General features: G+C 69.1%; 55 protein-coding genes and 3 tRNA genes (2 of these 58 only partly in view). 15 read left to right on the forward strand and 43 right to left on the reverse strand.

The genetic code is table 11. The annotated features are described in order from the left end of the window. Both lipB and lipA read left to right on the forward strand, forming a co-directional pair. Positions 1-306, forward strand: partial view of a lipoyl(octanoyl) transferase LipB gene (lipB, locus tag KEC57_RS09340; protein WP_267492237.1) — the end only. It extends 468 nt beyond the left edge of the window; 306 of the gene's 774 nt are visible here — the last part of the coding sequence; its start codon lies beyond the left edge, outside the window; it ends in the stop codon at positions 304-306. Continuing rightward, on the forward strand, positions 303-1,337 hold the full coding sequence (lipA, locus tag KEC57_RS09345; protein ID WP_229384306.1) for a lipoyl synthase: 1,035 nt from the start codon (positions 303-305) through the stop codon (positions 1,335-1,337). Before lipB ends, lipA begins: the two co-directional genes overlap by 4 nt. A gap of 60 nt (positions 1,338-1,397) precedes the next feature. Here lipA and KEC57_RS09350 read toward each other — a convergent pair whose 3' ends face one another. The 5 genes from KEC57_RS09350 to KEC57_RS09370 all read right to left on the reverse strand — a co-directional run bounded on the left by KEC57_RS09350 (position 1,398) and on the right by KEC57_RS09370 (position 5,117). Beyond that, positions 1,398-1,898 carry a DUF2004 domain-containing protein gene (locus tag KEC57_RS09350; RefSeq protein ID WP_229384307.1) on the reverse strand — a complete coding sequence of 167 codons (501 nt, stop codon included), beginning with the start codon at positions 1,896-1,898 and terminating at the stop codon, positions 1,398-1,400. A gap of 88 nt (positions 1,899-1,986) precedes the next feature. Further along, a complete protein-coding gene (ftsY, locus tag KEC57_RS09355) occupies positions 1,987-2,856 on the reverse strand; it encodes a signal recognition particle-docking protein FtsY (protein WP_229384308.1) in 870 nt (289 codons plus the stop codon). Between the two features lie 86 nt (positions 2,857-2,942). Beyond that, positions 2,943-3,701, reverse strand: a complete 759-nt coding sequence (locus KEC57_RS09360) for an SDR family oxidoreductase (RefSeq protein WP_229384310.1) — start codon at positions 3,699-3,701, stop codon at positions 2,943-2,945. An 88-nt stretch (positions 3,702-3,789) separates the two neighbouring features. Beyond that, positions 3,790-4,131, reverse strand: a complete 342-nt coding sequence (locus tag KEC57_RS09365; protein WP_229384312.1) for a sigma-70 family RNA polymerase sigma factor family protein — start codon at positions 4,129-4,131, stop codon at positions 3,790-3,792. Between the two features lie 92 nt (positions 4,132-4,223). Continuing rightward, positions 4,224-5,117 carry an RNA polymerase sigma-70 factor gene (locus KEC57_RS09370; RefSeq protein WP_229384314.1) on the reverse strand — a complete coding sequence of 298 codons (894 nt, stop codon included), beginning with the start codon at positions 5,115-5,117 and terminating at the stop codon, positions 4,224-4,226. A gap of 304 nt (positions 5,118-5,421) precedes the next feature. Between KEC57_RS09370 and KEC57_RS09375 the strand changes: the two genes are divergently transcribed. Together KEC57_RS09375 and KEC57_RS09380 are read left to right on the forward strand one after the other, a co-directional pair. Then, on the forward strand, positions 5,422-5,643 hold the full coding sequence (locus KEC57_RS09375; RefSeq protein WP_229384316.1) for a hypothetical protein: 222 nt from the start codon (positions 5,422-5,424) through the stop codon (positions 5,641-5,643). Between the two features lie 100 nt (positions 5,644-5,743). Next, positions 5,744-6,196: an alpha/beta fold hydrolase gene (locus KEC57_RS09380; protein ID WP_229384317.1), complete on the forward strand. Its 453-nt coding sequence runs from the start codon at positions 5,744-5,746 to the stop codon at positions 6,194-6,196. 6 nt (positions 6,197-6,202) lie between these two features. Here the strand turns inward: KEC57_RS09380 and smc are convergent, their stop codons facing one another. Continuing rightward, on the reverse strand, positions 6,203-9,784 hold the full coding sequence (gene smc / locus KEC57_RS09385; protein ID WP_229384319.1) for a chromosome segregation protein SMC: 3,582 nt from the start codon (positions 9,782-9,784) through the stop codon (positions 6,203-6,205). 487 nt (positions 9,785-10,271) lie between these two features. Here smc and KEC57_RS09390 point away from each other — a divergent pair, with 487 nt between their 5' ends. From KEC57_RS09390 to KEC57_RS09400, 3 genes are all read left to right on the forward strand, one after another. Further along, entirely contained in the window at positions 10,272-10,544 is a 273-nt protein-coding gene (locus KEC57_RS09390; RefSeq protein ID WP_229384320.1) for a hypothetical protein, read from the forward strand. A gap of 82 nt (positions 10,545-10,626) precedes the next feature. Beyond that, positions 10,627-11,709, forward strand: coding sequence for a GNAT family N-acetyltransferase (locus KEC57_RS09395; protein ID WP_229384321.1), 1,083 nt, complete (start codon positions 10,627-10,629; stop codon positions 11,707-11,709). Beyond that, complete coding sequence (locus tag KEC57_RS09400; RefSeq protein ID WP_229384322.1) at positions 11,702-12,802, forward strand: GNAT family N-acetyltransferase; 1,101 nt, start codon at positions 11,702-11,704, stop codon at positions 12,800-12,802. The genes KEC57_RS09395 and KEC57_RS09400 overlap by 8 nt, the downstream gene beginning before the upstream one ends. A 28-nt stretch (positions 12,803-12,830) precedes the next feature. On the opposite strand, the gene mutM is transcribed toward KEC57_RS09400, so the two are convergent. The 6 genes from mutM to KEC57_RS09430 form a co-directional block, all read right to left on the reverse strand. Then, positions 12,831-13,766 carry a bifunctional DNA-formamidopyrimidine glycosylase/DNA-(apurinic or apyrimidinic site) lyase gene (gene mutM / locus KEC57_RS09405; protein ID WP_229384323.1) on the reverse strand — a complete coding sequence of 312 codons (936 nt, stop codon included), beginning with the start codon at positions 13,764-13,766 and terminating at the stop codon, positions 12,831-12,833. After that, positions 13,759-14,436, reverse strand: coding sequence for a ribonuclease III (rnc, locus tag KEC57_RS09410; RefSeq protein ID WP_229384429.1), 678 nt, complete (start codon positions 14,434-14,436; stop codon positions 13,759-13,761). The genes mutM and rnc overlap by 8 nt, the downstream gene beginning before the upstream one ends. 43 nt (positions 14,437-14,479) lie before the next feature. Continuing rightward, entirely contained in the window at positions 14,480-14,689 is a 210-nt protein-coding gene (rpmF, locus tag KEC57_RS09415) for a 50S ribosomal protein L32 (protein WP_229384324.1), read from the reverse strand. Between the two features lie 33 nt (positions 14,690-14,722). After that, positions 14,723-15,205, reverse strand: coding sequence for a YceD family protein (locus tag KEC57_RS09420; RefSeq protein WP_229384430.1), 483 nt, complete (start codon positions 15,203-15,205; stop codon positions 14,723-14,725). Positions 15,206-15,336: 131 nt separating this feature from the next. Beyond that, a complete protein-coding gene (coaD, locus tag KEC57_RS09425; RefSeq protein WP_229384326.1) occupies positions 15,337-15,834 on the reverse strand; it encodes a pantetheine-phosphate adenylyltransferase in 498 nt (165 codons plus the stop codon). Positions 15,835-15,877: 43 nt separating this feature from the next. Then, the gene (locus KEC57_RS09430) at positions 15,878-18,040 is read right to left on the reverse strand and encodes an ATP-dependent DNA helicase RecG (RefSeq protein ID WP_229384327.1); all 2,163 of its coding nucleotides are present in this window, start codon (positions 18,038-18,040) and stop codon (positions 15,878-15,880) included. Between the two features lie 68 nt (positions 18,041-18,108). Between KEC57_RS09430 and KEC57_RS09435 the strand changes: the two genes are divergently transcribed. Continuing rightward, positions 18,109-18,687, forward strand: coding sequence for a 1-acyl-sn-glycerol-3-phosphate acyltransferase (locus KEC57_RS09435; RefSeq protein WP_229384328.1), 579 nt, complete (start codon positions 18,109-18,111; stop codon positions 18,685-18,687). A gap of 42 nt (positions 18,688-18,729) precedes the next feature. On the opposite strand, the gene KEC57_RS09440 is transcribed toward KEC57_RS09435, so the two are convergent. After that, positions 18,730-19,188, reverse strand: a complete 459-nt coding sequence (locus KEC57_RS09440; RefSeq protein WP_229384329.1) for a hypothetical protein — start codon at positions 19,186-19,188, stop codon at positions 18,730-18,732. Between the two features lie 247 nt (positions 19,189-19,435). Between KEC57_RS09440 and rsmD the strand changes: the two genes are divergently transcribed. Then, positions 19,436-20,044, forward strand: a complete 609-nt coding sequence (gene rsmD / locus KEC57_RS09445; protein ID WP_229384330.1) for a 16S rRNA (guanine(966)-N(2))-methyltransferase RsmD — start codon at positions 19,436-19,438, stop codon at positions 20,042-20,044. Positions 20,045-20,060: 16 nt separating this feature from the next. On the opposite strand, the gene KEC57_RS09450 is transcribed toward rsmD, so the two are convergent. Both KEC57_RS09450 and thiL read right to left on the reverse strand, forming a co-directional pair. Beyond that, entirely contained in the window at positions 20,061-21,398 is a 1,338-nt protein-coding gene (locus KEC57_RS09450) for a serine hydrolase domain-containing protein (RefSeq protein WP_229384332.1), read from the reverse strand. A gap of 47 nt (positions 21,399-21,445) precedes the next feature. Continuing rightward, positions 21,446-22,441 (reverse strand): thiamine-phosphate kinase, encoded by a 996-nt coding sequence (gene thiL, locus KEC57_RS09455; RefSeq protein ID WP_229384333.1) that lies wholly within the window; start codon positions 22,439-22,441, stop codon positions 21,446-21,448. Positions 22,442-22,551: 110 nt separating this feature from the next. On the opposite strand from thiL, the gene KEC57_RS09460 reads away from it, so the two are divergent. After that, positions 22,552-23,049, forward strand: a complete 498-nt coding sequence (locus tag KEC57_RS09460; protein WP_229384334.1) for a DUF3515 family protein — start codon at positions 22,552-22,554, stop codon at positions 23,047-23,049. Positions 23,050-23,057: 8 nt separating this feature from the next. On the opposite strand, the gene KEC57_RS09465 is transcribed toward KEC57_RS09460, so the two are convergent. The 7 genes from KEC57_RS09465 to KEC57_RS09495 all read right to left on the reverse strand — a co-directional run bounded on the left by KEC57_RS09465 (position 23,058) and on the right by KEC57_RS09495 (position 31,004). Continuing rightward, positions 23,058-24,149 (reverse strand): D-alanine--D-alanine ligase family protein, encoded by a 1,092-nt coding sequence (locus tag KEC57_RS09465; RefSeq protein WP_229384335.1) that lies wholly within the window; start codon positions 24,147-24,149, stop codon positions 23,058-23,060. Further along, positions 24,049-25,185 carry an NAD(P)H-dependent glycerol-3-phosphate dehydrogenase gene (locus KEC57_RS09470; RefSeq protein WP_229384336.1) on the reverse strand — a complete coding sequence of 379 codons (1,137 nt, stop codon included), beginning with the start codon at positions 25,183-25,185 and terminating at the stop codon, positions 24,049-24,051. Before KEC57_RS09470 ends, KEC57_RS09465 begins: the two co-directional genes overlap by 101 nt. Next, positions 25,175-25,948 (reverse strand): lysophospholipid acyltransferase family protein, encoded by a 774-nt coding sequence (locus tag KEC57_RS09475; protein ID WP_229384338.1) that lies wholly within the window; start codon positions 25,946-25,948, stop codon positions 25,175-25,177. Before KEC57_RS09475 ends, KEC57_RS09470 begins: the two co-directional genes overlap by 11 nt. After that, positions 25,945-27,264 carry a UDP-N-acetylglucosamine 1-carboxyvinyltransferase gene (murA, locus tag KEC57_RS09480; protein WP_372457013.1) on the reverse strand — a complete coding sequence of 440 codons (1,320 nt, stop codon included), beginning with the start codon at positions 27,262-27,264 and terminating at the stop codon, positions 25,945-25,947. Before murA ends, KEC57_RS09475 begins: the two co-directional genes overlap by 4 nt. A gap of 126 nt (positions 27,265-27,390) precedes the next feature. Beyond that, positions 27,391-27,987 carry a 3-isopropylmalate dehydratase small subunit gene (gene leuD / locus KEC57_RS09485; RefSeq protein WP_229384340.1) on the reverse strand — a complete coding sequence of 199 codons (597 nt, stop codon included), beginning with the start codon at positions 27,985-27,987 and terminating at the stop codon, positions 27,391-27,393. Position 27,988: 1 nt separating this feature from the next. Further along, complete coding sequence (gene leuC, locus KEC57_RS09490; RefSeq protein ID WP_229384341.1) at positions 27,989-29,482, reverse strand: 3-isopropylmalate dehydratase large subunit; 1,494 nt, start codon at positions 29,480-29,482, stop codon at positions 27,989-27,991. Between the two features lie 382 nt (positions 29,483-29,864). Then, the gene (locus KEC57_RS09495; protein WP_229384342.1) at positions 29,865-31,004 is read right to left on the reverse strand and encodes a TerC family protein; all 1,140 of its coding nucleotides are present in this window, start codon (positions 31,002-31,004) and stop codon (positions 29,865-29,867) included. 336 nt (positions 31,005-31,340) lie between these two features. On the opposite strand from KEC57_RS09495, the gene KEC57_RS09500 reads away from it, so the two are divergent. Together KEC57_RS09500 and KEC57_RS09505 are read left to right on the forward strand one after the other, a co-directional pair. Continuing rightward, on the forward strand, positions 31,341-31,898 hold the full coding sequence (locus tag KEC57_RS09500; protein WP_229384343.1) for an RNA polymerase sigma factor: 558 nt from the start codon (positions 31,341-31,343) through the stop codon (positions 31,896-31,898). Continuing rightward, positions 31,895-33,073 (forward strand): DUF4349 domain-containing protein, encoded by a 1,179-nt coding sequence (locus KEC57_RS09505; RefSeq protein ID WP_229384344.1) that lies wholly within the window; start codon positions 31,895-31,897, stop codon positions 33,071-33,073. The genes KEC57_RS09500 and KEC57_RS09505 overlap by 4 nt, the downstream gene beginning before the upstream one ends. 59 nt (positions 33,074-33,132) lie before the next feature. On the opposite strand, the gene KEC57_RS09510 is transcribed toward KEC57_RS09505, so the two are convergent. Next, positions 33,133-33,208 (reverse strand) — tRNA-Glu (locus KEC57_RS09510). A 33-nt stretch (positions 33,209-33,241) separates the two neighbouring features. After that, positions 33,242-33,317 (reverse strand) — tRNA-Glu (locus KEC57_RS09515). A 115-nt stretch (positions 33,318-33,432) separates the two neighbouring features. Between KEC57_RS09515 and KEC57_RS09520 the strand changes: the two genes are divergently transcribed. Continuing rightward, positions 33,433-34,071 (forward strand): MBL fold metallo-hydrolase, encoded by a 639-nt coding sequence (locus KEC57_RS09520; protein ID WP_229384345.1) that lies wholly within the window; start codon positions 33,433-33,435, stop codon positions 34,069-34,071. A 67-nt stretch (positions 34,072-34,138) separates the two neighbouring features. Here KEC57_RS09520 and KEC57_RS09525 read toward each other — a convergent pair whose 3' ends face one another. From KEC57_RS09525 to KEC57_RS09540, 4 genes are read right to left on the reverse strand one after another with little or no spacing between them, the layout of a single operon-like run. Continuing rightward, positions 34,139-34,408, reverse strand: a complete 270-nt coding sequence (locus tag KEC57_RS09525) for an HPr family phosphocarrier protein (protein WP_229384346.1) — start codon at positions 34,406-34,408, stop codon at positions 34,139-34,141. Between the two features lie 50 nt (positions 34,409-34,458). Then, on the reverse strand, positions 34,459-36,516 hold the full coding sequence (locus KEC57_RS09530) for a PTS fructose transporter subunit IIABC (RefSeq protein WP_229384347.1): 2,058 nt from the start codon (positions 36,514-36,516) through the stop codon (positions 34,459-34,461). 60 nt (positions 36,517-36,576) lie between these two features. Continuing rightward, positions 36,577-37,521 carry a 1-phosphofructokinase gene (gene pfkB, locus KEC57_RS09535; protein ID WP_229384348.1) on the reverse strand — a complete coding sequence of 315 codons (945 nt, stop codon included), beginning with the start codon at positions 37,519-37,521 and terminating at the stop codon, positions 36,577-36,579. After that, complete coding sequence (locus tag KEC57_RS09540; protein ID WP_229384349.1) at positions 37,518-38,297, reverse strand: DeoR/GlpR family DNA-binding transcription regulator; 780 nt, start codon at positions 38,295-38,297, stop codon at positions 37,518-37,520. Before KEC57_RS09540 ends, pfkB begins: the two co-directional genes overlap by 4 nt. Before the next feature lie 106 nt (positions 38,298-38,403). On the opposite strand from KEC57_RS09540, the gene KEC57_RS09545 reads away from it, so the two are divergent. Then, positions 38,404-39,324, forward strand: a complete 921-nt coding sequence (locus tag KEC57_RS09545) for a phosphotransferase (RefSeq protein ID WP_229384350.1) — start codon at positions 38,404-38,406, stop codon at positions 39,322-39,324. Between the two features lie 104 nt (positions 39,325-39,428). Here KEC57_RS09545 and KEC57_RS09550 read toward each other — a convergent pair. The 8 genes from KEC57_RS09550 to KEC57_RS09585 form a co-directional block, all read right to left on the reverse strand. Continuing rightward, a tRNA-Gln gene (locus KEC57_RS09550) sits at positions 39,429-39,503 on the reverse strand. A 117-nt stretch (positions 39,504-39,620) separates the two neighbouring features. Continuing rightward, positions 39,621-41,153 carry a glutamate--tRNA ligase gene (gltX, locus tag KEC57_RS09555; RefSeq protein ID WP_229384351.1) on the reverse strand — a complete coding sequence of 511 codons (1,533 nt, stop codon included), beginning with the start codon at positions 41,151-41,153 and terminating at the stop codon, positions 39,621-39,623. A gap of 48 nt (positions 41,154-41,201) precedes the next feature. Beyond that, complete coding sequence (locus KEC57_RS09560) at positions 41,202-42,011, reverse strand: class I SAM-dependent methyltransferase (protein WP_229384352.1); 810 nt, start codon at positions 42,009-42,011, stop codon at positions 41,202-41,204. Then, positions 42,004-43,281, reverse strand: coding sequence for an MFS transporter (locus KEC57_RS09565; protein ID WP_229384353.1), 1,278 nt, complete (start codon positions 43,279-43,281; stop codon positions 42,004-42,006). The genes KEC57_RS09560 and KEC57_RS09565 overlap by 8 nt, the downstream gene beginning before the upstream one ends. Further along, entirely contained in the window at positions 43,271-44,038 is a 768-nt protein-coding gene (locus KEC57_RS09570) for a fumarylacetoacetate hydrolase family protein (protein WP_229384354.1), read from the reverse strand. Before KEC57_RS09570 ends, KEC57_RS09565 begins: the two co-directional genes overlap by 11 nt. A gap of 82 nt (positions 44,039-44,120) precedes the next feature. Continuing rightward, complete coding sequence (locus tag KEC57_RS09575) at positions 44,121-45,227, reverse strand: branched-chain amino acid aminotransferase (RefSeq protein WP_229384355.1); 1,107 nt, start codon at positions 45,225-45,227, stop codon at positions 44,121-44,123. A gap of 63 nt (positions 45,228-45,290) precedes the next feature. Beyond that, a complete protein-coding gene (locus KEC57_RS09580) occupies positions 45,291-46,358 on the reverse strand; it encodes a 3-isopropylmalate dehydrogenase (RefSeq protein ID WP_229384356.1) in 1,068 nt (355 codons plus the stop codon). Between the two features lie 7 nt (positions 46,359-46,365). Beyond that, entirely contained in the window at positions 46,366-47,904 is a 1,539-nt protein-coding gene (locus KEC57_RS09585) for an MFS transporter (protein WP_372457004.1), read from the reverse strand. A 68-nt stretch (positions 47,905-47,972) separates the two neighbouring features. On the opposite strand from KEC57_RS09585, the gene KEC57_RS09590 reads away from it, so the two are divergent. Further along, the gene (locus KEC57_RS09590; RefSeq protein ID WP_229384358.1) at positions 47,973-48,518 is read left to right on the forward strand and encodes a TetR/AcrR family transcriptional regulator; all 546 of its coding nucleotides are present in this window, start codon (positions 47,973-47,975) and stop codon (positions 48,516-48,518) included. Between the two features lie 120 nt (positions 48,519-48,638). On the opposite strand, the gene serA is transcribed toward KEC57_RS09590, so the two are convergent. The 7 genes from serA to ilvC form a co-directional block, all read right to left on the reverse strand. Further along, positions 48,639-50,243, reverse strand: a complete 1,605-nt coding sequence (serA, locus tag KEC57_RS09595; protein WP_229384359.1) for a phosphoglycerate dehydrogenase — start codon at positions 50,241-50,243, stop codon at positions 48,639-48,641. A 186-nt stretch (positions 50,244-50,429) separates the two neighbouring features. Then, positions 50,430-50,801, reverse strand: a complete 372-nt coding sequence (locus tag KEC57_RS09600) for a bacitracin resistance protein (RefSeq protein WP_229384360.1) — start codon at positions 50,799-50,801, stop codon at positions 50,430-50,432. Beyond that, on the reverse strand, positions 50,798-51,328 hold the full coding sequence (locus tag KEC57_RS09605) for a DNA polymerase III subunit gamma/tau (RefSeq protein ID WP_229384361.1): 531 nt from the start codon (positions 51,326-51,328) through the stop codon (positions 50,798-50,800). Before KEC57_RS09605 ends, KEC57_RS09600 begins: the two co-directional genes overlap by 4 nt. A gap of 37 nt (positions 51,329-51,365) precedes the next feature. Continuing rightward, complete coding sequence (locus KEC57_RS09610; RefSeq protein WP_229384362.1) at positions 51,366-54,653, reverse strand: lamin tail domain-containing metallophosphoesterase family protein; 3,288 nt, start codon at positions 54,651-54,653, stop codon at positions 51,366-51,368. A gap of 95 nt (positions 54,654-54,748) precedes the next feature. Continuing rightward, positions 54,749-55,471, reverse strand: a complete 723-nt coding sequence (locus KEC57_RS09615; protein ID WP_229384363.1) for a copper homeostasis protein CutC — start codon at positions 55,469-55,471, stop codon at positions 54,749-54,751. 67 nt (positions 55,472-55,538) lie between these two features. Next, on the reverse strand, positions 55,539-55,739 hold the full coding sequence (locus KEC57_RS09620; RefSeq protein WP_229384364.1) for a hypothetical protein: 201 nt from the start codon (positions 55,737-55,739) through the stop codon (positions 55,539-55,541). 222 nt (positions 55,740-55,961) lie between these two features. Further along, on the reverse strand, positions 55,962-56,393 hold the 3' portion of the coding sequence (gene ilvC / locus KEC57_RS09625; RefSeq protein WP_229384365.1) for a ketol-acid reductoisomerase. Its footprint extends 594 nt past the window's final position; 432 of the gene's 1,026 nt are visible here — the last part of the coding sequence; its start codon lies beyond the right edge, outside the window — the gene reads right to left on this strand; the stop codon is at positions 55,962-55,964.

A 56,393-nucleotide genomic window follows, 5' to 3' on the forward strand; every position in this document is an offset into this window, starting at 1 on the left:
CTCCGCGAGAACGACGTCGAGGGCTACCGCGTCGAAGGACGCAGCGGCGTGTGGGTGCGCCGCCCGCTCGGCGAAGACAAGGTCGCCGCCATCGGTGTGCGGGTGCAGAAGGGCGTGACGATGCACGGCTTCGCACTCAATTGCGACAACTCGCTGGCAGGGTTCCGCGGCATCATCCCGTGCGGGATCGCGGATGCCGGAGTCACGACTGTGAGCGAGATCGTAGGGGTCGACATCTCACCCCGCGACATTCTCGCCTCGGTCTCGCTCGCCTTCGCAGACGAGTACGCAGGGGTGACGGCATGAGCGCGTGCGGCACCGGTCAGGCAGCACAGACGACGGGCGCACCAGCGTCGGGACCGGACGGTCGGAAGCTCCTGCGCCTCGAGGTGCGCAACGCGCAGACGCCGATCGAACGCAAGCCGGAATGGATCAAGACGAAGGCCAAGATGGGGCCCGAGTACCAGGCGCTGCACGCGCTGGTGAAGACCGAAGAGCTGCACACCGTGTGCCAGGAGGCGGGCTGTCCCAACATCTACGAGTGCTGGGAGGACCGCGAGGCCACGTTCCTGATCGGCGGCTCCCAGTGCACCCGGCGCTGCGACTTCTGCCAGATCGACACCGGCAAGCCCGCGGACTACGACACCGATGAGCCGCGCCGGGTCGCGGAGAGTGTCACGCGCATGCAGCTGCGGTACGCCACCGTGACGGGGGTCGCCCGCGACGATCTGCCCGACGGCGGCGCGTGGCTGCACGCGGAGACCGTCCGACGGATCCACGCAGAGAACCCGAACACCGGCGTCGAGATCCTCGCGACCGACTTCAACGGCGACCCGGCGCTGCTGGGCGAGGTATTCGACAGCCGTCCCGAGGTGTTCGCGCACAACGTCGAGACCGTTCCTCGCATCTTCAAGCGCATCCGCCCCGCGTTCCGCTACGAGCGCTCCCTCGACGTCCTCACTCAGGCGCGCGATGCCGGGCTCATCACGAAGTCGAATCTCATCCTCGGCATGGGCGAGGAGCCCGAAGAGGTGGTCCAGGCACTGCAGGACCTCCACGACGCCGGCACCGACATCATCACGATCACGCAGTACCTGCGTCCGACGCCCCGGCACCTGCCGGTCGCCCGATGGGTCAAGCCCCAGGAGTTCGTCGAGTTCAAGGACGCGGCCGAGCGCATCGGCTTCCTGGGTGTGCTTGCGGGCCCCCTCGTGCGCTCGTCCTACCGCGCGGGCCGCCTCTGGGCGCAGTCGATGGCGTCGAAGGGACGCGAGATCCCCCCGCACCTCGCTCACTTCGTCGACAGCGCCGGCGCGGGATTCGCTCAGGCGGTCTGACGTCTCGCGCCCCGGTCGGCGAATCTCGCCGCCGTCCGGGGATGTGAGGTCGGCGGAAACTCAGTCCGCGCTGGTGACCGACAGCACGCTGGCATCGGAGCCGAGGTTGACCAGCAGCACGTCATCGGTCGCGTCGGGGTCGAGGGCGTACTCGAGCACCGCGAACGGGTCGGAACCGCCGTGCTCGTCGGCGAGGATCGTCATGCTCATCAGCTGCAGCGACCGGATCACGTCGATGTGGACATCACCCGAGATATCGACCAGCACCTCTTCGATCTCTTCACCGAGCGCCTCCTGCTGCTGCAGGATGTACTCCGTCACTTCGCTCGTGCGATCACTGAGTTCGTCGACCATCGCGTTGCGTGCGACGCGGTCGATCATCTCGATCGATGCGATGAGACCGGCCGCGACGTCGAGCGCGGCCTCGGAGATGTCGTCCTGGTCCGGTGCGGTCAGGTCGACCGTCACGGACTGATCTCCCAGCTCGACGTTCTCGGACCAGAAGATCGATCCGTCCGGCCCAGACTCGAGGAGTCCGAAGTAGTCGTGCTCGATCGCCATATCCCCATGAAACCGCACCGAGCCCGCACGCGGAAGCCCGAGCGCGGTGTGGCGCACATCCGTTACACGAGCGACACGGATTCGTGCGTCAATCGACCAAGGACGCCGCGAACACATGCGGCGTGAAACCTGTCAGGTCGCCGATCCCCTCGCCCTGGCCGAGGAGCTTCACGGGGATGCCCGTGCGTTCCTGAACCGCCAGCACGAAGCCTCCCTTGGCGGATCCGTCGAGCTTCGTCAAGACGAGACCCGTGACCCCGGCGTGTTCGAGGAACGCCTGCGCCTGCAGGACTCCGTTCTGCCCTGTCGTCGCGTCGAGCACGAGCAGCACCTCGCTGATCGGCGCCTGCTTCTCGATCACCCGGCGGATCTTGCCCAGCTCATCCATCAGGCCGCCCTTGGTGTGCAGGCGCCCGGCGGTGTCGACCAGCACGATCTCGGTGCCGGTGCGCTTGGCGTACTCGATGGTCTGGAAGGCGACGGATGCCGGATCCTGACCCTCGTGCTGGGGCCGCACGATCTCGGCACCGCCCCGCTCCGCCCACGTCGCGAGCTGATCGACCGCGGCAGCCCGGAACGTGTCGGCGGCACCGACGACGACCGAGCGTCCGTAGCGCTGCAGGAACTTCGCGAACTTGCCGATCGTCGTGGTCTTGCCCACACCGTTCACCCCGACCACCAGCACAACGGCGGGCCGCTCGGTGAGCCGCAGCGTCGTGTCGAACTTCGCGAAGTGCTCCTCGAGCGTCTCTTTCAGCATGCGCTGGAGGTCACGCGGGTCGGTCGTGCGGAACCGGTCGACCTTCTCGTGCAGCTCTTCGATGATCCGCTCCGCGATGTCCGGACCGAAGTCGGCCGTGAGCAGCGCGGTCTCGAGGTCGTCCCACGTGGTGTCGTCGATCGTGGGCTTGACGAACATGCTGCGCAGCGCGCCGCCGAGGGACCACTTCTCTGCCATGGCTCCAGCCTATGTGCGGCATCCGATACTCCTGCGCGCATCGGGTCGACGAGTGCGTGGGGCGCCGCACCCGGCGCCCCACGGTGCTACGCCGCGCGCGGCGGGTTCAGCGGGAGCCATTGGTCGAGGCGCGTCTCGAAGATGCGAGCGCCGTCGAGCGGGATGAGCGTGCGCTCCTCGATCTGCGCGCCGTAGTACGGAGCCGCATCGTCGCGGACGACGGTGCGCGCGTCGCCGCGGAACGCCAGGCCGCGACGGACGAACTCATCGAGGCCGAAGGCCTCGGGACCGGCGACCTCGACGTCTCCCAGCGGCTCACCGGCGGCAGCGCGGCCGACGGAGGTCGCGACGTCCTCTGCCGCCATGGGCTGGATGAGCGCACCCGGCAGAGTGACCGTGTCGCCGACGGTCGAGATGTCGGCGATGCTGCCGAGGAACTCGAAGAACTGGGTCGCGTGCACGAGCGAGTAGGGGATCCCGGACTCCCGGATCAGCTTCTCCTGCGCGACCTTCGCCGCGAAGTAGGGGATGCTCTGGGGTCGGTTCGTGCCGACGATGGTGAGGGCGACGTGGTGCTTCACCCCTGCCTCGGCCTCGGCCCGCAGCAGGTTCGTGGTCGACGTGGTGAAGAACTGCAGCACGTCCTCCGGCGCGAACGACGGCGAGTTCGACACGTCAACCACGACACCGGCTCCCGCCAGCGCCTCGGCGACGCCTTCACCGGTGAGTGTGTTCACTCCCGTGTTCGGCGAGGCGGCCACAGCCTCGTGGCCGTGCTCCGCGAGCTTCGCGACGACCTTCGAGCCGATGAGGCCGGTGCCTCCGATGACGACGATCTTTGCCATGTACTTGCCTTCCCATGCGGTCGGCGCCGGTGTCGACGCCCATCAGTAATGACAAGGCCCGCGACGCGGATGTGACCGATCTCGGGAATCAGCCGTCGTTCCAGTGCGCGAGCTTGTCGGGATTCAGGACGGCCCACAACTCATCGATGGCACCGCCGCGCTTCGACAGGAGGACGACCGCAACGATGCGCCCGCCGGAACGGATCGCGATTACCGGCGCGCCGTTGGCCTCGCGCCGCTCGAGCGCGGAATGCGGGTGCGCGCGGCTAAGACCGAGCAGAGCGCTCGCGACGGCGGTGCGCCCCATCCTCGTACCCGCGAGGCCGGGGACGACTCCCCCGGTATCGACAGTGAGGATCGCGCGCCGCGTCAGCATGGCGGCCACTCGCCGGGCGTCGGGCTCCGACCACGCGTCGATCAGTGCGTCCACGGCCCCCGCATGCGCGGACGTGGCGTCATGCGACGAACCTCCGAGCTCCTTCGGGGAATCGCATCGCAGCCGTCGGAGCGGGTGCCACGGGGTCATGCTCCGGCGACCGTGACGTGGTGCAGCTTGTCGGGGCTCATGACCCACAGCAGGCGCGTGATGCCCGCGTCCGCGGAGGTGATCGCCAGCACGGTGGTGACGATCCCGTTCTCCGACAGCGTGACCGCCGGCTGTCCGTTGACCTTCACCCAACCGATCGCTTTGCCCGTCCAGAAGTGCGAAGAGAATGCTGCGACGAACTTCGCGACCCGCGCAGCGCCGGGGACGGGTATGCGTGCGGCGAGCTTGACACCGTTGCCGTCCGTATAGCTGACGACGTCGGAGGCGAGCAGCGCCTCGAGCTGCGCCACGTCGCCGCGCTGGGCGGCCGCCAGGAACGCCTCGAGAAGCCGCCTCTGCTCATTGGACGACGCGACGGCCCGGCGCTCGGACGCCAGATGTTTGCGCGCGCGGCTCACCAGCTGGCGCGCGGCCGTCGGGCTGGTCTGGACGATGTCCGCAATGCGGTCGTAAGGGTATTCGAGGGCTTCGCGCAGCACGTAGGCGGCGCGCTCTGTCGGCGTCAGCTTTTCGAGTAGCAGCAGAACCGCGTATTCGAGCGCCTCTTCGCGCTCCGCTCCGAGCGCGGGGTCGTCTTCGGTGTTTACGGGTTCAGGCAGCCACGGCCCGATATAGGTCTCACGGCGCACGCGAGCCGACTGCAGGGCATTGATCGAGAGGCGCGTGGTGACGGTGGCGAGGAAGGCAGCCGGTTCGAGGATGTCTCTGCGATCGGTGTTCTGCCATCGGATCCAGACCTCTTGGAGGATGTCCTCGGCGTCTGCGACACTGCCGAGCATTCGGTATGCGATGCCGAACAGCCGTCGCCGCGCCTCGTGGAAAGCCACGCTCGCGTGGGCGAGATCTGTGTTCAGAGTGTCGTCCGCCATTTGTCCTCATCACTACGACCGGACAGACCAGTGATCTGTGACAGCCCGACGCTAACAGGGTGAGCTTCCGCGGGAACGGCTGTGCGCTTCGGCCCCTGCACGGCGTCTCGGCCGCCAGGCCATCCCGAGGGGCGTCCGCACCTGCCACTCGTGGAAGCGCGTCGTGGAACGGCGTCATCGCACGCCTTCGCCAGCACGGAGTGACCGCCATCGCCATGGCCAACCCACTGCGCAGCCTCGCCGGCGACGCGGCGTACGTCCGCGACGTCCTCGCCACCATCGACGGACCCGTCGTTCTCGTCGCGTGGCGGAGCATCCCCTCGTGCACGTCTTCGGCGACCAGGACCTCAACATCCCCGCCGCGGTGCTCCGCGCGGGCGCCGTGCGCGCCGCCTCCCGCGGCACGTACGAGATCGCGGGCGCGTCGCACGCGGTACCGGTGTCGCAGCCGGACGCCGTCGTGGCTGCGATCGCCGATGCCGGAAAGGCGTACGTGGAGAGCCGCGAGGCCGACACCGCCGCGTAGAGACCAGTGGCGTCCCGCACCGGGTCCGGTGTGCGGGGCGCCACCCTCGCTCAGCGTTCCCTCAGCTACTCAGCGTTCCCCGCAGGAAGGACACCCGTCCATGTCGCTCGATCTCCCCCTCCGCCCTATCCGCGCCGGTGAGCTCTCCGTTGCGTACTACGACACGGGCGCCCGGTCAGGCGAGCCTGTCGTGCTGCTGCACGGCTTCCCCAACGACGTGCACAGCTACGTCGACGTCATCCCGCTCCTCGTCGACGCGGGGTTCCGGGTCATCGTGCCGTCACTGCGCGGTCATGCTCAGACCCGCTTCCTGAATCCGGATGCCGTGCGCTCGGGCCAGCAGAGCGCACCCGGCGCCGATCTGATGGCCTTGATCGACGCACTCCGGCTCGAGCAGCCGGTCCTCGCCGGTTACGACTGGGGCGCACGCGCCGCGTGCGTCGTCGCAGATCCCGCACGCCGGACACCACCTTCCTGCCGAAGCGCCGCACGCGTTCGCGGACGCGATCATCGCCGTTGCCGAGCCTCCGGTCGATGGCGGGGAACGCCCTGACTCCCGTCAGCTCGCGACGCGGTCGCCGATGCGCTGGCCGACGACGGCCGAGACGCCATCCTGGCGCATCGAGACGCCGTAGAGCGCGTCCGCGATCTCCATCGTGCGTTTCTGGTGCGTGATCACGATGAGCTGACTCGAGACGCGCAACTGTTCGAAGACGCCGAGCAGCCGGCCCAGATTCGCATCGTCCAGGGCTGCTTCGACCTCGTCGAGGATGTAGAACGGGCTCGGACGCGCTTTGAAGATCGCCGTGAGCAGAGCCACCGCGGCGAGAGACCGCTCACCACCGGATAGGAGAGACAGCCGTTCGATCTTCTTGCCGACCGGCCGCACAGCGACCTCGATCCCTGTCGTGAGCGGTGAATCGGGGTCGGTGAGCGAGATCGATCCCGTGCCGCCGGGGAACAGGATCGGGAAGACCTCACCGAACGCCGTCTTGGTGTCCTCGAACGCGGCGAGGAAGATCACCTGCATCCGCTCGTCGAGCTCTTCGATGATGGTGAGCAGGTCCTTGCGCGTCTGCGTCAGGTCTGTCAGCTGCTCGGTCAGGAACTTATGGCGCTGCTCGAGAGCGGCGAACTCCTCCAGTGCGAGCGGGTTGACCCGGCCGAGCTGCGACAGCTTGCGCTCGGCATCCTGAAGCCTCCTCCGCTGCTGCGCACGATCGTAGGGAACGGATGCCGCTGCGGCGATGTCATCGGCTCCGTCGCTCTGCCTCTGAACCGCATCTCCTGCCACGGAGGCCTGATCACGGGCGACCTCGACCGGAACTTCCTGTTCGGGACCGTATTCTGAAATGAGAATATCTTCCCCGAGACCGAGTTCTGACGCCACCCGCTCGAGCAGTCCGGTGACGTGGAGCTTCTTCTCGTGGATCTGCAGTTCGAGACTGTGGACGCTCTCGGTGAGCCCGGCAAGTCGTTCCCGGACGCTCGCCTCCTGGGCGCGCAGCGACGCGAGTTCGGCGGAGACGGCAGTGCGGGCCGACTCCGCGGCCGCGAGCTCGGCACGCGCCTGCGCAAGCGAGCGGTCGACGGAATCGATCACGTCGGGAAGCTGGCCGGCGACGCTCGCCGCGATCTCGCGCTGAGCGCGCCGCACCACCGCGCGACGGGCCGATTCGGCAGCAGCCTCGCGTTCGCGTTCGCGCTGCCGTTCCAGCGTGATGACTCGAGCCTCGCCGGCACGGATGCGCTCGCGCAGCGTCTCGACCTCGAGACGTGCTCGCATCTCGCTGTCACGAGTAGCGTCGAGTGTGGCGAGCATGCCTTCGCGGGCGGACGCATCCAGGATCGGACGCGGGGCTTCGAGCGCGGAGGTCAACTGCGCCTCGGCCGAGCGTGCCGAGTCCTCGGCCTCGGCAGCGGCGGCCGTCGCCTGGGCAAGGCCCGCCGCCAGGCGATCGCATTCGGCGACGGCGGCCTCCTGGCGGACCGTCGCCCGGTTGACCTGCTCGGTGTGCGCGGCCAGGGCGGCATCGTGCTCGCGCAGCGTCGTCAGGGCGGCCTTCGTCCGCTGACGGGCGGAGTCCAGGTCGCGGGTCGCGTCACCGAGCGCCTCACGGAGCGAATCGGCGACCACCGTGATCTCGTCACGGCGCTCGGCGGCGGCATCCCGCTCTGCGGCGAGCTCGAGGCGGGAGCGCCCCTGTCCCGAGCCGGCACGCACGGTGTGCTCGGTCACCACCTCACCGGCCCGGGTGACGATGGTGATGGGCGCGCCGAGTTCGGCGGCGGTGATCTCCGGACCTGCCGTCAGGGCGGACTCGAAATCGTCGGCGATCACGACGTACGCCAGGATGCCGAGCACGCCTTCGGGTGCGGAGACGACGTCACGCGCCGCCACGATCCCGGCGATCGTCGGGAAGACGGGGGTCGCGTATCCGGCATCGGCGATCGCGATGTCCACCGTACCGAGGTCGCCCTCGCGTGCGAGGCGCGCGGTGGCGACGGCCTGCTCGCGCGTTTCGACGAGGACGCCCTCCACGAGGGGTCCGAGCGCCGCGGCGATGGCGGCCTCGAATCCCGCCGTGATCTTGATCGAATCACCCAGCAGTCCGCGCACGCCGGCGGCTCCCAGAGCCACGATCTCGGCCGCCGCGTTCTTGCCGTCCAGCGCCCGGCCCAGTGCGGCCGTCTGAGCGGTGAGCGCCTCGCGTTCGCGCTCGGCGGCGTGCAGTCGCTCGCGCAGTGAACCGACCTCCGCCTCGGCGTCTGTCGCATCGCGCTGGGCACGTTCGTACGCGGTCGCATACTCCGCCGACGATCCTTCGGGAACGAGCTCGGGGTCGACGCCTGCCAGGAGCTCTTCGGCCTCGCTCCGGCGCGCCAGCGCGGCGTCCAGCGCCTTCTGCTGGCGTTCCACGGCGGTCCGCAGGGCCGCGAGAGCGGATGCCGCTGCCTCCGCCGTGCCGCGCAGCGCCGTGATCCGCATGTCGTGCGCCGAGACCAGGGCGCTCTGCGCGGCGATGTCGGAGTCGAGCGCGTCGAGCTCGGCACGGGCCCGCACGACGTCTCGAGCCGCTTCCGCGGCGGCATCCTGTGCCTCTCCGAGACCGTCGCCGATCTCGTCGATCTCCGTGCGCGCCTCGTCGATCATCGCCTGCGACACGGTGGTGAGTTCGATGCGATCCTCGTCCTCGGCGTCGCCGAGCAGTGCGAGCCGCTGGCCCGCCAGCGCGTAGAGTCCGCGCAGCCGCTCCTGCACACGCTCGAGTCCATGGGCGACCCGGCGCGCCTGATCGACGGCCTCGGAATGCTGATCGGTTTCGAGAAGCTCGATGCGTGCCCGGGCGTTGTCGAGGCCGTCCTGGAGGACCAGGCGCTCCGCGTGACGCTCCTGCTCGCTCTGCGCGTGCGACGCGAGTTCGGTGCGCAGGCCCACCAGCTCATCGGCGAAGAGCCGCGCCTTCGCGTCGCGGACCACCGCGGCGATCGTGGCCGCCTCTCGAGCGATCTCCGCCTGCCGGCCGAGCGGCTTGAGCTGACGCCGGAGCTCTCCGGCGAGATCGCTCAGGCGCGTCAGGTTGGCTTCCATCGCCTCCAGCTTGCGCAGGGTCTTCTCTTTGCGCCGGCGATGCTTCAGGATCCCGGCGGCTTCCTCGATGAAGCCGCGCCGGTCCTCCGGGGTCGCCTGCAGAACGCTGTCGAGGCGTCCCTGACCGACGATCACGTGCATCTCGCGGCCGAGCCCCGAGTCGCTCAGAAGCTCTTGGACGTCGAGCAGACGGCACACCTCACCGTTGATCGCGTACTCGCTCGAGCCGTTGCGGAAGAGCGTGCGGCTGATCGTGACCTCGGCGTACTCGATCGGCAGCGCACCGTCGCTGTTGTCGATCGTCAGCTGCACCTCGGCGCGTCCCAGCGGACCGCGTGTGGCGGTCCCGGCGAAGATGACATCCTCCATCTTGCCGCCGCGGAGGGTCTTTGCGCCCTGCTCGCCCATGACCCACGCAAGGGCGTCGACGACGTTGGACTTGCCCGAGCCGTTGGGTCCGACGATGCATGTCACACCCGGCTCGAGGGCGAACGTCGTCGGCTGGGCGAACGACTTGAACCCTTTGAGCGTCACGCTCTTCAGGTGCATTTATGCGCCCTCCACCCCGGTCGACTACCCGCCTACGGTACCGGAGGTCTCGCGCGACGCCACGAAGGCGAGCCGCACGCGCACAGGATGCCGCGACACGCCCGCCGTCATCCGAATCTGCGAAATCACTTGACGTCGGCCGCAGAGCGCGCTAATGTCACAAACCGCGTCTGAAGTCCAGAAAGGAGGTCCCTGATGATGCTGATGAACACCACCGGAATCACCGCCCGAACCGGCGGCGACATCCGTGCGTTCGCGCCGGGGACCACCTCCTTCGGCGCACTGCTGCACGGCCGCTTCCCCGCCGCCGGCTGATCCCCGCAGGGGAGAAGTCCGCCCACATCCGGGCGACACGTCTCTGCGTCCTCCCCGTCTCCGGGTTTGAGCGCGCATCCCTGCATCCGCCGTCGTGCTGCGGCACGGCACCCGCCCCCGGCACAGGCCCGAGGCATCCTTCTTCCCTCCGTCATCCGGAAAGACATCCATCATGCATACGCTTCTTGCGCCGCAGCGCTCTCATCAGGATTCGCTCTCCAGCCTTCCCGATACGCTGCGGCTTCCGAGCCGCGACCAGCGCACCACGCTCCTCGACCGACTCGCTCTGCGCCTGGGTCTGCGACTGCTCCTGTGGAGCACGCGCACTCCGCGGCTGGCAGACGATCGCACTCGCCACGCTCACGCGTTCGGCCATCAGGAATCTGCAGCTGCGCGTGAGCGCGGCCACCACCGTCGCGGGGTCCTCCTCGCTCCCCGGCTGTGACTGCCGGTACGTCCGCCGCTCGCCTCGTGCGGGCGGCGGCCCACCCCTCGTTTCACGACTCCCCCGTCAAAGGACGCACATCATGAGCACGATCACCGACATCGAGTTCCGGCCCCTCGTCGTGCCGGAAACCGTCGATGCACCCGAAGCCGCCGACTTCGTCGAGATGGTGCGGGTGCGCAACCTCATCTATCGCGAGATCTCCGGTCACGACGACCACCGGATCTCGGCCGACGAACTTCTGCCGCACTACCGCCCGAGCGAGTATCAGGATCGCCTGGCCTGGGTCGTCGTCGAGGACGGTGTCCTCATCGGCCGCATCGGGGTGGACCTGCCTCGCGAGGAGGGCTCGAGAGTCGCCTACTGGCTCATCGAGCTTCGGCACGATTCGTGGGGGCGCGGCATCGGCTCGTCCGCGTACGACCTCATCGAGCGTGTCGCCCGCGAACACGACCGCCGTGTCCTTCAGTCGTGGGCCGAGCATCCGGCGGCCGACGGACCTCGGGTCGCACCGCCCACCGGGTTCGGCGATATCCCCGAGGACCACGTCGCACGATTCTTCCGGCGGCATGGGTATGCCCTGGAGCAGGTCGAGCGCAACAGTGCCTTCGACCTGACGGGCTCGTTCGCCGGCGTCGAGCGACTGCTCGCCCAGGCGCATGCCGCGTCGTCGGACTATCGCGTGGTCCAGTGGTTCGCCCCCACCCCTCCCGAGTTCGTCGAGGGATACGCGTGGATGAAGTCACGGATGTCCACCGACGCACCGGCTGCGGCTCTCGAGTTCGACGAGGAGACGTGGGATGCCGCACGCATCGCCGAGCACGACGCTCTGTACACCGACACCGGCCGCACCCTGCAGGTGACGGCCGCGCAGCATATCCCCACCGGCGAGCTCTGCGCGTTCAACGAGCTCGTGATCGGGAAGGACCGCACCGAAGCGTCCCATCAGGAGGACACGCTCGTCGTCAAGGCGCACCGTGGCCACAAGCTGGGCACCCTCGTCAAGTGCGCGGGTCTGCTGTCGTGGCGCGATGTCGCCCCGGCGTCGGCTCGTGTGATCACCTACAACGCAGAGGAGAATCGCCCCATGCTCGACATCAACGAGGCGATCGGCTTCGCGCCGATCGCGTACGAAGGCGCATGGAAGAAGGTGCTCGATGACTGACATCGCCCGCCCAGTGGCACTCGCCGTGGAGCCTCTGATCGTCCCGGACTCCCTCGACGCCGCAGATGCCCCCCTCTTTCTCGAGATGGTGCGCATCGCGAACGCGGTGTGCCTCTACGAAGCCGGCCATGACTATCTGCGCGAGGAGCCGGAGGAGGCGCTCGGGTTCTGGCAGGACCAGACCGACTGGACGCAGCTCGGGTTCGCGGTGCGCCGCGACGATGCCGTTCTCGGTGTCGTGAAGATCATGATCGGCACCGAGTCCGACGTCACCGCCATCGAGTTCGATCTGATGGTGGACCCGCCGTTCTGGGGACTCGGTGTCGAAGAACTGCTGCTGGCGGAGGTCGAGCGTGAGGCGCGGGAGCGCGGCCTCGCGACCATCCAGACGTGGACCCTGCACCGGCCGGGTCGCGATGGCGCACGGCTCGAGCCGTCCACAGGCTGGGGTTCGATCCCGGCGGAGGATCGACAGACGATCTTCCCGCTCGCGCACGGATTCACCCTGGAGCAAGTCGAGCGCAACAGCGTCTTCGACCTCACGGGCGACTTCGCCGATGTCGAGCGCATGCACGCGGCCGCCGTCGAGGCCGCCGGCCCCGAGTACCGTTCGATCGCATGGACCTCGCCGACCCCCTCCGAGTATGCGGACGGCTTCGCGGAGGCGCTCGCGCGCATGTCGACGGATGCACCGCAAGGCGGCCTGGTCGTGGACGAGCAGCACTGGGATGCTGCGCGCGTCGCGCGTCGCGACGCGCGGCAACAGGCGCAGGGCCTCACCGTCTCGGTCGCCGCGGTGGTCCACGAGCCGACCGGCGCCATCGCCGCGTACAACGAGCTCGTGATCGCCGAGGACCACCGCGGTGCGACCCAGCAGTACGGCACACTGGTGCTCAAGGAGCACCGGGGCCGGCGCCTGGGCACCGTCGTGAAGTGCGCGAACCTGTTGCGCTGGCGTGAGCTGGTGCCGGAGTCACCGCGCGTGTCGACCTTCAATGCCGAGGAGAACCGGCACATGCTCGACATCAACGAGGCCATCGGCTTCGTCCCGGCCTCGTACGCGGGTGCCTGGAAGAAGGTGCTCGATCTCTGAGAGGCGACCGATCTGACGTCGTTGCACGCTACGCGCGCGCCGTGCTCCCCACAGCGTGCGGCGCGCGCTGGCAATGCGGGCAGAAATGGCTCGACCTGTTCGTGAAAGACACACGCACGAGGGGTCGGCCGCAACGCGGACACGGCTCACCCGTGCGTCCGTACGCGTTGAGCGAGTGCGCGAAGTAGCCCGCCTGACCGTTGACGTTCACGTACTGGGCGTCGAAGCTGGTGCCGCCTTCGGCGAGTGCCTTCTCGAGCACATGGCGCACCTCGGCGAGCACGCGGTTCACGGCTCTCGCCGACAGCGTGCGGGCGGGAGTCTCGGGATGGATGCGCGCGGCCCACAGCGACTCGTCGGCATAGATGTTCCCGACGCCGCTGATCACCATCTGATCCAGCAGCACCCTCTTGAGCGCGGAATCCTTGCGTGCGAGCGCAGTGCGGAACGCGGCATCCGAAAAGGCGGGATCGAGAGGATCGCGCGCAATGTGTGCGACCTGCGCCGGGACGGATGCCTCGGCCGTTCCATACCCACCGGGCGCGCCGTCACCCGTCGCGACGAGATCGTCGATCGCGAGAGATCCGAATGTGCGCTGGTCGGCGAAGACCACCGAGACCTCGCCGTGCACGGGGTGGGCGAGATCGAGGCGCACGCGCTCATGGCGCTCGGGTGCGGCGCCGGGCGTGCGCAGCAGCATCTGGCCGCTCATGCCCAGATGCCCGACCACCGCATCGGCGGGGATGCCGCCGGCGCGAGGCTCGAGCGGGAGCCACAGGAACTTGCCACGCCGTGCGGCAGCCCGGATCACGCGCCCGGTGAGCGCCGCCTCGAACTGCGCTCCGTCACCCCGATGACGGGTCAGCGCGCGCTCATCGAAAACCGTGACGGCGAGCACCGTCGCACCGGTGACCGCGGGCGCGAGCCCCGCGCGGACGACTTCGACTTCGGGGAGTTCAGGCACGCCCGCTGAGTTCTCGCCAGGCGCTCAGCGCGGCAGCCATCTCAGCGTGCTTCTTGCTCGTGCCCATGCCTTCGCGCGCCAGGTCGCCAACGACCACGGTTGCGGTGAACATACGATCGTGATCGGGTCCGGTCGAGGTGACCGAGTAGACCGGCGGCAGCATCGCGCCGTGGGCGGCGAGTTCTTGGAGGCTCGTCTTGGGGTCCATGGCGGCGCCGTAGCGCTCGGGGTCTTCGAGGAGCGGTTCGACGAGTCGCAGCACGAGCGCGGTCGCCTCATCCGGCCCCGCCGACAGGTAGGTCGCGCCGAGAATCGCCTCCATGGTGTCCGCGAGGATCGAGTCCTTGTCGCGCCCACCGGTGAGGTCCTCGCCGCGGCCGAGCAGGAGATGACGTCCCAGTCCGATGCCTCGCGCGATCTCGGCCAACGCCAGAGTCGACACGACGCTCGCTCGGCGCTTCGCGAGTGCGCCCTCGTCGAGCTCCGGGTGCGCGGTGAACAACCGCACCGTAACAGCCTGCCCGAGCACGGAGTCCCCGAGGAACTCGAGGCGCTCATTGTGGGGCACCTGCCCGTTCTCGTACGCCCAGGAGCGGTGCGTCAGCGCCAGCGACAGAAGCCCGGAGTCGATATCGACTCCGAGCTTCTGCGAGAGATCTGCGAGCGCCATGCGCTCGGCGGCGACGTTCGTCACCTCAGGCCGACTGCGACGATCAGACGTCGGCGACCTTGCGGCCCTTGTACTCGAGGAACAGCTCGGTGCCCTGCGAGTCGGTGACGACCTTCGCCTGGTGCGGACGGCTGTAGACCGTCTTGCCGTTCTCGATGGTGGTGGTCAGCGTGATGGGCGCCGCCTTCCACTGCGCGCGACGCGAACGAGTGTTGGAGCGGGAGACCTTCCGCTTCGGGGGGTTACCTGCCATGGCTTGCTCTCTTCTGTGTTCTCGACGCCGAGATCAGCCGCGGGAGCGCGGTGATTCGTCGTCGTGGTCTGTGGTGTAGTCCTGGAGCGCAGCCCAGCGAGTATCGAGGGGCTCACGCTGCTCTGATCCGGTGTGATCGGCCATCCGCTCACCCGTGGCCGGATCGAGGCCGGGGCAATCCGGCTGACATACCGGCTGAAACGGAAGCGACAGGACTACCGCTTCCCTGACCAGAGTTTCAAGATCCACGTGGTCGTCTTGAACCTCGAAGTCAGTTTCTTCCTGTCCAGGATACGCGAAAAGCTCCTGAAACTCGACTTCGAGCCCCTCGGCGAGTTCGGTGAGGCATCGTCCGCAGATGCCGGTGTACTCCGTGGCGATGGTTCCGGACGCGAGGATCCCCTCGTGCACGGACTCCAGACGGACATCAACCGTTACCGGCTCGCTCTGGGCGACCGAGACAAGGCCTTCACCCCACTTCGCGGGGGCCGGCGATTCGAGGGTGAACTCGCGCATCTCGCCGGAGAGATGCACCAGGTCTCTCACCGGGATCACGAAGGGACCTGATACATGCTTTCTGACCACGATCCCCCATCGTACCGGTGCCCCGCTGGACGGGCGCCGAACGACGGAAATGGGGCCGCGGATCAGATGCCGCGGGCGCCGGTGTCGAGGAAGCGGGCCACGACCGGCGGCACGTACGGCGACACGTCGCCTCCGAGTGACGCCACCTGACGCACCAGCGAACTCGACACCAGCGCGTGCGCCGGGTCAGGCAGCAGGAATACCGTCTCGACGTGGGCGAGGTGGCGGTTCACGATCGCCATCGGGGTCTCGTAGGCCACGTCGATCTGCGAGCGGATGCCCTTCACCAGGACACCGGCCCCGACATCCGTCGCGTAGTCGACCAGGAGTCCCATGCTCCATGACGCGACGACGATATCCCCCTCGACATTGCTCTCGGCGATCGACTGCTCCAGCAGCATCTGGCGCTGCGAGATCGGGAGCATGGCTTCTTTGCCGGGGTTGTGGACGACGAGCACGTGCAGCTGGTCGTACAGCGATGCCGCGCGGCGGATCACATCGAGGTGGCCGAGGGTCGGAGGATCGAACGACCCCGGGACGACGGCGATCCGGCTGCTCATGCGCCCAGCCTAACGGGACCCCGCCGACGCTCGGCGAGGCTGGTCAGTTCTTTGCGAGCGCGGCACGCTCGGCCATGCCGACGTTGCGCTCCAGTGCGGCCGCGAGTCCCGGGTGGCGCCGCAGCGCCGGGTCTTCGGCCAGCACCTGCTCCGCGGCGATGCGGGCCTCGGCGATCACATCTGCATCCTTCACGACCCGCAGCAGGCGAAGCGACGACCGGGCACCGGACTGGGCGCCGCCCAGCACGTCGCCCTCGCCGCGCAGTTCGAGGTCGATCTCGGCCAGCACGAATCCATCCAGCGTGGAGGCCACCGCCTCCACCCGCTCGCGCGCCGGCGTCGCCTGCGGCGCCTCGGTCACGAGAAGGCAGAGCCCCGGGACTGCGCCGCGACCGACGCGGCCCCGCAGCTGATGCAGCTGCGACACGCCGAAGCGGTCGGCCTCGAGGATCGCCATCGTCGAGGCGTTGGGCACGTCGACACCGACCTCGACGACCGTCGTCGCGACGAGCACGTCGATGTCACCGCGAGCGAAGGCCTGCATGACGGCATCCTTCTCGTCGGATGGCATCTTGCCATGCAGGATCTCGACCCGTATGGCGGAGAACGCCGGATGCCGCGACAGCAGATCCGCGACCTGCACCACGCCCCATCGGGTGCGGCCGGTCTCGCCTTCTTCCGCCCCGGGCGCTTCGTCTGCGGTGTCGTCCTTCGTGAGCGCCTCGGCGTCGATCGCGGCGCAGACGACGAACGCCTGCCGGCCCAGCCCCACTTCTTCCGCGATGCGATCCCACACGCGCCCGAACCATGCGGGCTTCTCGTGGAGAGGAGCGACGAAGGTCTGGATGCCGGCGCGGCCCACCGGCATCGTGCGGATGGTCGAGACATCGAGGTCGCCGAAGACGGTCATCGCCACCGTGCGAGGGATCGGTGTGGCGGTCAGCACGAGCGCGTGCGGCGACGAGCCCTTGGCACGCAGCGATTCGCGCTGCTCGACACCGAACCGGTGCTGCTCGTCGACGACGACCAGGCCGAGATCTGCGAACGTCGTGCTCTCGCTGAGCAGCGCGTGCGTGCCGACCACGATGCGCGCCTGCCCCGATGCGGCGCGAAGCGCGGCCTTGCGTCGCTCCGCCGCCGGAAGCTGGCCGGTGAGCAGCGTCGGCATGAGCTGTGGGGCGAGCTCGCGCCCCAGCATCCGCGCGATCGATCTGACGTGCTGTGCGGCGAGCACCTCGGTCGGTGCGATCAGCGCCGACTGCCCGCCCGACTGCGCGACCTGGAGCATCGCCCGCAGCGCTACCAGGGTCTTGCCCGAGCCCACCTCGCCCTGCACGAGCCGGTTCATCGGCCACTCCCCCTGCAGGTCTCGCGCGATGTCGTCGCCGACACTGATCTGATCGGGGGTGCGGGGGAAGGGAAGGTCGGCGTCGAAGCGCTCGAGGATCGGGCCGGGGGCGCGAACCGTGGCCGACAGCGCCCGCACGAAAGCGCGCTGCTGCAGCAGCGCGACCTGCAGCACGAACGCCTCCTGCATCCGCAGCGTCTCGCGCGCAGGCTCGATCTGGTCGAAGAATTCGGGACGGTGGATGCGCTCGATCGCGTCGCGGGCGGCGATCAGGTCGTGCCGCATGCGCAGTTCCTCGGGAAGCGGCTCGGTCACCTCCCCGAGCCCGTCGAGCACGAGCGCCACGATCCTCTGGAACTGCCAGCTCGCGACCGTGCTCGTCGCGGGATAGATCGGGATCGGCAGGTTGACGTTCGCCTCGGCGGTCATCCGCGCCATCTCGACGTCATCGAACAGCTCGTAATCGGGGTGTGCGAGCTGCTTGATGCCGCGGTACTCCCCCACCTTGCCCGCGAAAATGCCACGGCGTCCGGGCTGAAGGTCCTTCAATCGCCACGCCTGATTGAAGAACGTGAGCGATAGATCGCCGTTGCCGTCGCTGATCACGACCTCGAGCAGCGAGCCGTTGCGGTTCTTCATGCGCCGCTCGCCTGCACGCCGCACCTCGGCGACGATCGTCACCGATTCGCCGACGGGCAGCGACGAGATCTGGGTGAGCTCGCCGCGCCGGGCGTAGCGACGCGGATAGTGCATGAGGAGGTCACCGACGGTCTTCATGCCGAACGCTCGATCGAGGGCCGACGCGGTCTTTCCGCCGACTGCGCCGTCGAGGCGGGAGTCGAGGGTGAAGGACGCCATGCCTCGAGTCTAGGATCCGGCGCGGACGCTGTCGGCGTTACCCCAGCAGCTGCCCATAGGGTTGCGGGATGCTCCGACGACTCGCCTCCCGCGTGTACTGGGCCTGCAGTCGCTGGACGCTGTCCACCGAGCCGGCCCCCGATCGACCCACTGTGCTGCTGGGCGCGCCCCACACCTCGAACTGGGACTTCCTCCTCATGCTCGGGATCGCCTGGCGTCTACAGATCCCGGTGCGGTGGCTGGGCAAGTCGAGCCTGTTCCGAGGGTGGCGCGGCCCCCTCATGAAGAAGCTCGGCGGCATACCCGTGGACCGCGCCGATGCGTCGCGTGTCGTCTCCGATGTCGTCGAGCGCATCCGTGCGGGAGAGGTCTTCGGTCTCGTCGTCACCCCCGAGGGCACCCGCGGCTCGGGCACGTACTGGAAGTCGGGGTTCTACCGGATCGCCCGAGAAGCGGGCCTGCCGGTGACCCTCGGGTACGTCGACCGCACCACGATGACGACGGGCCTCGGGCCGACGATCGAACTCACCGGCGACGTGGTCGCCGACATGAACGTCATCCGCGCCTTCTACGCCGACAAGTCCGGACTGCGCCCGGAGTTTCGCACCGAGCCTCGGCTGCGAGAAGAGGATGCGGCGATCGCCTGACGTCCTCGTTCCCAGAACCGCCCGGACGCGGTGCCGGGAGGCTCAACCGAAGATGCCCTGCGCGATCTCCTCCAGGAACGCCCAGCCGTTCCGGTTCACGGTGGACAGATAGATCCAGACCCCGTCCCGGGCGACGATGATCTCCTCGGTGTCGCTGCCCGTGCCGGGGAGCACGCAGACCTGTGCACCGAAGTCATCGGCGACCTGGCACGTATACCCCTCGCCGGGGAGCGTCCCCACGGCAGCGGTGACCGCTTCGGGGGTGGCCGTGCTGATCAGCAGCAGCATGCCGGTCGCATCGCCGACGATCCAATCGCAGCCGAGGGCGAGGGTCGCGCCCTCGGGTGCCGGGCGCACGAAACCCTCGCCGTTGCTCTGCAGCGTCATGTCGCCGACGGCCGCAGCACGCGTGGCGTCGGTGGCGAGCGCGTTGCAGTCCGTCGGCAGGGTCACCGGCGCTGCGGTCGGCGTCGGGGTGGCAGTGGGAATCGGGGTCGGCATCACCGACTCCGAATGCGTGGGCGTAGAAGTGGGAGACGCTGTCGGCGTCTGCGCTCCGCCCGCGCACCCCACGAGTGCGACGGCGCTCAGGCCGGCGCTCAGCGCGATGGCTGCGATCCTCGTCGTACGGTGGATCATCTCGGCTCACTTCCGTCGGAACGATGCGCTCCCTGTCGTGATCATAGGGGGCGTCGGTCCAGTGCCGTGCGCGGACTCCACCGGAGGAGCACCCGGATATCGTGAAGGGGTGACGCGCATCATCGCCGGACGGGCCGGCTCCCTCACGCTCGACGTCCCTGACGCCGGAACGCGCCCGACGAGCGACCGCGTCCGCGAATCCCTGTTCGGCGCGCTCGAGTCGTCCGATCTGCTCCGCGGCGCTGCTGTGCTCGATCTTTACGCGGGATCGGGTGCGCTCGCATTCGAGGCGGTGAGCCGGGGCGCGGCATCCGCCGATCTGGTCGAGAAGAACCCGCGTGCCGCCGCCGTCGCCCAACGCAACGCCGGGCGCGTCGCGAAGGCGGTGGGTCCGGATGCCGCCCTGCGCGTGCACCGCAGCGGCGCCGACGGATTCCTCCGCACCGCGCGGGGCCCATTCGACGTGGTCTTCCTCGATCCGCCCTACGACGTGGGCGAATCCGAACTCTCGTCGACCCTCGCTCTGCTGGTGCCGCTGCTCGCCGAGGGCGCGGTGGTGGTCATCGAGCGCGGTTCGCGCTCCCCCGAACCGGCTCTGCCCGCCCGGCTCACCGCGACCCGGTCGAAGCGGTACGGCGACACGACACTGTGGTGGGCGACCACCCTGGCGGCAGACGGCGAGGACGCGGCGAGCGGCGGATCGGATCCCGCGCGCTAGGCATGCCGGGACCCGATCACGGATTCGGAATCGGAACGCCACTCCAGACGTCGCTGCCATCGAAGCCGACGTCACGCGTGATCGCGAGCGCGCCCGTCGGTGCCAGCGTGAGCCGGAACGTCATCGCATCGTGAAGGACGCGGAGATCGGCGACGAAGTCGTCACCCCGCCATCCGCCGGACACCGCGACCAGATCGCCGTACCAATCCCGCTCACCCTCCAGTGAGAACTCGCCCGTCGTCCACGAGTCGGGTGCGCACCGCAGTTCGCCGTCGTTGATCCTGAGCCTCTCGCCCTCGATTCGCAACAGCCGGATCGGACCGTCGGCGTAGCGATGCTCCACCACGGCCTCGTGCCGCACGCCGCCGACGGGCGCGATCCCGAGGAGCGCGGGAAGCGGCGCGGACGGCCCGGTCGTGTCGAAAGCGGGCAGCAGTTCGCGCCAGAGCACACGGAGCGGCGCCTGCATGTCGGGCAGCCCTCCCGTGATCACGACGACGGCATCCTGCTCGGGCATCACCACGACGTACTGACCGAAAGCACCGTCGCCGCGATAGGCCCCGTGCCGGCAGCGCCAGAACTGGAATCCGTAGCCCTGGCCCCAGTCGCCCGCGTTGCCCGTGCCGTTCGCGATCTGCGCGCTCGTCGCCGTGTCGATCCACGATGCCGGCACCAGCGAGCGTCCCTGCCATTCGCCGCGCTGCAGCAGCAGCTGGCCGAAGACGGCGAGCTCCTCGGCGCGGAGCATCAGACCGAAGCCGCCCGCATCGACACCGGTCGGGCTCTGCAGCCACCACGGCGTATCGATCCCCAGTGGGGCGAACAATCGCGGCTCAAGGAAGTCCCGCACGCGCATGCCGGAGCGATGCTGCACGATCTCGGACAGCAGGTAGGTCGCGGGTGTGTTGTAGAGCCAGTGGCTGCCGGGTTCGTGGACGATCGGCGCCGCGAGGGCCGTTCGCCCCCAGTCTTCGCCCCAGTCCTGCGGTTCGGCGTCGTGGCCCGTCGACATCGTCAGCAGGTGGCGCACACGCATCGCATCGAGGTGCAGGGACGACTCGGCGGGCATGAGGTCGGGCAAGAGCTCCGCGACGCGGTCGTCGAGAGCGAAGAGTCCCTCGTCGATCGCAAGCCCCACCGCCATCGAGGTGAAGCTCTTGCTCACGGAGTACATCGCGTGAGGCGCGTCGCGGTCATACGGCTCCCATGTCGCCTCGAGCACCACGTGCCCGTGCCGGATCACCGTCGCCGTGTGCACGTGCTGGATCTCGTCCAGGGCGGTCACGAGCCGCGCCAACGCGGCAGAGGGAACACCCTGGTCTTCGGGTCGCGATCGCGGGAGCAGCTCGGTCATCATCCTCAGGCTAACGGCGCCGCCGACAGCGATCCCCCGTCGACGGGTCAGCCCGTGTGCGAATCCCAGTCGCGGTAGGGATCCCACCCGCCGCGTCCGGCGTGGGCATGCCCGTCCACGAGCACGCCCGCCTCGCCTCGGGCGAGCACCTCGCCGATGCGGCGGAAGCCGTGGGGCAATGGGCGATCGGACCGGAATGTCGCCAGCAACGCGTGGTCCTCGCCGCCGGTGAGCGCAGAGTCGACATCCGGCGCGAGCGCGAGCGAGTCGAGAGCGATGGTGACATCGGATGCCGCAGCCATACGCGATGCGTCAAGCACGAGCCCGTCCGACACATCCATCATCGCCCGCGCGCCCGCGTCCGCGGCGATCGGTCCGAAAGCCACGGGTGGAGCGGGGCGCAGCTGTGCGGCGAGGTCGCGGCGCTCGTCCTCGTCGAGCACACGCTCATCGATCGGGATCGGAACGCCGGCGGCATCCGTGAACCGCTCGAAGAGAATGCGCAGTCCACGGCCCGCACGGCCGAGCTCGCCCGCCACGGCGACGGTGTCGCCGACGCGCGCGCCGGAGCGCAGCACCGGCGCTCGGCCCGCGAGCGCGCCGAGCGCGGTGACGGCCACCGTCAGGGTGTCGCTCACGGTCAGATCGCCGCCCTCGATCGTGCAGCCGGGTGCCAGTTCGTCGCACGCGGCGCGCAGTCCCTCGGCGAGCCCCGAAACGAACGAGAGGCGCGTCGAATCGGGCATCGCGAGGGCGACCAGCAGCGCGGTCGGCGTCGCGCCCATCGCCGCGACATCGGCCAGATTCACCGCCGCCGCCTTGAATCCGAGATCGAAGCCGCTCGACCACGCGAGACGGAAGTCCGGACCGTGCACGAGCGTGTCGACGGTCGCGACGACCCGGCCGTCTGCGGTCGCGATCACCGCAGCGTCGTCACCCGGACCCACCTCGGCGTTCGACGCGCCGACCCGCTCAAGTATCCGTCGAAGGATCGCCCCTTCGCTGAGTTCTCCGACCGTCGGATCCGTGCGCTCGTCGACCACGCCCCCACGCTACCGCCGCTCGCCCCGTCGATCGTGCGCTCAGGGGCACGGCGCCTCCGCCGCTGCGGCGTGAGGCGGGAGAGCCGGGCGAGCCGGGTTAGCCTGGAGCGGTGCGATTGACCCACTTCGCCGCCACGGTCGCGCTCGCGATCATGGCGGGCATCGGCCTCACCGGATGCGCGGCGACCGTCAACCTCGAGCCGGCCGACGGCTCCGACGATCCGGCGTGCGCCGAGGTGAGCGTGCGACTGCCCGGCGCCATCGGCGACCAGCCCCGACGGTGGACGGATGCGCAGGCCACCGGGGCCTGGGGCGATCCCGCGACCATCCTGCTGACGTGCGGTGTCACCGCGCCGGGCCCCACGACGATGCGCTGCGAAACAGTGGCCGGCGTCGACTGGATCATCGACGAGACCGACGCTCCGCGATTCCGCGTCACCACGTACGGCCGCACACCCGCCGTGGAGATCTACCTCGATACCGAAGTCGGCGACGACGGCGCCGGTGTGTCGAGCCGCGACGTGCTCGATGCGATCTCGCCGATCGTCGCGACGCTGCCGGTGGACGGGCAATGCGTCGGCCGCGAGGACGCGACGCCCGTTCCCTGACCCGTTCGTCAGGCCGCGCGCTCCAGCGCGGTGTCGATGAGCTCGGTGATCAGCTCCGGATACGTCATTCCCGACGCGATCCAGCACTTCGGGAACATCGAGATCGGGGTGAATCCCGGCATCGTGTTGAGCTCGTTGACGTAGAGCCCATCGGCGGCGAGGAAGAAGTCCACGCGTGCGAGGCCGCGACCGTCGACTGCCTGGAACGCCTGGACCCCGAGCTGCTGGATGGCGGCGATCTCGGCATCCGTCAGTTCTGCGGGGCACACGACCTCCGCGCCGTCGCCGCCGAGGTACTTGCCCTCGAAGTCGTAGAACTCGCGGGTGGTCAGCACGATCTCGCCCGGCAGCGACGCCCGCGGGGCGGCGCCGGCACGGCCTTCGAGGATGGCGACCTCGACCTCGCGGCCGACGATCGCCGACTCGATGAGCACCTTGTCGTCTTCGGCGAACGCGATCGCCAGGGCCTCGTCGAGCTCGGAGGCATCGTGCACCTTCGAGACGCCGACGCTGGAGCCGGCGCGGGCAGGCTTGACGAACGACGGCTCGCCCAGAGTCGCGGCATCCGCACGCACACCCGCGGGATCGAGATCCCAGCGTGCACGGGTGACCGTCACCCACGGCGACACCGGCACTCCTGCGGCCGCGAGAACGATCTTCATGAAGTGCTTGTCCATGCACAGGGCCGAATCCAGCACGCCACCCCCCGCGTACGGGATGCCGAGGGTGTCGAAGAACCCCTGCACGGTGCCGTCCTCGCCGTGCACGCCGTGCAGGATCGGCAGCACCACGTCGAGGTCGCCCAGCGCGTCGACGGTTCCGTCCGCGCGCCGTACCCGCACGGTGCGGTCGGCGCCGCCTTCGGGCCAGAGCACGCGGGTGCCGTTGTCGACCACCTCCGGAAGCCGGTCGGCATCCAGGGCGAACTTGTCGGGGTCGTCGTCCTCGAGAACGAACACACCGTCGCGGGTGATTCCGATCGGGATCACCCGGTAGCGATCACGGTCGATCGCCCGCAGGACCCCTCCCGCCGTTGCGGAACTGATCGAGTGCTCGCTGGAGCGACCTCCAAAGAGCACCGCCACCGCCGGCCTGTCCATTCTGCGTCCTCTCGCCCTTCGGAGTGTCGTCATCGGTCGTGAGATGAGGCGCGATGTCGCGCGGGTTCATCGTCCCGTCCAGAACCATCTTGACCTGCTCGACGATCGGCATATCGACGCCGACCTCTCGAGCCAGCTGCAGCACGGGAGCCACGGACGCGAGTCCCTCTGCCGTCTGATTCATCTGCTTGACCACGTCGTCGAAGCGGTATCCCTGACCGAGCAGCCGCCCGGCGGTGTTGTTGCGGCTCAGCGGCGACTGGCATGTCGCGATCAGGTCGCCGAGGCCGGCGAGTCCCTGCAGAGTCTCGGGCTGCGCGCCGAACGCGACCGCGAAGTCCGTCATCTCGACGAGTCCGCGCGTGATGATGGACGCCTTGGTGTTCTCGCCATAGCCCACCCCGTCGACGATGCCGATCGCGACCGCGATCAGGTTCTTCAGCACACCGCCGAACTCGGTGCCGATGACATCGGTATTGACGAACGTGCGGAAGTAGTGGTTGCGCGCGCGCCGGGCGACGGCATCCGCGGTCTCCTGGCTGGTCGACGAGATGACGGCCGCCGTCGGCTGCTCGCGCGCGATCTCGAGGGCGAGGTTCGGCCCCGAGGCGACGGCGATGCGGGCCAGGTCGCAGTGCAGCTCCTGTTCGATGACCTGACTCATGCGCAGCCCGGTGCGCCGCTCGACGCCCTTCATGAGCGACACGATCGGCACATCGGTCTTCGATACGAGCGGGCGGACGGCCTTGAGGTTCTGGCGCAGCGCCTGGCTCGGAATCGACAGGTAGATCTGGTCCGCGCCTTCGAGCGCCTCGGAGAGGTGATGCGTGGCGTGCATGTCTCGCGGCAGGTTTATCCCGGGAAGGTACTCGCTGTTGCGCTTCGCCTCCTGGATCTCGCTCGCCAGTTCTGCGCGGCGCGCCCACATGGTCACGTGAGCTCCGCCGTCGGCAAGGATCTTGCCGAACGTCGTTCCCCAGCTCCCTGCGCCGACGACCGCGACGCGCGGGCGCGAGGAATCCTGTCTACGGCTCAAGGCGACCGGTCTCTTTCTGCCCGTGATCGGCGGGATTCCACCGCTCCGCGGGCGCGGGCTCGCCCCGCAGCTCCGCGAGCAGCACCGAGATCTCTGCCATGAGCTCGTCGGTCGCGGCGACGAGAGCCGACGGCTGGCCGGGTGTGGACTCGTAGGCCGAGAGGTCGAGGGGGTCTCCGAAGAGGACGGTCACACGACGTCGCAGCGGCCACAGCTTCAGCTTGCCGTAGCGCGGAAGCACCTGCTGCGCACCCCACTGCGCCATGGGGATGAGCGGGATGCCGCCGGCCAGGGCGAGCCGGACCGCTCCGGTCTTGCCGCGCATGGGCCACAGATCCGGATCACGGGTGAGCGTGCCTTCGGGGTAGACGATGACGCCGCGGCCATGGCGAACCAGTGTCTCGGACGCCTCGAGCGTCGCCTTCGCCGCCGATGCCGACGCGGAGCGGGCGACGGGGATCATGCCGGTCCTGCGCAGCACCCATCCGAGCACGGGCACTCGGAACAGGCTCTCCTTGGCCATGAACCGGGGCGCCCGGCCCATGCGCCATACCGCCAGGGCGACCACGAGGGGGTCGATCTCGCTCGCGTGATTCGGCGCGAGGACGAACGCACCGTCGCGGGGCAGCTTGTCGCCGCCGTCGACCTCGACCTTGAAGATGAGTCCCAGGAGCGGGACGGCGACGGCCGCGAGGGGCCAGAACAGGCTGGGTCGCGTCTTCTCCCGCGACGCGCGGGGGCGGTTCGGGGCCACCCGCGTCACCCGATGACGTCGAAGTCGGCGCCGAGGGTCTCGAGCTTCGTGAGGAACTTCTCGTATCCCCGCCGGATGATCCCGATGTTGCGGACCACGGACTCGCCCTCGGCCGCCAGCGCCGCAATGACGTAGCTGTAGCCGCCGCGAAGGTCGGGAACGACGACGTCCGCGCCGTGCAGGGCAGTGGGGCCGTTGATGACTGCAGCCTGCTCGAGGTCGCGTCGGGGAACCCGGCGGACGGTCGAATCGATGCCATGCGGATGCACGACGATATCGGCGCCCATGAGGTTGAGCGCCTCGGTGAAGCCGAGGCGGTTCTCGTACACCGTCTCGTGGACGACGGACTCGCCGTGAGCCTGAGTGAGAGCGACGATGAGCGGCTGCTGCCAGTCGGTCATGAAGCCCGGATGGACGTCGGTCTCGACGACCACGGGCTTGAGCGTCCCGCCGCGACGGAACTGGATGCCGTCCTCGCGGACGTCGAACCAGCCACCCGCCTTGCGGAACACATTGAGGAACGTCAGCATCTCCTGCTGCTTCGCTCCGCCGACGAAGATGTCGCCGTCGGTGGCGAGAGCGGCGCAGGCCCACGATGCAGCTTCGTTGCGGTCGAAGATCGCCCGGTGGTCGTAGCCCTGGAGAGTATCGACGCCCTCGATGAGGATCACGCGGTTGGGCTCGTACGAGATGATCGCGCCCATCTTCTGCAGCACCGCGATCAGGTCCATGATCTCGGGCTCGATGGCGGCGTTGCGTAGCTCGGTGGTGCCCTTCGCCTTGACGGCCGTGAGCAGCACCTGCTCGGTCGCACCCACGCTGGGATACGGCAGATCGATGTTCGCCCCGTGCAGCCCGTTCGGCGCAGTGATGCGAATGCCCTCGTAGCTCTTGTCGACGACCGCCCCGAACGCGCGCAACGCGTCCATGTGGAAGTTGATCGGCCGGTCGCCGATACGGCACCCGCCGAGATCGGGGATGAGCGCCTCACCGAGCAGATGCAGCAGCGGTCCGCAGAACAGGATCGGGATGCGTGACGCCCCGGCGTGGGCATCGATCTCTTCGAAGTGCGCTGCCACAGCGCCGCTCGGGTCGAGGTGGAAAGTGCCGTCCTCGTCTCCGTCGTCGACGCGGACACCATGCACTTCGAGGAGAGATCGGACGACCTGCACGTCGCTGATGTCGGGAACGTCGCGCAGCGTGCTCGCCGTCTCACCCAGCAGCGCGGCGACCATGGCCTTCGTCACGAGGTTCTTGGCACCCTTGACCTCGACCCGGCCGGTCAGCGGTCGACCGCCACGGATCGCCAGTACTTCACCGGCCATTTCCTTCTCTCCCGACTTCGTTTCGGCTTCGACGCCGAGAAGAGACTTCATCCGGTAGACCTCACTTGGTGTTCTCGAGGGGCGATGTGCGGCGGTCGGGATGCCCTGGTGGGGCGCCGACCTGGCTTACGGAACAGGAAGCGTCCGTGGCCGCCACGCCTCGCGGCGAGCCTCGAACTGCGCGATCTTGTCTGCCTCGCGCAGGGTGAGCCCGATGTCGTCGAGCCCTTCGAGAAGCCGCCACCTAGTGTAATCATCGATGTCGAAAGCGACGTCGAGGTCGCCGATGGTGGCGCGTCGCGAGTCGAGGTCGACCGTCATCCGCACGCCGGGGTCGGCGTCGATGACCGCCCACACCGCTTCCAGATCGGCCTCCGAGATCACTCCGGTGACCAGGCCCTGCTTTCCGGCGTTGCCGCGGAAGATGTCGGCGAACTTGGGGCTCAGCACGACCGAGAAGCCGAAGTCCCGCAGCGCCCAGACCGCGTGCTCGCGGCTGGACCCGGTGCCGAAGTCGGGACCTGCCACGAGGATGCTCGCGCCCGCGTAGACGGGCTGGTTGAGCACGAACTGCGGGTCCTGCCGCCAGTTCGCGAACAGGGCGTCCTCGAAGCCGGTCTTGGTGACGCGCTTGAGGTAGACGGCGGGGATGATCTGGTCGGTGTCGACGGCGGAGCGCTTGAGGGGGGCGGCGATGCCGGTGTGCGTCGTGAACTTGTCCATGTCAGGCCTCCACTGCGTTCGCCGCCATGGGCAGCTGAGTCTGCTCGAGCGGGATCACCGGATCCAGATCGCTCGGGCTCGAGAGAGTTCCGCGCACGGCGGTGGCCGCCGCCACCAACGGTGACACTAGATGCGTACGACCGCCCTTGCCCTGTCGTCCCTCGAAGTTTCGGTTGCTCGTGGACGCACAGCGTTCCCCCGGTGCGAGCTGGTCGGGGTTCATGCCCAGGCACATCGAGCAGCCTGCGAAGCGCCATTCGGCGCCGAACTCCTCGATCACCTTGTCGAGGCCCTCGGCCTCGGCTTCGAGGCGTACGCGTGCGGATCCGGGAACGACCATCACCCGAACGCCATCGGCCTTCTTGCGGCCCTTGATGACGGAGGCGAATGCACGCAGGTCCTCGATGCGGCTGTTCGTGCACGATCCCATGAACACGGCGTCGACCGGCACGGCCTTCAACGGCGTGCCCGGTGCGAGATCCATGTACTCGAGCGCACGCTCGGCGGCGGCGCGATCGTTGGGATCGGAGTAGTCGTCCGGCGTGGGCACGACACCGCTGAGCGAGACGCCCTGGCCGGGGTTCGTGCCCCAGGTGACGAACGGCTCCAGCTCGGCGGCGTCCAGGAACACCTCGGCATCGTAGACCGCGCCCTCATCACTGGGCAGCGCGCGCCAGTACTCGACGGCGTCGTCCCAGTCCCGGCCGGTGGGCGCGTGCGGGCGACCCTTGACGTAGTCGAAGGTGATGTCGTCGGGTGCGATCATGCCGGCGCGCGCACCAGCCTCGATCGACATGTTGCACATCGTCATGCGCCCCTCCATCGAGAGGGAGCGGATGGCGCTGCCCCGGAACTCGAGCACGTAGCCCTGTCCGCCGTTCGCGCCCAGCTTCGCGATGATCGCGAGCACGATGTCCTTCGCGGTGACACCCGGGTTGAGGTCGCCCTCGACGGTGATCGCCATCGTCTTGAACGGCTTGAGCGGCAGCGTCTGCGTGGCCAGCACGTGCTCGACCTCACTGGTGCCGATGCCGAACGCCATCGATCCGAACGCGCCGTGGGTGCTGGTGTGGCTGTCGCCGCAGACCACCGTGATGCCGGGCATCGTAAGCCCCAGCTGCGGCCCCACGACGTGCACGATGCCCTGCTCCTTGTCACCGAGCGAGTGCAGCCGCACGCCGAATTCGGCGGCATTGCGCCGCAGCGTCTCGATCTGGGTACGGCTGGTGAGGTCGGCGATCGGCTTGTCGATGTCGAGCGTCGGCGTGTTGTGGTCCTCGGTCGCGATCGTGAGGTCCAGCCGGCGAACCGGGCGCCCCTCGGCCCGGAGACCGTCGAAGGCCTGCGGGCTGGTGACCTCGTGCACGAGGTGCAGGTCGATGTAGATCAGGTCGGGCTGACCGTCGCCGCCCTTGACGACGACGTGGTCGTCCCACACCTTCTCGGCGAGGGTGCGGGGTCGATCGGGGATGCCGGATGCATCGATGGTGCTCATAGCCTTGTCGTTCTCCTCGGAAGGGACTGTCCTCTGAAGGGACTGTGCTCAGAAGGGGTCGGGCCCGCAACGAACTCCGCGACGAGGGCGGCCTGGGAACTAGGACTCGTCGCGGCCGCTAAGGAGGAGGCGAGCGATCCGCACCCGCCCAGACTACCACCGGCGTGAGGCGAGCCGTCGCTCGAACCGAGCGATTGCGATCCTGGCAACCTCCTCACTCTTCCGGGACGGCGTCCGCATCAGGCATCGGCGCGTTCCACAGCAGCAGCCCGGCCCGCCATCGCGGCCGCATCGCCGTCGATGTCGATGTCGGCGTCCGCGCCGAATGTCGGCAGTATGCCAGCGGCGATGGCGGCAGACGATGCCGTCCGCCGCACCGCCGTCAGCTGCGGGGTTCGGACCTCTCGCCTTCGGCGCCCTGGCCGGGCTCGTCCACCGTCGCCGGGGTGCCCTTCTCCTCGGCGACGAGCGCGGCGGCGGCGGTAGCGGCCTGCATCCCGCCAGAATCGTCTGCGGTCAGCGCGGCATCCGACTTCTCGCGGCGCTTGTCGCGCGCCGACGCGATGAGGCTCGCCACGGTCGCCACCGTCATGGCCGAGACGATGACCGCCAGCGACGTCCACGTCGAGATCTCGGGCGCCCACTCGATGGGCTCGCCGTTGTTGATGAACGGCAGTTCGTTGACGTGCATCGCGTGGAAGACGAGCTTCACACCGATGAACGCGAGGATGAACGCGATGCCGTAGTGAAGGTAGCGCAGGCGATCCAGCAGGTCCCCGAGGAGGAAGTAGAGCTGACGCAGCCCCATGAGGGCGAACAGGTTCGCCGTGAACACGATGAACGCGCTCTGCGTGATGCCGAAGATCGCGGGGATCGAGTCGATCGCGAACAGCAGATCGGTCACGCCGATCGCCGCGAACACGATGATCATCGGCGTCCACATCTTCTTGCCGTCGACCACGGTGCGGATCTTGGCGCCGTCGTAGTGATCACTGATGTCGATCGTGCGGCGCAGCAGCCGGACGATGAAGTTCTCCTGCTTGACGTCGTCGTCGTGATCGCCGCCCGGGAACGCCTGTCGGATGGCCGTCCACACCAGGAACGCGCCGAACAGGAAGAACACCCAGCTGAACTGCTCGATGATCGCCGCGCCGGCGAGGATGAACAGTCCCCGCAGCACCAGGGCGATGATGATGCCCACCATCAGCACCTCCTGCTGATAGCGGCGCGGCACCGCGAACTGCCCCATGATCAGCACGAAGACGAACAGGTTGTCGATCGAGAGGCTGTACTCGGTGAGCCAGCCGGCGACGAACTGGCCCGCGTACTCCGGACCGGCGAACACGTACATCAGGCCCGCGAAGATCAGGGCAAGCGTCACGTAGAAGACGACCCACAGGGTCGACTCCCTCGTCGACGGGATGTGCGGTCGCTTCAGGATCAGCAGCAGATCGCCGAGGAGGATGAGGGAGAGGATCACGAGGGATCCGATTTCGAACCAGAGCGGCAGTTCGAGGTCCATGGAGGGCCTTTCGCGGGGAGACGTACGAGGGGTCGGTCGATGCCGAAAGTCTCTCCCCGCGGACCTCACGGTCCGCGTCGCGCACCCGGGGTCGCTCTATCGGGACCCGTGATGACGGATGCGCGCTCTCGGGATACTCCCTCTCGCTCGCATCAGGATACAGGCTCGGGATGCCGCGCCCTCCGCATGGGGACGATCGCCGATGGTCGAGTCCTCACGAAAGCGATCCGCAGCCTCTGAGACGATCGCCGCTGCCCGGACACTGACACGGTGAGAGACAATGATGCTCCGCGACGACGCCCTTCCTCGGCGGCGCGCGTGGGCCGGAGGATGGGAATGGCAGACGACGACTCGCCGGGCGACGCCGCGCTCGTGGCCGCCGCCGCGAACGGGAGCGAGCACGCGTTCCGTACGCTCTACCGCGCCTACGTGCGTCCGGTCTTCTGGCTGGCGCACGGGCTGGTGGGAAACCGGGCGGATGCCGAGGAGGTCACGCAGGAGACGTTCCTGGTCGCCTGGCGAAAGCTGCCCGGACTCGAACTCGCGGGTGATTCGCTGCTGCCGTGGCTGGCGACGGTCTGTCGCTTCCAGGCCGCGAATCGCATCCGCCGCCAGAGGCGCGACCGCGAGCACACCGCAGGCCCCGCCGACGAGAGCCTTCCCGCAACCGTGAACATCGAGCAGCAGGTCATCGACGGCGAACTGGCCGATGCGATCCTGCGCGAGGTGGCCGAACTCGGCGACCTCGACCGCGCCATCTTCCGGCTGTGCACGACCGAGGGCTACGGCTACCAGGCAGCGGCTGACGAGCTCGGCATCGCTCACGGCGTCGTCCGCAATCGTCTCTCCCGCATCCGCACGCGCCTGCGGACCGTCGTGAAGGAGAGCACATGAACAGTCAGCAACAGGGATCCGGCCCGCAGGGGGCATCCGCCTCCCTTCCTGCGCTCGGCAGCCAGCGCATCGACGAGATCGAGAACGCCCTGTTCGCCGACATCGCCCGCGAGCGCGTCATGCACAAGGGGCGCAGCGCCCGTCGCGGTCGACTGTGGCTGGCGGGTGGGGCGGCCGCGGCCGTGATCGTCGTGGCCGCCGTCATCGCGCCGAGCGTCGGCTCACTGGTCAGCGGTGGTGCGGGCGACGAGTCCGCCCTCTCGCCGGCAGAGCAGCCCGCCGGCATCGTCGAGCCGGGCGTGATCCAGGATTCCTCCGGATCTCGTGAGGCCGCGCCGCTGACGCTGGAAGGCGGTGCCGCCGACCAGGCGGTCGGCTCCGATAGCGCCACGACGGGTCGGGACATCATCACGACGGCGTCGGCGAGCGTGACCGTGGGCGACGTCGAGGTCGCGGCGCGCTCGATCGCGAACTCGGCCGTCGCGCACGGCGGCTACGTCGAGTCGATGAGCGTGGGCACCGATGGCACGGTCTACCCGATCGATCCCATGACCGGCGGCGGCGTCTACGACACCTCTGCGCCGTATCCCTACACGCCCGACGGCGCATGGGTGACTGTTCGGGTGCCCGCCGACCAGCTGGCCGGGTTGGTCGAGGAGCTCTCGGACGTCGGCCACGTCACGGCGACCTCGATCAACCGCCAGGACGTCACAGAGCAGACCGTGGACCTCGCGGCGCGCGTCGATGCCACACAGGCGTCCGTCGACCGCCTGACCGAGTTGATGGGTCAGGCGCAGAGCGTTGCGGATCTCTTGACGGCCGAGTCCGCATTGTCCGAACGTCAGGCGATGCTCGAGTCCTACCAGCAGCAGCTCGAGATGCTCGAGGGCCAGGTCGCGATGTCGACGCTCAGCGTCACGATCACGCCCGAGGTCGAACCCGTCACCGCGGACCCGGCCGGGTTCGGAGACGGTCTGGCCGCCGGGTGGAACGGCCTGGTCGCCACCCTCAACGGCATCGTCGTGGCCCTCGGCTTCCTGCTGCCCTGGCTGATGGTGGTCGCGATCGCCGGGCTCGTGGTGTGGGCGATCGTCCGCCTCGTGCGCAGCCGTCGGCAACGCCGAGCGGACGACGCGGCCCGCTCTCGGGCAGGCCGAGACGAATCCGAGAGCTGAGCAGCGCGAGCCCGAACACGAAGAAACCCCCGGTCGGAAAGGACCGGGGGTTTCTCCTGTGGTGACCCCAGCGGGATTCGAACCCGCGTTACCGCCGTGAGAGGGCGGCGTACTAGGCCGCTATACGATGGGGCCGTACGCGGACTTTCTGCACTGCCGTTGCCTTGCTGGTGACCCCAGCGGGATTCGAACCCGCGTTACCGCCGTGAGAGGGCGGCGTACTAGGCCGCTATACGATGGGGCCGTTCAGGCAACCGTTCGATTATGCCATGCCTCGTATGCCCGCTCCAAATCGAGGCGGGGCCGCAACGCGCCGACGCGTGCTTGCCGCCGCGCCGTCGGTGGCGTTGACTCGAGGCATGCGAGTCACCAAGTTCGAACACGCCACCCTGACACTCGTCGATGCCGATCGGACACTCGTGATCGACCCGGGGTCGTACACGGCGCCGCTGGGCGAACTGCAGAACGTCGTGGCGATCGTGCTCACCCACGAGCACGCCGACCACTGGACACCCGACCACCTGGACCGCATCCTCGGGACCTTTCCCGGAATCCCGATCTATGCCCCCGAGGGCGTGGCCCGAGCCGCGGCCGGATATGAGATCACCGTGGTCCATCCGGGTGACATCGTCGAGGCGGAGCCGTTCCGTCTCAAGTTCTTCGGCGGTCGGCACGCGGTGATCCACACGTCGATCCCCGTGATCGACAACGTCGGCGTGCTCGTGAACGACGAACTGTACTACCCGGGCGATTCCTACGCCGTGCCGGACGGACGTCCGGTCCGCCTGCTCGCGGCCCCCGTGGGCGCCCCGTGGCTCAAGATCGGCGAGGCGATGGACTTCGTGCTCGCCGTGGCACCGGAGCGCGCATTCGGGACCCACGACATGACGCTGTCCGTCGTCGGGCGCGACATGGGACGTGCCCGCCTCACGTGGGCGGTCGAGCAGGGCGGCGGCGAGTTCGTCGTGCTCGACCCGGGAGATTCGACCGACCTCTGACACACAGACGACGGATGCCGCAGCGGCTTCGACCCGCGGCATCCGTCGTCTTGTCTGCTCGGCCGGGCTACTGGGCGTCGAGATCCGTCTCGAGCAGCTGTACGAGCTGTGCGAGGGCCTCGTCGGCGCCGTCGCCCTCGGCCTTGAGTGTGACGACCGTACCATGCGAGGCGCCGAGGCCCATCAGGGACAGAATGCTCCCCGCATTGAGGTCCGGGCCGCCGTCGAGCGCGATGGTGACGGGCACGGATTGGGCCTGGACAGCCTGCACGAAAAGCTTCGCGGGACGGGCGTGCAGCCCGGAGCTGCTGGCGATGGTGGCCTGACGTTCTGCCATTTTCTCTCTCCTCGTTCAGATGGGTGGAGTGTTCGGTTCGACCGGTCCGGTCACGCGGCGACCGCGACGCCGGCCTCGGCCTGCTCGAGCTCCTTGCGCCCGACCCACTTCTTCAGTGCGACGACAGCGAGTGCGGACACGACGGTACCGGCCACGAGCGCCACGAGGAAGCCCCACACCGGGTCGATGGCGAACAGGACGAAGATTCCACCGTGCGGGGCGAGGGACTCGACTCCGAACATCATGATCAGTCCGCCGGTCAGCGCGCCGCCCACCATCGACGCGGGAATCACGCGCAGCGGGTCGGCCGCGGCGAACGGGATGGCGCCCTCGCTGATGAACGAGGCGCCGAGCAGCCAGGCCGCTTTGCCGTTCTCTCGCTCGACCGGCGGGAACAGGTCGCGGGCGAGCACCGTCGAGGCGAGCGCCATCGCGAGCGGAGGAACCATGCCCGACGCCATGACCGCGGCCATGATCAGGTAGGGCGTCGGATTCTCGGCGGATCCGGCCGCGAGACCGGCGACCGCGAATGCGTACGCGACCTTGTTGACGGGCCCCCCGAGGTCGAAGCACATCATGAGACCGAGGATGACGCCGACCACGATGATCGCGCCGGTCGCTGCAAGGCTCGTCAGCCACGTGTTGAGCCCCTCCATGAGCGTCGCGATCGGACGACCGAGGAAGAGGATCATCAGGCCGGATGCCACGATCGAGGCGACGAGCGGGATGATCACCACCGGCATGAGGCCGCGCAGCCACCGGGGTGCGTCGAACGTGCCGATCCACCACGCGACGACACCGGCGAGCAGACCGCCGATGATGCCGCCGATGAATCCGGCGTTCATGATCACCGCGACCGCGCCCGCGACGAATCCGGGTGCGATGCCGGGCCTGTCCGCGATCGCGAACGCGATATAGCCCGAAAGCGCAGAAACCAGGAAGCCCATGGATGTCGCGCCGATCACGAACAGCACCGATCCGAGGTACTGGCCGAGACCGCCCGCGGGCAGACTCCACAGCGCATTGTCGATGATGACCGAGAACGCCTGGTTGTCGGTGTTGACGTCCACCCCGCCGATGAGGAATCCGAGAGCGATGAGCAGACCGCCGCCGGCGACGAACGGAATCATGTAGCTCACGCCGGTGAGCAGGATCCGCTGGATCCGTGCGCCCCACGACAGCCGCTCTGCGGGGGCCGCGGCGACCGCGCCCGCGTCTCCTCCAACGCGCGTCGCGGACGGGTCGTTCGCTGCCGCCACCGCCTCGGCGATGAGTTGATCGGGCTGCTCGATGCCGCGCTTGACTCCCGAGCGCACCACCGGCTTGCCCGCGAAACGCTGCGGCTCGCGGACATCGACGTCCGTGGCGAAGATCACGGCGTCTGCGCCCTGGATGACATCGGCCGGCAGCGCCTGGTATCCGCTCGATCCTTGCGGTTCGACGACGAGGTCGATCCCGTTCTTCTTGCCCGCAGCGGTGAGCGCGTCGGCTGCCATGAAGGTGTGGGCGATGCCGGTGGCGCATGCGGTCACCGCGACGATCCGCGCCGGGCGGCCCTGGACGCTCAGGGCCGCCGGTGAGGCGGGTGCAGGTGCGGAAGCCTGCATCGCGGCGGCTGCCGCTGGGGCGGCCGTGACGGGTGCCGCCGCGGCATCCCCCTCGCCGATCGCTTCGCGAACGATCGCGACGACATCGTCGTCGGATCGGGCGGCGCGCAGCCCGGCGGTGAAGTCCTCCTTCATGAGGCTGCGGGCGAGCTTGGAAAGCACCGCGAGGTGGGCCTCGGCGGCGTCGGCCGGTGCCGCGATCAGGAATACCAGGTCGGCGGGACCATCAGGCGCGCCGAAGTCGACACCGGGACTCAGCCGGGCGAAAGCGAGCGACGGGGTGGTCACGGCGGCGCTCTTCGCGTGTGGAATGGCGATTCCGCCGGGCAGGCCGGTCTCGTCCTTCTGCTCGCGCGCCCATGCGTCGGCGTAGAGGCCTTCGGCGTCGGTCGCGCGACCTTGCGCGACCACGCGTGCGGCGAGCGCGCGGATGACGGCGGCCTTGTCGTCGCCGAGTTCGGCGTCGAGGCTGACCAGCCCTGGGGTGATGGTGTCGGACACGAGGACCTCCTGCGGTCGTTCCCGTTGGGTGGGTGGATGGTCGAGTGGAGAGGGCACGGCTCAGGCGAGCCGGGTGACCGGCACATCTCCGGGGGGCAGATCTGCGGGGGTCGGCGCCTGCGTGCCGGGAAGGGATGCCGCGGCCGCGCCGTACCGGATCGCTGTGCGCAGACGTTCCTCGGGGGCTTCGCCGCGCGAGTGCGCGAGCACGTACCCGGCCAGCGAGCTGTCGCCGGCGCCGACCGTGCTCGTCACTCGGATCGGCGGCGGGGTCGCCACCCAGGCGCCGTCGGAGTCGACCAGGATCGCGCCCCGGGAGCCGAGCGTGATGAGAGCGGCGCCGACGCGGGCGGGCACGAGCGTGCGGGCGATGCCGAGCACCGCGGCGTGGATGTCGGTGCCGGCGAGTTCGGCGCCGGCGAGTTCGGCGAGCTCGTCATCGTTGGGCTTGATGAGATCGGCTGCGCCGCGCTCGACGACGGCAGAGAGGGCGGGCCCCGAGGTGTCGACGGCGATGAGCGGGGCGGAAGCACCGTGCGCTTCGCGAACGGCTTGGATCACGCGCACGTAGAAGTCGTCGGAGACCCCGGGCGGAAGAGACCCGGCCAGCACGAGCCACGTGGCTCCGGCAGCCGCCGCGACGACGGCGTCGACCACCGCCGACGTCTCGTCCGCTGTGAGGGACGCGCCCGGGAGATTGAGCTTGGTGGTGATTCCGGCGGGATCGGTGATCGCGACGTTGGCGCGGACATGCCCGTGCACGGGCACGCGGCGCGCATTCACGTGCGACGCGTGCAGCGCCGCGTCGAACGGGTCTCCCGCCGCGAGCGGCAGCACCGCGGTGCAGTCCTCCCCCGCGGCGCTGATGGCCCGGGCGACGTTGATCCCCTTGCCTCCCGCGTCCTCGCGCGCCGATGTCGCGCCCTGCACCTCCCCCACGGCGAGCGGGGCGCCCAGGGTAACGGTGCGATCGAGGGACGGGTTTGCGGTGAGCGTCACGATCATGTGAGCCAGACCTCCACTTCGGCATCGGCCAGCGCTGCAGAAAGCGCGGCGTCGGGTGCGGCATCCGTCACGAGCACGTCGATGTCTCGCAGCGCCGCGAACGTCACCAGCAACTCGCCTCCGAACTTCTCGGCGTCGGCAACGACCACGACGCGGCGCGCCGCGCGCACGATCGCGCGCTTCACGGCGGCTTCGTCGGGATCGGGCGTGCTGAGGCCGAATGAACTCGAGACGCCGTTGGCCCCGACGAAGGCGACGTCTGGCCGGAGGTCCGCGATCGCGTTTACCGTGTCGGCCCCGACCGCGGCGGCGGTGAGCCCGCGCACGCGCCCGCCGATGAGTGTGAGCGAGGCGCCCGGAACCGCGGCAAGAGCATGCGCCAGCGTGAGCGAGTGCGTCACGACGTCGATCCGACCGGAGGCGAGACTGGGGGCGAGTTCTGCGGCGACTGCGGCAGTGGTCGTGCCCGCATCGAGGAAGACCGAACCGTGGAAGGAGCTTCCGAGCACGTCGAGTGCCCGGCGACCGATCGCGCCCTTGGCGGCGCTGTGACGCAGCTCTCGCTCCGAGAGCGACGGCTCGAGAGTGCTGGCCCTGTCGGGGAGCACCGCTCCGCCATGCACGCGGCGCAGCGAACCATCCGATTCCATGCGGTCGAGATCGCGACGGATCGTCTCGGTGGTCACGGCGAAACGCTCAGCGAGTTCGACGACGCTCACACGGCCGTCCTCGGCCAGCAGCTGTTCGATCTGCTCGTGGCGCTCCGTTGCGTACACCAGGCCTCACCCTTCGTCGGATTCCCACACGTTACAACATACTCCAACATAAAACAATACATTCCCGCGCGCTTCGCCCGTCCGAATCACTGGATAGGGTCGAACGATGCCGGACAAACCCGCCGCCGAAGTCGCGATCGATGCGGCGCTCGTGCGCAGCCTCGTCGCCGGTCAGGCACTCGAGAAGATTCCGGATGCCGCGAGCCTCGCTCTCATGAAGGTCGCGGAGGGGTGGGACAATGAGGTGTGGCGCCTGGGCGACGAGCTCGCCGTGCGTCTCCCCCGCCGAGCTCCCGCTGCACCGCTCGTGCGCAACGAACAGCGTGCACTACCCGCGATCGCGGAGAGGCTTCGCCCGACGGGGGTCCGCGTTCCGGCACCCCTCCTCGCGGGGGTCCCGACAGACGCTTACCCGTGGGCGTGGTCGATCGTTCCGTGGATCGCGGGGGTGCGCGGACTCGATGTCGTGCGTGCGGAACGGGCGCCGTGGGCCGCGCCGCTCGCCGCTGCGCTCGCAGCACTTCACGTCGCGGCGCCCGACGACCATCCCATCAATCCGGTGCGCGGAGTGCCCCTCGGGCGCCGCGACACCGTCTTCCACGAGAGGCTCGCCGCGCTTCGCGGGGCCGGCACGATCGGTGATACGTCCGCCGAAGCCCTTCGCGACCGATGGATTCGCGGCGTCGAAGCACCCTCCTGGGTGGACGATCCGGTGTGGATCCACGGCGATCTGCACCCTGGCAATCTGGTCGCCGAAGAAGGCACGCTCGTGGGGATCATCGACTTCGGCGACGTGACCGCGGGCGACCCTGCCTACGACCTGGCCGTCGCCTGGCTCGCGTTCGACCAGGCCGGGCGCCGTCTCTTCCGAGCGGCGACCGCCACCCGCTACGACAGCGCGACGTGGGTGCGCGCACGCGCCTGGGCAGCGGCCGTCGTCGTGATGTTCCTCACTCACAGCGACGACGAACCGGCCTACGCCGCGCTCGCGAGGGCGGCCGCGATCGAGGTCATCGGCGACGACTGAGATGCCGGCAGACGCTCACGCCTGCGCACTCGGGCCGGAGACAGGCGAGGAGCGAAAACCCGCTACACAAACGAAAAACCCCCGCTGAGCGGGGGTCTTTTCGTTGGCTGGGGTACCTGGACTCGAACCAAGAACAAAGGTACCAGAAACCTCCGTGTTGCCAATTACACCATACCCCAAGGCTGTCAGCCGAAGCCGTGCCGAGGATTGAGTCTACGCGACTTCGGCGGGACCGCCAAACCGGGCGAGCTCGCCGAGCATCCCGGGCGCGTCGTTCAGCGCGCCCACCTGGGCGGCTACTCGGTGCGCAGCCCCACCAGCGCACGGAGCCTGCGGATCGTCTCGGGCTTGCCGAGAAGTTCCATCGATTCGAACAGAGGAGGCGAGATGCGGCGGCCACTCAGGGCGACGCGCAGCGGCCCGTAGGCGACGCGGGGCTTGAGTCCGAGGCCCCCCTCATCGGCGGGGGCGATGAGCGCGGCGGCCAGCGCCTCCTGGACAGCGGAGGTGGTGAACTCCGATTCGGGGACGAGTTCCAGGGCGCCCACGGACGCCACGAGAACCTCCGACGCATTCGCGGGAAGCGACGCGAGCGCGTCGTCGGCGTACACGATGTCGTCCGTGAAGAGGAAGCCGAGGAGCGCCGGTGCGTCGCCGAGCAGCTGCAGCCGTTCCTGGATGAGCGGGGCGGACGCCTCGATCATCTTCTCCTGCGCGGGCGTCGGCGTCTCGGACACCAGACCCGCGGCCGCGAGATAGGGAACGATCCGCGCCGCGAAATCGGCGGGCTGCAGCATCCGGATGTGATCGCCGTTGATCGACTCGGCCTTCTTCTGGTCGAACCGCGCGGGATTCGGGTTGACGTCGACGATGTCGAAGGCGGCGACCAGTTCGTCGAGCGAGAACACGTCGCGGTCGGGACCGATCGACCAGCCGAGCAGCGACAGGTAGTTCAGCAGGCCCTCGTGGATGAAGCCCTTCTCCCGCTGGAGGAAGAGATCGGCCTGCGGGTCGCGCTTGGAGAGCTTCTTGTTGCCCACCTCGCCCAGCACGAGCGGCATGTGCGCGAAGCGCGGGACGAACGTCGTCACTCCGGCATCCACCAAGGCGCCGTACAGGGCGAGCTGGCGAGCGGTCGAGGGCATGAGGTCCTCGCCCCGGATGACGTGCGTGATGCCCATCAGCGCGTCATCGACGGGGTTCACGAACGGATACAGCGGGACTCCGCCCGCGCGCACGAGCACGAAGTCGGGGAACGATCCGGCGGGGAACGTGACCTCCCCACGGATCAGATCCACGTAGGTGAGATCCTCGTCAGGTACGCGCAGACGCCATGCGGGCTCGCGGCCCTCGGCGCGGAACGCCGCCTTCTGCTCATCGGTGAGCGTGCGATCGAAGTTGTCGTAGCCGAGCTGCTTCGCACGGCCGTTCGCCGCGTTGCGCGCGTCGATCTCTTCGGCGGTCGAGTAGCTCTCGTACACCGCATCGGCCGCGATGAGCTTGTCGAGAACCCCTCGATACAGGTCATGGCGCTGCGACTGGCGGTACGGCGCGTGAGGGCCGCCGACCTCGACACCCTCGTCCCAGTCGATCTCGAGCCACCGCAGCGCATCGAGGAGCTGCTCATAGCTCTCCTCGCTGTCGCGCGCGGAGTCGGTGTCTTCGATGCGGAACACCAGCTTGCCGCCGTTGTGCCGCGCGTAGGCCCAGTTGAACAGCACGGTGCGAATGAGGCCGACGTGCGGAAGGCCGGTGGGTGACGGGCAGAACCGGACGCGAATATCAGCGCCGGCCGCGGTCGTGGTGCGGGGATCGGGTGAGGAAGACATCGCCGACCAGTCTAGTTGCGCACTGCTGCGCCCTCCCGGCCTGCCGCCCTATCCCAGAACTCCCCCGGCCGCCGGAACCATCCCCGACGCCAGAACCGCGGAATGCGGCACGTGGACGAGGCCATCGACCGGGTCGGCGATCTCCGCCGTGATCCGCAGGTACGCCTCGCGCATGCGAGCCCGAGTCGCGACATCCTGCGCGCGATGGATCCCACCCATGGTCGCAACCCCACCCTCGACGCCGGACCACAGCTGCTCCGGCGCGAAGGCGAAGTCCCACGAGACCAGGCGGGCGCGCACATCGTCGAGCCCGCCGTCGGCGAGCACGCCGGCAACGCCCGTGGTGTCGCGCTCGAAATCGGGTTCCGCGGGAAGTCGGCTGCCTGCCGGCCGGTCCAGGCCGGCCGCATCGAGCACACGGTCCCAGAGCGGGCGGAGAGGGCTGGTGGTACCGTGCCAGATCGTCACCACGACCACACCGCCGAGCGTGGCGACCTGTGCGAGACCGGCCACCGCTGCGCGCGCGTCGGGCACATGGTTGAGCACGAAGTTGGCCGTGACGGCATCGGCCGAGTCATCGGGCTCGTCAAGGCCCGGGAGCGTGCCGATGCGGAACGGAATGCCCGGATTCAGGCGCCGAGCCGTCGCGATCATCGACTCCTCGGCGTCGACGCCTGCTACCGTCCAACCGCGCGCGTGGGCGGCCGCGGCGACCGTGCCCGGTCCGGTGCCGACGTCCAGCAGACGCCGGCCCGCCGTGCGTTCGCCGGCCTCATCGAGGACCGCGTCGACCGCTCCTGCGCACAGCGCGGCGAATGACGTCGCGTATGCGTCGCCGGTCGATGCCCAATCAGCCATCCGCTCCCCCGCGCGGCGCGGCGGACCGCAGTCCCAGCGGGGCCAGCAGCACGGCCGCGGCGACCAAGGCCATCACGACGAGCGCGAGCCCGCCGTACCCGATCCATCCCAGCACCGCGCCGGCCGCGATCGCTCCGCCGGCGCCCACGATGCTCATGGTGAAATCGCTGATCCCCTGACGTCGCGTGCGGCGCTCCTCCGAGGACGCCTCGGTCAGCAGGGTGGATCCCGCCACCGTCGACGCGCTCCACCCGAGACCGAGCAGGACGAGCGCGACCGTGACGGCGGCGGTCGACTCCGCGCCGAACGACGCCGTGAGCAGGGCCGCCGCCAGCAGTCCCTGACCGATCAGGATCGTCGGCACCCTGCCGAGCTTGTCGGCGAGGATGCCGAACACGGGCGAGAGGGCGTACATACCGGCGATGTGGAGGCTGATCGTGAGGCCGATGATCGACAGCGTGGCCGCCTCCGACGCTCCGTGGGTCAGATGGGCGAGGTGCACCGGCGTCATCGCCATGATCGACACCATCGTGCCGTGGGCGGCCGCCACCGCGAAGATCGCGTAGCGCGCGACGCCGGGTCGATCCGCCCGCACGATGGCCCGCGCGCTGGAGGCCGCCGTCGCGACGATGCGCTGCGCCAGCAGCAGTGGATCTGGACGCATCGCGACGAGGTAGAGGACGATCGCGAGCAGTTGAGCGATCACCGTGAACAGGTATGGCCCGGTCAGCGGCGGCATGCCCAGCGCATCGCCGACGATCTGGCCGGGCCCGGTGAGGTTGGGCCCGAGGACCGCGCCGATAGTGGTCGCCCACACAACGATCGACAAATCACGGCCGCGTGACGCATCGGTCGCAAGGTCCGCCGCGGCGAAGCGCGACTGGAGGTTCGCCGCTTGACCCGCGCCGATGATCAGGAATCCGGCGAGCAGCAGCGGGAACGAGGCGCCGGACACCGCGACGATCACGAGTACGACGCCCACGAGCGCGGTCGCCATACCGGCGGTGAGTGAGCGGCGACGGCCGTGGCGACGGGCGACGGCTGCCAGCGGCACCGCGGTCAGTGCGGTGCCCAGAGTCACCGCAGCCGCGGCGAGCCCAGAGAACGAATCGTCGCCCGAGATCCGGGCTGCCAGCACTGCCCCGAGCGACAGCGTCGCCCCGAAGGCGAGACCGCCCAGCACCTGCCCGAGAGACAGTACCCAGACCGTTCGCCGCTGAACGCGGGCGACCTCTGCGGGTGTGGTGGCGAGTTCAGACTCAGGCGTCACGGGCGGGATTTCGCAGGATGCCGAGACCTGAGATCTCGACTTCGACGGTGTCGCCTGCGATGAAGGGCCCTACACCGGCGGGAGTGCCCGTGAGGATGACGTCACCCGGCAGCAGAGTGAACGCGGCCGAGGCGTACGCGATGACGTCGGCGAGCGAGAAGATCATGTCGCTGATCGGACCCTGCTGGCGAACCTCGCCGTTGACGCGCGTCGTCACGACTGCGTCGCCCGCCGGATCGAAGTCGGTCTCGATAGCGGGCCCCAGCGGGCAGAAGGTGTCGAACCCCTTCGCCCGCGCCCACTGCCCGTCGCTCTTCTGCAGATCGCGCGCGGTGACGTCGTTGGCGATGGTGTAGCCGAACACATAGTCCAGCGCCCGCTCGGACGGGACGTTCTTCGCGATGCGGCCGATGACCGCGGCGAGTTCGCCCTCGAAGTCGACTCGATCGGACTGCGGCGGCAGCACGATGGCGTCACCCGGACCGATCACAGAGGTGTTCGGCTTGAGGAACAGCAACGGCTCGACGGGTACGTCGTTGCCGAGCTCCGCGGCATGATCGCGGTAGTTGCGCCCGACGCACACTACTTTGGAGCGCGGAATGACGGGAGCCAGCAGAGCGACGTCGGCCAGCGGCACACGCTCGCCGGTCGTGTCGTAGCCCGAGAACATCGGGTCGCCCGAGAGGACGACCAGCTCGCCCTCGTCGACGATCCCGAATCTGATGGCGTCATTGTGGCTGAAGCGCGCGATCCTCACGCGTTCAGCCTAGCCACACGCCCCGACGCCCGCGGCCCTCCGGACGAGGTCCGAGGGGCCGCGGTGCGCAGAGCCGATGGGATCAGCCGTCGAGGCGCACGAGCCAGCCGTGCTTGTCCTCACGACGCCCGTACTGGATGTCGGTGAGCTCCTCGCGCAGCGAGAGCGCCAGCTCGCCCGTCGGCTGCTCGTCGATGAAGTCCTTGCCCTTGAGCACGCCGATCGGGGTGACCACGGCGGCGGTACCGCACGCGAACACCTCGACGATGTCGCCGGACGCGACGCCATCACGCCATTCGCCGAGCGAGACCGCACGCCCTTCGACCTTGTGCCCGCGGTCGGCCGCGAGCTGCAGGATCGAGTCGCGGGTGATCCCCTCGAGGATCGACGGCGAGGCCGGCGTGACGATCGTGCCGTCCTTGTAGACGAAGACGACGTTCATTCCGCCGAGCTCCTCGACGTTGCCGTCCTGGTCGAGGAACACGACCTGGTCGCACTCGTTCTCGTACGCCTCGGACTGCGGCAGGAGGCTTGCGGCATAGTTACCGCCCGTCTTGGCCGCGCCCGTGCCGCCCTTGCCGGCGCGCGCGTAGTCCTCGCTGAGCCAGATCGACACCGGCTGAACGCCGCCCTTGAAGTAGGCGCCCGCGGGAGACGCGATCACGTAGTAGCCGACCTTGTGCGCGGGACGCACCCCCAGGAACGCCTCTTTGGCGAACATGAACGGCCGCAGGTACAGACTCTGATCCTCGCCCGACGGCACCCAGGCGCCGTCGATCGCGACGAGTTCGCGCAGCGACTGGACGAAGTACGACACCGGCAGCTCGGGAAGCGCGAGCCGGCGAGCGGAGCGCTGCAGGCGGCGTCCGTTCTGGTCGGGCCGGAACGTGTGGATCGAGCCATCGGCGTGGCGGTACGCCTTGATGCCCTCGAAGATCTCCTGGCCGTAGTGCAGCACAGCCGCCGCCGGATCGAGCGACAGCGGACCGTACGGCTGCACCCTCGGACGGTGCCAGCCGCCGCCGACCGACCAGCAGATGTCGACCATGTGGTCGGTGAAGCTGGTGCCGAAGCCGGGATTGACGAGAATCTCGTCGCGTTGCGCGGCGGACTTCGCGTTGAGGTTGCGGGACACGGTGAACTCGAGCGGGGCGAGTCCGGTGTCGGGGTCGGAGTCGATGAGCGTCATGACGGAGCCTGTGCTTTCGTGCGGAGCGATCCGCTGGAGGGAGAGGCGCTTGCCGTTTCCAGATTACGCCTGGAGGCGATCGACGATGGCGTCACCGATCTGCGCCGTGCTGCGGGCGGCCTGGCCCCGGATCGCGAGGTCATCCTCGACAGCGGTGGTGACGCGCTGTGCTTCGTCCCGCAGCCCGAGATGGTCGAGCAGCAGCGAGACGGAGAGGATCGCGGCCGTGGGGTCGGCCTTCTGCTGGCCTGCGATGTCGGGCGCCGAACCGTGGACGGGCTCGAACATCGAAGGGAACGCGCCGTCGGGGTTGATGTTGCCCGAAGCAGCGAGACCGATGCCACCGGTGACGGCGCCGGCCAGGTCCGTGAGGATGTCGCCGAAGAGGTTGTCGGTGACGATCACGTCGAAACGGCCCGGGTTCGTGACCAGGAAGATCGTTGCCGCGTCGACGTGCAGGTAGTCTACGGCGACCTCGGGGTGCTCCGTCGCCACCTCGTCGACGATGCGCTTGTAGATGCCGCCCGCGTGCACGAGCACGTTGGTCTTGTGCACGAGCGTCACCTTCTTGCCGCGCCGCTCGGCGAGGTCGAACGCGTAGCGAACGACACGCTCGACGCCGAAGGCGGTGTTGACGGATGTCTCGTTCGCCACCTCGTGCGGCGTGCCGCGGCGGATCGATCCGCCGTTGCCGACATAGGGGCCCTCGGTGCCCTCGCGCACGACGACGAAATCGATGTCGCCGGGAGCCGCCAGCGGCCCGGGCACGCCCGGATAGAGCTTCGACGGGCGCAGATTGACGTAGTGGTCGAGCTCGAAGCGCAGCTTCAGCAGCAGACCGCGCTCGATGTTGGCGTCCTTCAGGCGAGGATCGCCCGGCACTCCCCCGACCGCGCCGAGCAGGATCGCGTCGTGCCCCGCGATCGCCTCGAGATCGGCATCCGTCAGCGTGTCGCCGGTCTCGAGGAATCGAGCCGCTCCCAGGGAGAAGCGCGTCTTCTCGAAACGCACGCCGCTGGAGGCGGTCGCGGCGTCGAGCACCTTCTCCGCCTCGGTGATGACCTCGGGGCCGATGCCGTCACCCGGGATGACGGCCAGCTTCACGAGACTGGATTGCTGCACACGCGACATGGTGCTCCTACGACTTCTTGCGGGACCCTCCCAGGGTAGTGGCCGCGACGACCGCCGCGATCACGACCAGCCCCGCGCCGATGAGCGCGGTGACGGTGACTCCGGCATCGAACGCGTGCGCGGCGGCTTCCTGCAGGGCGGCACCGGTGACCCCGCCGATCGAGTCGGCAGCGTGGACCGCGCCGGCGAGAGTCTCCTCCGCTGCGTCGGCCGCGGCATCCGGAACTCCGGCGGGAACGACGAGATTCGTGCGGTAGAGCGCCGTCAGGATGCCGCCCAGCACGGTGGTGCCGAGCACTGCGCCCAGTTCGTACGCGGTTTCGGAGACAGCGCTGGCCGCTCCCGCCTTCTGCGGCGGAGCGCTAGCGAGCACGAGTTCGTTCGACACGGTCTCGGCCGCACCGATGCCGATGCCGAGCGCGGCGAACGCCGCCACGAGTGCACCGATGCTGTCGGGACCGGTGGCGAAGGCGACCATCAGGTAACCCGCGAAGGAGAATGCCAGCGCGATCGGGACCACGACGCGTGCAGGCCACTTCTTGGCGATCGGCACGACCACGAGCCCCGCCACGATCATCAGCCCGAGGCCGGGCACGAGGGCGAGGCCGGCCTGCATCGGCGAGAGGCCGACGATCAGCTGCAGGTGCTGTGCGACGAAGAACAGGAATCCGACGAGCGCGATCACGCTGAGCAGATTCACCAGCAGCGCGCCGCTGAACGTGCCCTGACGGAAGAGGCGCATGTCGAGCATCGGCTGCGCGGCATGCAGCTGACGACGCACGAACAGGATGCCGAAGCCGATGCCGAGGAGCGCGGGAAGCCACGCCGTCATGACCGGACCATGGACGGCGAGTTCCTTGATCCCATAGACCACCGGGATCATCGTGGCCATCGACAGGACGATGCTGATCGGGTCGATGCGCCCCGGATTCGGATCGCGACTCTCGGGGACCAGGATCGGCGCGAGCACGAGCAGCGGCACGAGGACCGGGACGGCCATCAGGAACACCGAACCCCAGGCGAAGTGCTCGAGCAGGACACCGCCGACGATGGGTCCGAGGGCGGAACCCGCCGAGAACATCGACGCCCACACCGCGATCGCGAGTCGGCGCTGGTCGCGGTCGGTGAAGATGCTCCGCAGCAGCGACAGCGTGGACGGCATCAGCATCGCACCGAACACGCCCATCCCGGCGCGCGCGGCGATCAGAAGCGCCGCGGTCGGCGCGAAGGCGGCGAGTGCGGACACCGCGGCGAAGCCGGTCGCGCCGATGAGCAGCATCCGCCTCCGCCCGAAGCGGTCGCCGAGCGTGCCCATGGTCACCAGCAGTCCCGCGAGCACGAGCGGATAAGCATCGATGATCCACAGCTGTTGGGTGCTCGTCGGCTCGAGATCGAGCGCGATCGACGGCAGCGCGAAGCTCAGCACCGTGTTGTCGACCGAGACGAGCAGCACGGGCAGCATCAGCACGACGAGTGCGATCCAGCCGCGCCAGCCGACCCGACGGCCCTGAGCGTCGGCGAGGGAGATTTCCTGAGTGAGAGTCATCATGTTTCTATACCGTCCAGCCGGTATAGTATCAGGATGCCGAAGCCCTTGTCGATACGATCGAGACCGTGAGCCGACCGCCCCTCGCCCGAGAGAAGGTGCTCGACGCGTTCGAGGCGATCCTCATCGATGCCGGCGAACGGGCCGCGACGATGGATGCGACCGCGCGAGCCGCCGGGGTCTCCAAGGGAGGTCTCCTGTACCACTTCGCCTCCAAGGAGGCACTCGAGGGCGCCATCGTCGAGCGACTGCGCGCTCTCGTCGACGCGGACGTCACCCAGATGGCCGCTGCCGCAGAAGGGCCGATCGCCTACTTCCTGCGCACGTCCGTGATGGAGAACGACCCGCTCGATCGGGCGATCCTCGCGTCGTCTCGCCTCGCACAAGGCGGCAACCAGCCGGCACGCGAGGTGCTGCGAGAGATCCGCGAGCGCTGGGCCGACGCGCTGCGTGCACATGCAAAAGACGCCACGGCGCTCGACCTCGTCATGCTCGTCAGTGACGGGCTCTACTTCAACAACGCGCTCGAGGGCGGCTCGATCCCGGGGCCGGTCCCCCAGGGCGCCGAACTCGATGCGCTCATCGCGCTCGTCGAACGAGCGGCACGCGCCTGATGTGACGCGTCTCGCACGCTGACCGCGGCGGGTTCCTGCGAGCGCTCCGTCGCGCGACGGAGCGCTCGCAGGAACCCGCCGCGGTCGTGCGCAGGGCGCGGCGCCTGCCGGCGCCGCGACTCAGGACTCGGTGATCTCGATCTGCCGGAACAGGTCGGCCTCGATAGCCGCACTCACCTCGTCGAGCAGTTCGTCGGGCACGGGCGAGTCGACCGTCAGCACCGAAAGGGCCTGGCCGCCAGCGGCGCGGCGCGCGATCTGCATGCCGGCGATGTTGATGCCCGCATCGCCGAACTTCTGGCCGTAGACAGCGACGATGCCCGGGCGATCGGTGTAGACCATCACGACGTGGTGCTGCTCGATGGGCAGCTCGATCGCGTAGTCGTTGATGCCGACCAGCTTCTCGATCTGCTTGGTGCCGGTGAGGGTTCCCGACACCGACAGCTGCGAACCGTCCGACAGTGCACCGCGCAGCGTGATGATGTTGCGATACTCGGGGCTGTCCTCGTCGACGAGCAGTCGCACCTCGACGCCGCGCTGCTCGGCGAGCAGCGGCGCGTTCACGTACGACACCGTCTCGCTGACGATGTTGGTGAACACGCCCTTCAGCGCCGCCAGCTTGAGAACGCTCACGTCGTACGCGTTGAGCTCGCCGTGCACCTCGACGTCGAGGCTCGTGAGCGGCGAGTGAGCGAGGGCGGCGAAGATCTGACCGAGCTTCTCGACGAGCGGGATGCCGGGACGGACGTACGGGTCGATGACGCCGCCGGCGACGTTCACTGCATCGGGCACCAGCTCACCGCCGAGGGCGAGACGGACGGACTTCGCGACCGAAACGCCCGCCTTCTCCTGCGCCTCGTCGGTGGACGCACCGAGGTGAGGGGTGACGACGACGTTGGGGAGGTCGAGAAGCATGCGCGCCGACCCGTTCTCGACGGGCGGCTCGGTCGTGAAGACGTCGAGTCCGGCACCGGCGATCTCGCCGGTCGTCAGCGCCTTGAACAGTGCCTCCTCGTCGATGAGACCGCCGCGCGCGACGTTCACGACGAATGCCGACCGCTTCATCCGCTGGAATTCCGGGATGCCGATCATGCCCGTCGTCTCGGGGGTCTTCGGCATGTGGATCGTGACGAAGTCGCTCTCTGCGAGCAGCTCGTCGAGGCTCAGCAGCTGCACGCCGAGCTGCTGCGCGCGAGCGCTGGTCACGTACGGGTCGAAGGCCACGACACGCATGTCGAACGCCTGCAGGCGAGCCGCGATCAGCGCGCCGATGCGGCCGAGGCCGATGATGCCCACGGTCTTCTCGAAGAGCTCGGTGCCGGTGTAGGCGCTGCGCTTCCACAGCCCGTCGGCGAGTGACGCGTGCGCGGCCGGAATGCGGCGCGCGAGGCTGAGGATATGGCCCACGGTCAGCTCGGCGGCCGAGATGATGTTCGAGGTCGGCGCATTGACGACCATGACGCCGGCAGTGGTGGCGGTCTTGATGTCGACGTTGTCGAGTCCGACGCCGGCACGCGCGACGACCTTGAGGAGCGGCGCAGCGGCGATGGCCTCCGCGTCGATCTTCGTGGCCGAGCGCACCAGCACGGCATTCGCGTCCGCGAGGGCGCTGAGCAGCGCCGGACGGTCGGTGCCGTCGACCTTTCGGACGTCGAAATCGGGGCCGAGGGCATCGATCGTTGCGGGAGACAGCTCTTCGGCGATCAGGACGACAGGCTTCGTCACGGATGTTTCCTTAAGGGGCGGCGCGCGACGGCGCGGGCAGTGTGCGAAGAAGGGGCAGATCGGATGCCGCGCCGCACGCCGGCGGGGGCGAGACCTGTGTCAGCTTATCGCGGGTCGAGCATCGCACCGGACCGTATGACGCTCGCCCGGGCGACAACGGAAGGGACCCGGGGCACGCTCGACGAGTCAGCCGACGAGCGACGTCGTGTTCAGAGTCGTATACGCGACCACGTTCAGCCAGAAGACCGCGACGAGTGCGAGCCCGGTCACCATCACGAGGAACAGCTCATGCGCGGCGCGACGGTGAGCCAGCGCGAACGCCGCCCCCCAGACCAGCAGCGGGAAGAGGGCGGCGAAGATCCACACGAACCACCCGAGCGCATTCAGCGACATTCCGGCATCGCCGTAGAAGTCCAGCGTCTCGACCAGATTGCCGATCGCGTTCCACACGGCGTACGCATAGAACAGGCCGGTCAGGCCGGCGATCGTCACCACGAGCCAGAGCGGTGACCTGCGCGACGGAGCGGATGCCGCGGCGTTCGTCTTCGACTCGGTCATTGTCCCACCGCTCCGATCAGCACGAACGGCCAGGGCACGAGGAGCACGACTCCTGCGGCCAGCCACGCGAATCGCACCCACACGCGCGCGGTGCGGGTGAGGAGGAAGACCGTCACGAACCAGAGGACCGGCGCGAGCGCCGCGAGCCAAAGACTCCCCTGGTACATCGCGTCGGTGACCAGGAACGGGCGCCAGCCCTGCAGGCGCAGGCCGCCGATCAGCCAGCCGATCGCGAACAGGGCGTAGACGCCGCCCAGCACTCCGAGAGTGATGAGTTCGCCGTTGCCCATCGCCGGTCTGTCGATCTCGTGGTGTGCCGTCGCGTCCGGCGTCGAGGCGGGTTCGTCGGCGGGGGCGCGTTCCGCGTCATCCGAGGGGAAGCCTTCGCTCCCTCTGCCGACGGCCGAGTACCCTTTCGGCAGCCCGGGCATCGCGCCACGCGTCTGCTCGGGAGCCGGGCCGACTTCGAGGGTCGGGTCGTCGTCACCGTCCCAGCTGAGACCGTCTTCGTCGCGTCCGGATGCCACGTTCCCAGCGTAGTCGGCGCCGCCGCGACGCCCCGCATCAGCGCACGAGAATCGCGTCGGTCTCGACCGCCTTCGCGTACTGGAGGCCGAGGGGAACCGAGAACTCGTCGTCGTCGGCCGTGTACCTGTGCTGAAGTCCGTGGTCGATGATGCGCCACGGCCGCTCATTCGACGCCGTCGTATCGCGCCCATCGTCGGGAACGAACTGGGCGTAGTCGTACGGGTGGCTGGCCGTCGCGTCGAGCGCGACCGAGAATGTGTCCACGGCGAGCGTGCCCGCCGCCAGATCCAGCTGCAGCAGGCGCTGGAAGCCCGTCGCGCGCTCACCGGTGGGCGTGCGGAACTCCTGGTAGTCCGCGAGCGCCTCGATCACGGTGTGTCCGGCGATGCCGCCGGCATCCTCGGTGACGACGGCGCCGAGCCCGTGGAAGTGCCCCGACAGCACGATCACGACGTTTCGGTGGGGCGCGATCACGCGCTTCCAGAGCAGATCGCCGTGAGAGACCCAGCGCGATGTCGTCGATCGTTCGGCATCCGCCTCGGGTGACGCCGGCGTCAGATGCTCGTGCGTCGAAACGATGACGTTCGCGTCAGGATGCGCCTCGACCACACCCTCGGCCCAGGCGACCTCGCGCTCGCCGTACGCGTACGGGAGCGAGATCATCACGAAGCGCGCGCCGGCAGCCTCGAACGACGACCAGCTCGCGCTGTTGTCGCCCTCGGCGATCGGTGCGCCATACCACGGCTCGGAAAGATAGCGCTCCGGCCCGAAGTAGTCGTTGAAGAGGTCGTTGCTCACGCCGCGCTTGTTGTCGTGATTGCCGGGCAGAACGCTGTTGGGGACCCCCGCCGCGTCGAGCACCGCCTGCATCCCGGAGGCGACCACGAACTCGCGCCGGGCCCGGTCCTCCCGCTGATCGGGATCGACCCAGTTCTGGATGAGGTCGCCGGTATGGGTGACGAAGCCGATCTTGCGGGCATCGGCGTTCGCCGCGAGCCACGCCACCTCGCTCGCGTAGACCGCGGGGTACGCCTCCGAGTAGTACTGGGTGTCGGTGATGTGTCCGATGGCCGTGTCGTAGTCCGAGGGTTTCGCGAGCCCCGGCGCATCGTCGAACGGCGAATCGGCGCGCGGCACGACCTGCACGAGGACCTCGGCCAGGCCGTCCGGAGCCTCATCGCGACGCACCCGGCCTTCGAGATGGATGGGTGCTTCGGCCTCGGCGCTCGCGGCGGACACGGTTCCCGCCGCCGAGTCGAGCGTTCGCCAGCCGGGCGACGGCGTCGCCGGCGACCAGACCGACAGGCGCACCTCGGCGCGCCCGACCGTCCTTCCGCTCCACGTGAGCGTTTCGCCGCCGTCGGGAATCCGTACGCGCAGCCGCACGTACGGGAATCCATAGCCCTCGTCGCGCGATCTCGCCGCGCCCGCACCGACCATGCGCTCGCCCATCCCCCGGCGATCGGTGAGCGGTGCCCCTGCAGTGCCCGCGTGGACCTCGGTCACCTCGATCGGCGCGCTCCGTGAAGTCTCGAGCGTTCGTCCGGCGTCGATCGCGACGGTTCGTGCCACGATCCCCTCATCGAGCACGGCAGCCTGAGCGCTCGCGCGGGCGGACGCGATCAGCGCGGACGCCGACACCGGCGCGATCGCGGCGACAGACCCCGGCGTAGCGGCTTCGGGCACGAAATCGGTCGCGTCGTCGCCGGTGAACGACACCCGTTGGAGTGTCTCGACACGCAGCCGGTCCACCGCGAACGTCGGCAGCGACAGGCCGTTGGTGCAGATGCTCGCCCGCTCGATGCTTCCGTCCATCTCGTTGCGGTGGAACACCCCGACGCTGTCGACACGCCGGCCCTCGGCATCCTGAACCCACACCCCTGCACCGGCGAGCTCGAGCGGCTCACGGAAGCGTGCGTCGGCGCCGCGTGCCGCGGGAGTCCCCTCCAGAGCTGCGGTCCACGCAGCGCCCGGCGCGAGCACGGTTCCGTCCGCGACCACCGCGAGATCATCCACACGACGGAAGCCGTCGGCCCCGCACGCGATCACCGACCACCCCGACAGGTCGACGCTCGCCGACCCGAAATTGGCCAGCTCCACATAGTTCTGCCGCGGCATCTCCCCGATCTGCGGGTCGGTGGCGATCTCGCTCACGGCGACCGAGCCGCGATCGCTGGAGAACTCCCGTGCCGAAAGACGCGTGTCCCGCTCCCGATTCGGGGCGCCAGGCGTTCGTGTGGAGACGATGAACACGCCGTCGGGTGTGCGCTGCCAGCTCTCGCCCGTCCGGTAATCCAAGACGCCGGCCTGCTTCGTGCGCCCCGACTGGCAGGCGGTGTCTTCGCGCGACGACACGCCGACGCCGTCGACACGCCGCCCGTCGGCGGCGACGAGGAGCGCACCCGAGACGAGATCTGCCATCGAGACCGCGATCTGCACGTCCGCCACGCCCGTGAACGACGGGCCTCCCACGACCATGCGCTGACCGGCGGCGAGCCTGTCTCCTGTCGCGAAGGTGTGCTGCAGGGATTCCGAGATGACAGCGCCCGTCGCCACGCAGCGGTAGAGCCGCCAACCGGCGAGGTCCACCGCGCTCTCGCCGGCGTTGCGCAGTTCGACGAAGTCATCGCCGTGCCCACCGGGGCCCGCCGCTGCCAGCTCGTCGATCCGCACAGTATGGTTCGGCGCCCTCGGGAACGCGTTCGGCGCACCCGGAGTCGCGGGCGCCCGCAACCAGGCGCCGTCCGTCGTCGAGGCGGTCTGCACGCGCTGCCAGCTCTCGCCGAGTGCGAAGGCGGTCGTCACCGGGAGCTCGGCCGCTCCCCCGCACTCGGACGTCATCGCCGCAGGGTCGGCCGGATAGACCGCGATGGCGTCCGCTACGGCCCCGTCGGGAGCGAGTACCACGAGACCGTAGCCTCGCTCGGGCAGCTCGCGCACCAGCGCGGCATCCCCGTCCGCCGGCCACGATGCGCCGGGACCGAGCACGGTGAACCGCTGACCGGGCGCGAGGACCACCCCGCGGAGATCCACCTCCGAATCCGACCTCCTGGCCCGCAGCCCCTCCTCGTCGCAGCGGAAGACATTCCATCCGGTCAGGTCGAGCGCGTGATCCGAGACGTTCGCCAGCTCGAAGAACCCGTCGACCGCACCGCCGGGGCCCCCGGCGGTGATCTCGGTGATCACCACGCTCCCCGCCTGCGCCGTCGGCACCGCAGCCTGCGGCGCTGTGCCCGCCCCGAGCACCGGCTCGAGAGGCAGTACCGCACCGAAGACGACCAACAGAGCGGATGCCGCGAGCAATCTCGTCGCACGGTCGAGCACACGGCGACCCTGACCCGCAGGGGTGAACCGTCAGCGACGACGCGGCCAGCGCCCGGTGTACAGTCCTCGACGCTTGTGCACCGGCCGCGGTGGTCTCACCCTGCGGCCGCTGCGACCGCCTCGACGACGACGTCGAGATCGGTGACGTCGTGCCCCTCTGACCCACCTCCGGGACCGGAAGGCGCGTCGTGACCCGCACGTCCACGCGCCGAAAGGTGCACCGCGTCGACTCCTGCGGCGAAGAGCGCGGGGATGTCTGCCGGGCGCACCCCGCCGCCCGCCATGATCTCCATCTCCCCCGCACCGCGTCCCACCAGCTCGGCGAGCCGCAGGGTGCCGTCGATCGAGCGGGACGCCCCACCCGAGGTCAGCACTCGGTCGACCTTCTCCGCCAGGAGTGCGTCGAAGACGGCCACCGGGTCGGGCGCCGCGTCGATCGCGCGGTGGAAGACGAGCGTGGCCGTGCCCGCGGCATCCTGCCAACGACGCACCGCCTGTACGTCGAGCCCGCCCGCCGGGTCGAGCGCGCCCACCACCACGCCTCCGGCACCCCGCGCGACGCACGCACGGATGTCGGCGGCCACGAGCTCCACCTCCTCCGCGCTGTAGACGAAGCCACCACCGCGCGGGCGCACGAGCACGTTGACCAGACGCGGATCGACCGCGTCGAGCACGGCCTCCAGCAGCGCGAGAGAGGGGGTGAGCCCACCCACGTCGAGCGCCTGGCAGAGTTCGAGCCGTGACGCGCCGGCGGCGATCGCGCCGCGCGCGCCTGTGGGGTCCTGGACGGCGATCTCGACAGTGCGCGGTTCAAGCATGGCGAGAGCCTAGCCGCGCATGCCGAAGCCCGCCGTCCCCTGAGACGGCGGGCTTCGGGAGCGGGACTCAGACGTAGCGCGGGCGCGGCGGGTTCAGCGCGCTGCGCAACCACATGCCGAGTCCGACGAGCGCGTCCACGACAGGACGCGCCGGTGTGATCACGATGCCGCGGTCGACGACGCTGAGTCGGATCCGCTGCTCGAGGTCCAGGGCCGCCGCCCGCTCGCGGCTGAGGCGGTCGGCCAGGATCAGGGTGCTTCCATCCATGGCCTTTCCCTTCTTCTCGATCGTCGGGTGGACGATGACGAAGGTGATGAGCGAGCCTCAGTGCGAGAGATACATGAATGCCAGGACTCTCATGTGGACGGGCGTCCGTGGGGCCGCCGTGACGTCGCCGGGAACGCCGAAGGCCCGGCCCCTTGTAAGGGCCGGGCCTCTGTGGCTCATGAAAAGCCGGGCTCGGCGGATCCCGCCGAGAGTCTGTCCGGATCAGCGAGCGGCGGAGCCTTCCACGTAGTCGCTGTCCTGCTGCTTCCATGCGAAGAGCGAGCGCAGGTCCTTGCCGACCGACTCGATCGGGTGGGCGGCGGCCTTGGCGCGCAGCTCCTGGAACTCGACGGCGCCGTTGTCCTGGTCGCCGATGAATCGCTCGGCGAACGCACCGGACTGGATGTCGGCGAGAACGGCCTGCATGTTCTCCTTGACGTGCGGGTCGATGACGCGCGGACCCGAGACGTAGTCGCCGTACTCGGCCGTGTCGGACACGGACCAGCGCTGCTTGGCGATGCCGCCCTCCCACATGAGGTCGACGATGAGCTTCAGTTCGTGCAGGACCTCGAAGTAGGCGATCTGCGGCTGGTAGCCGGCCTCGGTCAGGGTCTCGAAGCCGTACTGGACGAGCTGCGAGACACCGCCGCACAG

Origin of the sequence: Microbacterium allomyrinae, from assembly GCF_020682705.1 — a bacterium.
In the GTDB taxonomy this organism is placed as follows: Bacteria; Actinomycetota; Actinomycetes; order Actinomycetales; family Microbacteriaceae; genus Microbacterium; species Microbacterium allomyrinae.

Bases quoted from the DNA above. Each gene is read 5' to 3' on its own strand.
- KEC57_RS09395 (WP_229384321.1), top strand. From the start codon at position 10,627: ATGAGCACGATCACCGACATCGAGTTCCGGCCCCTCGTCGTGCCGGAA.
- KEC57_RS09615 (WP_229384363.1), bottom strand. From the start codon at position 55,471: ATGCTTGAACCGCGCACTGTCGAGATCGCCGTCCAGGACCCCACAGGC.
- KEC57_RS09360 (WP_229384310.1), bottom strand. From the start codon at position 3,701: ATGGCAAAGATCGTCGTCATCGGAGGCACCGGCCTCATCGGCTCGAAG.
- KEC57_RS09620 (WP_229384364.1), bottom strand. From the start codon at position 55,739: ATGGATGGAAGCACCCTGATCCTGGCCGACCGCCTCAGCCGCGAGCGG.
- KEC57_RS09560 (WP_229384352.1), bottom strand. From the start codon at position 42,011: ATGGCTGATTGGGCATCGACCGGCGACGCATACGCGACGTCATTCGCC.
- KEC57_RS09525 (WP_229384346.1), bottom strand. From the start codon at position 34,408: ATGGCAGAACGTCAGGCCACCATCGCCAGCAGCTCCGGGCTGCACGCC.
- KEC57_RS09440 (WP_229384329.1), bottom strand. From the start codon at position 19,188: ATGCCGACCCCGATTCCCACTGCCACCCCGACGCCGACCGCAGCGCCG.
- coaD (WP_229384326.1), bottom strand. From the start codon at position 15,834: ATGAGCAGCCGGATCGCCGTCGTCCCGGGGTCGTTCGATCCTCCGACC.
- KEC57_RS09465 (WP_229384335.1), bottom strand. From the start codon at position 24,149: ATGGACAGGCCGGCGGTGGCGGTGCTCTTTGGAGGTCGCTCCAGCGAG.
- rnc (WP_229384429.1), bottom strand. From the start codon at position 14,436: ATGGCGCTCGCAGATCTCTCGCAGAAGCTCGGAGTCGATATCGACTCC.
- KEC57_RS09400 (WP_229384322.1), top strand. From the start codon at position 11,702: ATGACTGACATCGCCCGCCCAGTGGCACTCGCCGTGGAGCCTCTGATC.
- KEC57_RS09580 (WP_229384356.1), bottom strand. From the start codon at position 46,358: ATGTCGCGTGTGCAGCAATCCAGTCTCGTGAAGCTGGCCGTCATCCCG.
- murA (WP_372457013.1), bottom strand. From the start codon at position 27,264: ATGGCCGGTGAAGTACTGGCGATCCGTGGCGGTCGACCGCTGACCGGC.
- KEC57_RS09500 (WP_229384343.1), top strand. From the start codon at position 31,341: ATGGCAGACGACGACTCGCCGGGCGACGCCGCGCTCGTGGCCGCCGCC.
- KEC57_RS09495 (WP_229384342.1), bottom strand. From the start codon at position 31,004: ATGGACCTCGAACTGCCGCTCTGGTTCGAAATCGGATCCCTCGTGATC.
- KEC57_RS09370 (WP_229384314.1), bottom strand. From the start codon at position 5,117: ATGGCGGACGACACTCTGAACACAGATCTCGCCCACGCGAGCGTGGCT.
- gltX (WP_229384351.1), bottom strand. From the start codon at position 41,153: ATGTCTTCCTCACCCGATCCCCGCACCACGACCGCGGCCGGCGCTGAT.
- KEC57_RS09380 (WP_229384317.1), top strand. From the start codon at position 5,744: ATGTCGCTCGATCTCCCCCTCCGCCCTATCCGCGCCGGTGAGCTCTCC.
- leuD (WP_229384340.1), bottom strand. From the start codon at position 27,987: ATGGACAAGTTCACGACGCACACCGGCATCGCCGCCCCCCTCAAGCGC.
- KEC57_RS09350 (WP_229384307.1), bottom strand. From the start codon at position 1,898: ATGGCGATCGAGCACGACTACTTCGGACTCCTCGAGTCTGGGCCGGAC.
- KEC57_RS09450 (WP_229384332.1), bottom strand. From the start codon at position 21,398: ATGACCGAGCTGCTCCCGCGATCGCGACCCGAAGACCAGGGTGTTCCC.
- KEC57_RS09545 (WP_229384350.1), top strand. From the start codon at position 38,404: ATGCCGGACAAACCCGCCGCCGAAGTCGCGATCGATGCGGCGCTCGTG.
- KEC57_RS09430 (WP_229384327.1), bottom strand. From the start codon at position 18,040: ATGGCGTCCTTCACCCTCGACTCCCGCCTCGACGGCGCAGTCGGCGGA.
- smc (WP_229384319.1), bottom strand. From the start codon at position 9,784: ATGCACCTGAAGAGCGTGACGCTCAAAGGGTTCAAGTCGTTCGCCCAG.
- KEC57_RS09585 (WP_372457004.1), bottom strand. From the start codon at position 47,904: ATGACTCTCACTCAGGAAATCTCCCTCGCCGACGCTCAGGGCCGTCGG.
- KEC57_RS09435 (WP_229384328.1), top strand. From the start codon at position 18,109: ATGCTCCGACGACTCGCCTCCCGCGTGTACTGGGCCTGCAGTCGCTGG.
- rpmF (WP_229384324.1), bottom strand. From the start codon at position 14,689: ATGGCAGGTAACCCCCCGAAGCGGAAGGTCTCCCGCTCCAACACTCGT.
- pfkB (WP_229384348.1), bottom strand. From the start codon at position 37,521: ATGATCGTGACGCTCACCGCAAACCCGTCCCTCGATCGCACCGTTACC.
- lipA (WP_229384306.1), top strand. From the start codon at position 303: ATGAGCGCGTGCGGCACCGGTCAGGCAGCACAGACGACGGGCGCACCA.
- KEC57_RS09520 (WP_229384345.1), top strand. From the start codon at position 33,433: ATGCGAGTCACCAAGTTCGAACACGCCACCCTGACACTCGTCGATGCC.
- KEC57_RS09600 (WP_229384360.1), bottom strand. From the start codon at position 50,801: ATGACCGAGTCGAAGACGAACGCCGCGGCATCCGCTCCGTCGCGCAGG.
- KEC57_RS09505 (WP_229384344.1), top strand. From the start codon at position 31,895: ATGAACAGTCAGCAACAGGGATCCGGCCCGCAGGGGGCATCCGCCTCC.
- ftsY (WP_229384308.1), bottom strand. From the start codon at position 2,856: ATGGCAGAGAAGTGGTCCCTCGGCGGCGCGCTGCGCAGCATGTTCGTC.
- leuC (WP_229384341.1), bottom strand. From the start codon at position 29,482: ATGAGCACCATCGATGCATCCGGCATCCCCGATCGACCCCGCACCCTC.
- KEC57_RS09420 (WP_229384430.1), bottom strand. From the start codon at position 15,205: ATGCGCGAGTTCACCCTCGAATCGCCGGCCCCCGCGAAGTGGGGTGAA.
- KEC57_RS09575 (WP_229384355.1), bottom strand. From the start codon at position 45,227: ATGACGCTCATCGACTCCGACCCCGACACCGGACTCGCCCCGCTCGAG.
- KEC57_RS09390 (WP_229384320.1), top strand. From the start codon at position 10,272: ATGCATACGCTTCTTGCGCCGCAGCGCTCTCATCAGGATTCGCTCTCC.